The sequence below is a fragment of the Bacillota bacterium genome, assembly GCA_040754315.1.
In the GTDB taxonomy this organism is placed as follows: Bacteria; Bacillota; Sulfobacillia; order DUSP01; family JBFMCS01; genus JBFMCS01.
This window is the reverse complement of the sequence record JBFMCS010000032.1, coordinates 1-57,671: the sequence shown is the minus strand read 5'-3', so window position 1 is coordinate 57,671 and position 57,671 is coordinate 1. Positions and strand designations below refer to the sequence as shown.

Sequence of the window (57,671 nt, the reverse complement as noted above, 5' to 3'; positions counted from 1 at the left end):
ACCCTCTATGCCTGAGACCTCGGCCAGCGCCCCTCGGGGGATGAGAGTTCCGTCAAGGGTCTCGAGGATAGCCTCGGCCTTGACCCTCCTGGCGGTGACCAGATCCTCTTTGAACTCCAAGGGCTCCAGGGTAATCACTGCGTAGTCATCCCCAGTCTTCTTGCCCACCTCGTGCGCCCGGACTCTAAATGTCGCGGAGCCCGGCTCCAGGAGCCGCACCAAGAACTCGCCCTTCTTGGCCAGGGCCAGTGCGTCCTGGACCTGCAATGCCAGGGCCAAGCGTATGCTGCCCACATCGACGATCTTAAAGAGTGGCGCTCCCGCCTCAACGCTATCCCCGGTCATGATGGGGGCTGGCTGGGGGTCTGCCTGGTATACCGTAGCGGCGGTTACCTCCGTTCCACTGCCGGGGTCCAGGAGGGCCTCAAGCCCATCCACCGCATAGCTTACACAGCCCGTCTCCCTTGCCTCCATGACGCTGGAGGCCTCCTCCATCTGGCGCACCACCTGGGATTCGTCCTCCAGGAGGGTGCGCAATCGTTCCTCCAGGGAGGCCACGGACGCGGCCTTTTCTTCCCTTTCCCTGTAGAGGCGCTCCAGATGCTTCCAGGCCTTCTGGATGGCGGTCGTGTCGCCTCCCTTGAGGGCATCCTGGAGTCCAGTGGCAGCCGCTATAAGCTCCCGGTCAAGCCTGAGTGCCTCGTCCTTCAGGGAAGAGAGCCTCAGGGCATCCTGGGCCTGGAAACCTGCCAGGTCCTGTCGAATGGAGGAGACTTGGGCCTCCAGTTCCTCCAGGAGGCTGGGGCTCACTACCTCCACCACAGGAGAGCCTACCCGTACCCTCTCGCCCTCAGGCAGGAGCACCATGACCTCGCCCTGAACCGGCGCCTTGTAGACGCTTTCGGCCCTGAGGATGAGCCCCTCCCCGCTGGCGGTTACCTCCACGGAACCCTGCTGGACGCTGCCAACCCGGGCGAAGCGCGACAGGAGGGTCCCTCTTCCCGGCCCCAGGATGAACACCCAGGTGACCGCTGCCGCCAGAAGCAGGATAAGGAGTGGGACTGGGCTCCTTTGGCGCTTCCTCTTGGGAGCCCGGCCATCAGCGGCCCGGCGCTTGGCCCCCCGGTATATGCTGCTGGCCTTCGGCATCAGGCGCTCTCCCCTCGGTTCTCTCAGATTTCTCCAAGCGGCGACACGAATCCTCCTGCACGCCAGTAAGCCACAAGGCCCCCACCATTCTCCCTGTCCTTCCCGAGTCGCGCCGGTGGGAGAAGAACATTAGGGGGTGGCAGGCGGTGCACCAGCCGCTCACGCTGACATGGGACGGGGACAGGCCCGCCCCCACCAGGTGGCGAAGGTTAATCCCCTTGAGGTCAAGGAGGAAGCCCCCGGTTTCACCGGGTTTCGCCAGGTCCGTCCAGGCGGGAAAGGCCTCGGAAAATGGGGTCATGACCCTCTCATCAACTTGGTAGCAGCACGCGCCTATGGCGGGCCCTATTACAGCCATGCACCTGGAGGCCTTCGCCCCGCAGCCCTCCATGGCCCTAACTGCCCGGGCAGCAATGGCCGACAGCGTGCCGCGCCACCCCGCGTGAGCCAGGGCCACGATGCGAGCCACAGGATCAAACAGGTAGATTGGGACACAGTCAGCAAAGGTCCCTGCCAGGACCACACCGCCCCTGGCCGTCACAAGACCATCGGTCTCCCGGTAGTTCCCGGCGGTGTGGCACACCGCCACCCGGTCACCGTGGACCTGCCCGGCCTGAGCCACGCTACCCTGGGCAACACCGGTAGCGGACCAGAAGGCCCGCCGGTTCTCCCGTACGAACTCGGGGTTGTCCCTGGTTGACAAGCCCATGTTCATCCAGGAATACTCCCCCTTGCTTACCCCTCCCATCCTAGTACTGAATAAAGCCTTGGCCCCTTTGGGTTCCCACGCGGCCACAGTGAGAAATGGCACCTTTGCGTTCTCCTGCAACTTCAGGGGTTCTTCCAGCTTGTCCACCGCCTTGTCTAGTCTATCGCCGGTCGTACCGGGGCTGGGAGTAGCCGGGCAGCTCCACAAGTATCACGTCCTCACCGATCTTGCGGATGCGGTCCCACCGGATCACGTAGTCGCCCTCACGCCCAAAAAGGGCCCACCACGGCCCGGGGGCAGGGACAACGATGGCCGTTATGCGGCCCGTATCCAGGTCGATCTCAAGGTCGCTGATGGCGCCAAGCCTGCGACCATCCACAATGTTGATTACGTCCCGCGCCCTGAGATCAGTGGCCCTCTCCATGTTCTCCCTCCGGTCCAATTATATTATATGGCCAAAGGGGAGATTTTCCCTGCGGAATGCCTGGCAAAGAAGGAGGAAAAACTTCACAGTTGTTCTGGGGGGAGTAGGGTTAGTCTTGGGGCCCGGAGGTCCACTCCGCTGCAAAGTCCCATCCTGGCAGTACCTTTCTGAGCCATTCCCAGGTGACGAAGCGTGGCCTGAACTCGTGCCGGCGGAACAGTTCCAGGTCCAGGTTCACCTTGACCTGCGGCTCCACCGCGGTGTCCACCAGGCAAAGCGGCGGGAACACCACACACCACCAGTTGGAGCCCCCCCCGTCCCCTATAGTCACAGTCACAGCGTCATACATGCCTGCGGGAGCCTCCATGCCCCCGTAGTCCCGCGGGGGGAACGGCTTTCTCTCTATGGCCACCTGGACAGGGCAATCGCTTCCTGATTCCTCCAGGCGCCGCCTGGCGGCCTCCTCAAGCCTGGCCCTGCCAAGGGTGAGAGCCCGGAGGGCATCCTCCCGGGTCAGTGCCTTGGCCAGGATGAACCGGCTCTCGGCAATGACCGCGTCCTTGACCTCCATCTTGAGGACCTGGTCCCTCTCACCATCGCTGTGAGCCAGCACGTGGAGGCGGACAAGGTTGTCCGGGTTATAGGAGAAAACCGCGTCTCCCTCATGCCCCGCCGCCAGGAGCCCCGTGATAATCGCCACCGCCAGGAACAACCCTACTTGCCTGGACAAGGGATCTACCTCCAGACTACATGTTCTTTCTCATGTGCCCCAGGGCTGCCTTCTCCAGCCGGGACACTTGAGCCTGGGAAATGCCTATCTCATCTGCCACTTCCATTTGGGTCTTCCCATCGAAGAACCTGAGTGTCAGGATGAGCCTCTCCCGCTGGCTGAGCTTGCGCAGCGCCTCCCTGATGGCTATGCCCTCCAGCCACACCAGGTCCTCGTTCTTGTCGTCGCCGATCTGATCCATGACGAAGATGGGATCCCCGCCGTCATGGTAGATGGGCTCGAAAAGGGATACTGGCTCCTGTATGGCATCCAGGGCATACACGATCTCCTCCCTGGGTATGCCAAGCTCCTCCGATATCTCGTTGATGGTGGGTTCCCTCGACAGGCGGTTAACCAGGGAGTCCCTTACCTGGAGGGCCTTGTAGGCCACATCCCTGAGGGAGCGGGACACCCTGATGGGGTTGTTGTCCCTCAGGTACCTCCGGATCTCCCCGATGATCATGGGAACCGCATAGGTGGAGAACTTCACGTTCTGGCCTAGATCGAAGTTGTCTATGGCCTTCATCAGGCCGATGCAGCCAACCTGAAACAGGTCATCAACGTACTCTCCCCGGTTGTTGAAGCGCTGGATCACGCTGAGCACCAGCCTGAGATTGCCCTGGATTAGCTCGTCCCGGGCAGTGGTGTCACCCTGGCGCATCCTGACGAAGAGTTCCCTCATCTTGGCGTTGCCCAGCACCGGGAGCTTGGACGTGTTAACACCACAGATCTCAACCTTGTTCAGCATACCTGGGCCTCCATCAAACCGGCTTCTCGCCTCTCATTATCCCCTCCCAATTCTGTCTGTATGCATGGGCGCTGCCTGAATATGGCAATTTGTGCCTGCTGTTACCTCAAAGAGAGCGGGGCCAGCTCCCTGGGCGGCCTGGCCCCTGGTCCCCAACGGGACCTGTTTACCCGCGAAAACCCTTCTTGGACGAGTATAAAGATGGGTTGGATTCAAACTGCGACCTGCACTGTTTGGAGCAGAAGAAGTAAGTGGACCCCTGGAAACTCGATTTCTCCGGTGAACTGCCCGACTTGACCTCCTGGCCGCACACTGGGTCCTTCGCCATTGAAAGCGTCACCTCCATTAGGGGAATAGGGTCCTGCGTATCGTAGCGTGAAGGTTGGGTGAATCTCCGGGATAAGGTGTCATTACATATGATCAACCGAGAGCTATCGAAAAATACCTCTCTGTAAGGATCCGGGCCACCTGCGGCCATTCCCCCCGGAGACTCTGGGCCATTCGCCGGAGTCTCGCATTCCCCGGGTTGATGCTTTGGGTAATGGCTTCTCCCCTGGTGATCCGGGCCACCCTTCCACCGGTCATTGCCAGTTGTGAACCGCCGTCACCATTGAACGCGCCCGACGCTGGTATACTGGGCAAGGAAGGGCCAATGCAATGTACGTGGACACACGGGTCGTGGCAGCCACTAAAGCGACCTGGAGAGGATGGTAAGAGCGAGCCAGTTCAGGGAGGACCTCTTCTACCGTCTCAATGTGGCGCCGCTACCGGTGCCTCCCTGAGAGGCAAAAGAAGGACATCTCGGCCTTTGTCTAGATACTCCTGAACAAATGAAGAGACGTACAGCAGGGTGCGGCGGGCCAGCCAACAAGCCACGGACCGTGTCGTGAGCCATACACGGCGCAGGAACGCCAAAGACTTGAGAGCCTCATCAAGAGACTGGCCATCACACCTATGGATCCGTCATCGACGTATGCGACCCCACGGAATCGCCGAGAGACCAATCCACCGGCCTCTCGGCAGGTTCCGTCCACGGGGCAGTGCCTTTGATGGGGACCGTGACGGCCCTCGAAAGCAATCCCAGGGAGGCCATGAAACAAGAGGGTCCACCCGGAGAGCAGATAGGAGACTCCAGGTTGACCCGTCGAGAAACTCAAACGCTACAGCACTGACCCAGGGGCTAGCATGCCGTGTGCTCCAAGGAACTCTCCACTGAGCATCACATCTCGAGAAGGTGCCTGAGCCCCGCCTGGATGCGCTCAAACTCGGTGGAACTCAGAGTCCCCAGGTAACCCAGGACCCTGTGGACGTCTATCGACCTCACCTGATCGATGAGGGATATGGACGGCCGGACGAGGCCTCCTTCTCCCTGCGGCAAGCCCGGGTATAGCCTGGGATTCGTCTGAGTCCAAGGCCCCTTTTCGGTGGTAAGAGGGACAATGACGATCACGGGACAGCGGGTGCCCTTGGGAGGACCGACCACAACGGCCGGTCTCACTCCTTCCTGTTCCCGGAGGGCAGGGATATGGCGCGGCAGCTCAACCGTCAAGACGTCGCCAAGCCTAACAGGTTCACTTGGCATGCGATCTGCCACCCTCCACCACAAGGCCAACGCCCGGCAAGTACTTGACGGGCTTCACAGGGGGTGGACCACCGGGCCCCAGTCATAGGACGGGAGTGGGGCCTCGATCTCCGCCTCCAGCCACTCGATGTCTTCAGCGTCATCCCGCGGGGCAGTCTTGTACCCCACCTCATCCTGGAGAAAGTACTCCAGGTCCGCCTCACGCACTCGCCAGAGCCCCTTTCCGCCAATCCTGCAACCCTTCATGCTTCCGCAGCGTAGCCAATCCCGAACGGTCTTGGGGCTCACTGAGAGCCTCTCAGCCACCTCCTCAGGCGTCAACAATCTGCCAGCCATGCCGAACTCCCCCCGTTCACCTCACGGATGTGGGAAATCTTCACCTTGCCTTAATCATACGTACACTACTGCATCTTTCGATACGAATATGTCCCTTATCCTACCAGGAACTACTTCGGACATGGACTGTGACGCGTAACGGGTGGGCCCTTGGACAAAGGTGTACTCCTGGCTGCCTCAGACGGGTTATGCGTGCATTTGATCGTCACACCGGCACTCTTGGAGGAGCACGGGCGTGACGGAGGTGCACGACAAAAGGGAGTTAGTCACCGGCGTTGGTCAGAAACACCCGGGAGTAAGATCCCGGTTAGCTGCTGCCCTCACAGCTGTTCGAGGCAGGTGTCCTCTTCACCAAAAGCTGACAGCACGGGAACGGCTGCCAAGCCTTCTCGTGCCTGTAGAGGCAGGCCTCCAGCGCGGCAAGGCTCAACTTGTCCATCCTGAGGGCCCAGGCCAGGGGGTTTTTCCTCAAGCGCTCGATATGCCTTCGTTCAAGCTAAGCCTCTTGCTCGAATCACTGGGCTTTATGCCCGTATTATAAGGTTTTGGGCCCCCTGCTTAGCGCATCTAGGTTTGACGCGGGATCCACCGGGTCACACCCCATCGCCAGTATGGCTACTCCATCCGCCTGATTTCCTTCCTCAGCCTCCGTATCGTCCGTTTTTCCAGCCGGGAGATGTAGGACTGGGATATCCCCAGGAGGTCCGCCACCTCCTTCTGGGTTCTCTCAACCCCGTCCTTCAGCCCGAACCGAAGCTCCATTATGGACCTCTCCCTTCCCGATATCTTCAGCATGGCCTTCCGGAGGAGTATGCGGTCCACCTCTTCCTCAATACCCCGGCAGATGAGATCGCCCTCCGTGCCCAGCACATCCGAGAGCAGCAGCTGGTTACCATCCCAGTCAATGTTCAGGGGCTCATCGAAGGACACCTCGGAACGGCTGCGGTTGTGCCTCCTCAGGTACATCAGGATCTCATTCTCGATGCACTTGGAGGCGTAGGTGGCCAGCTTGATCTTCTTGTGGGGGTCAAAGGTATTCACAGCCTTGATCAGCCCTATGGTACCGATGGACACCAGGTCCTCAACGCCTATGCCTGTGTTCTCAAACTTCCTGGCGATGTAAACAACCAGCCTGAGGTTTCTCTCGATGAGGACGGATCTCACTTGGGTATCATCAGTGCCGAGCCGGCCGATGAGAAACATCTCCTCGTCGGTGGAGAGCGGAGGAGGAAGGGCCTCGCTAGATCCAACGTACAGCACGGGCAAGACAGGGAGCCCCAGCACCTGCCAGAATCGTAGCACCAGGAGCCTTAGGACCCACTTCATGCGAGGCAACGGTCGCAACATCAAAGCCCCTCCCTTTCAATCATCCTCAGCAAGAACCAGCTCAGGGTGGACGAGACAGTCACAAGCTCCCAGGCCCAGGTCACCAGGGATCACGGCCACTATCACATCCCGGGTTACCAGCGTGCGCCCCCTGGCAGTGGTGACCAGCGCATCAGGGCGGAAACCCAGGAGCAGGCCACCGGGATTCCCCACGGTTGAGTAGGGGATTAGCCTGACCCTGCTGGCAATGGTGGTGGAGGCCAGTTCATCCATGGCCCTGAGCGGGTCTCCCGCCATGGCGACCCCGGCCCCGCATGGTAATAGGTCCCTGACCGCTGCCAGCTCAGCCAGGAGAACCGGCGCCCCTGTGATCGGGTCCCGGAGACAGTTCCCGGTATCCAGGTACCCCGTTAGATGGCCGCGGGCATCCCCCAGGAACACCTCTGCCTCAACCATGCCCGGCCTCACCCGGGCATCCCGGCCCAGGTACCAGCTGAGCGTGTAACTAGTGCCTAGCGTGGCGCCTAAACCAAGGGGCAACAGCCACCACCTGAGGGGAAAGGCCCCCTGCCCCCAGGCAAATGCCATGGCCATAATGGAGCCTGCGGTAATGAAGGCAACCCCGAAGAACACTGCGGAAGGGGCAATGAGATGCCTCCACCTGGAGGGCTGGAAGGCAATGGCTACCATGATTAGGGAGCATACTACCTTGGCAGAAGTGCTAAAAAGGAAGGCCAGGTTAGGCATTAAAAAGGCCAGGGAGTACACGGTACCGACCCCTGCGGCAGCAAGGAGACGAGCGTGAACCAACCGGGCCCTGACCAGCCGTCCGGTCATCCACAGCAGGGCGTAGTTCATGAAGAGGTTCACCCCAACGTAAACATCGAGATTCAGGTGTTGGGTCACCTGCATCACCTGCCTAGACGGCCGGAATCGTGGGGTATGTTATACTTCTATTGCCTTCGGGTCCCCCCTATGCCATATTCTACTACCCGTCTAGAGCCGAATCTGTCACTTCAGGCCGGGCGCGTCAGGATGCCGTCTTTTCCCTGCGCCGCAGGAAGGCTGGGACTTCAAGGTCCTCGGCGGCCAGGGGGCGCACCTCGAATTCTGGCTGTTCCCGTCGGGTCTTCCATCTTCCCCCACTGTCAAAGCCCGTGGCTATGACGGTAACCCTGATCTCATCCTGCATGTCCTCCTGGATGACGGCGCCAAAGATGATGTTTGCCTCCTGGTCGCTAGCAGACATCACAATGCTGGCGGCCTCGTTCACTTCGAAGAGCCCGAGGTCGGCGCCGCCGGTGATGTTAAGGAGCACCCCCTTGGCTCCCTCGATGGAGGTCTCCAGGAGAGGGCTGGAGATGGCCGCCTTGGCGGCGTCCTGGGCCCTCGTGTCCCCTGAGGCCCTGCCGATGCCCATGAGGGCGGAACCAGTGTTGGCCATGATGGTCTTGACATCGGCGAAGTCCAGGTTGATTAGTCCCGGCACGGCGATGAGGTCGGAGATCCCTTGCACCCCCTGTCTTAGCACATCGTCAGCAAAGCGGAAGGCGTCAAGGATGGAGGTCTTCTTGTCCACCACCTGGAAGAGGCGGTCATTTGGTATGGTTATAAGCGTATCCACCTTCTCCCGGAGATTGGCCATGCCCGCTTCAGCCACAGCCATCCTCCGCTTGCCCTCAAAGGAAAAGGGTTTGGTTACCACGGCAACCGTCAAAGACCCCGCTTCCCTGGCGCACTCGGCAACCACAGGGGCGGCTCCGGTACCGGTTCCCCCCCCCATGCCGGCGGTGATGAACACCATGTCGGCGCCTCTCAGGCTCTCCAGGATCTGGTCGCGGGACTCCTCCGCAGACTTCAGGCCGATCTCGGGGTCTGCACCGGCGCCCAGCCCCTTGGTGATCCCCTCCCCTATCTGGATCCTCCCCAGGGCGTGAGACCTTGATAACGCCTGCATGTCTGTGTTTATTGAGACGAAGTCCACGCCCTTAAGACCAGCCTCTATCATGCGATTCACTGCATTGGACCCACCCCCGCCCACACCTACTACCTTGATCACGGCAAACCGCTCAGCCTCGATATCGAAATCCAGCAAGACCCATACCCCCCAAGAAGGACTCAGAACATCCCCCTAAAAAAGCCCCCGATTCTTTGCCATAATCCCCCAACCCTTCCGCTTACGGGCCGCTCTCCCGCGCTGTCCAGGTTCCTGGCAGCATGGATCAGGATCCCCACGGCAGTAGAATAGCCAGGGTGACGGGCAACATCCGTGAGGCCTCCCACCCCCCTGGGGAGGCCTACCCGTACAGGCATCTCCAGGTACTTCTCAGCCAAGTCCCCCAATCCCCTTAGAAGGCTTGTACCCCCCGTCAAGACCAGCCCGCCAGGGATTACCTTGCCAAAGCTGGATCGCTTGATCTCCTGACCGATCATGGTCATGATCTCGTGTGCCCTAGGCTCGATTATGGCGGCAATCTCTCCAAGTGGCGCCTCCTTCATGCGACCACCGGAGATCCCCGCTATCTGGAAGGTCTCACCCTCGGCCGCCATCTCCTCCAGGGCAACCCCGTACTCCGTCTTTGCCCTCTCGGCCTCGGCGATGGGAGTCCTGAGTCCTACAGCCAGGTCCCCGGTAATGTGGGAGCCCGCCACCGGAACGATGCTGGAAAACCAGAGGCTGCCCTCGTCAAAGAGGGCTACACTAGTGGTCCCACCGCCGATGTCGGCAACCACAACGCCAAGTTCCTTCTCGGCCGCCTGGAGCACCGCCTCCCCTGAGGCCAAGGGGTTGAGCACCACGTCGTCCACGTCCAGCCCAGACTTGTACACGCTCCGGAGAAGGTTCTGGAGACTGGTAACCGACGCGGTTATTATTCCTGCCTCTACCTCCAGCCTGATGCCCACCATTCCCTCGGGATCACGGATCCCGTCATGGCCATCCACTGTGTAGCCCCGGGGAAGCACGTGAATGATCTCCCGGTCTGGGGGAATGCTGATGACCCGGGCCGCCTCCAAGACGCGCTCCACGTCAGCCCGGGTTATCTCCCTGTCATCCCGGTTCACCGCCACGACTCCCTTGTTCCGGAGGGAGGCAATGTGCGAACCCCCGACCCCCAGGAACACCGACCTTATGTCCAGCCCCGACATCCTCCGGGCAGAATCCACGGCCGACTGGATGGACTTGACAGTGCCATCGATATCCACCACGATGCCCTTCCTCATACCGGTGGAGGGCCCCACACCTACCCCTACGATGTTCACATCACCGAGGGGGGCAACTGCACCCACGAGGGCCACAACCTTCGTGGTGCCGATGTCTAGCGCAACTATAGCCTGTCTCCTGGCCAAACCGCCACCCCCTGGAACCCGTCCTAGACTAATTCAACGCAGGGAGGAATATCCCTCTAGGCCTACCATGAAGCACCATCGTCTCCCTCTTCAATGAACTCCTCGAACCGGGGCACATAGGTGCCTTCCTTGGGCCGCACCACCGGCTTTGAGGTCCTGATATCAACATACTCCAGGTCCAAGCCCTCCCGCTTGGCATCCTCAAGGATCCCCTTGAGGATGGCCACCTTCTCCTCCATGAGGGCTCCGGGGCTTCCCATGTAGACTGGTAGCCCCTGGATGGTGTAGAGGGTCAGGCCCTCGGCTGACGCGTTCACCTCCGACACTTCATCCCGGAAATCCCCGAGGAGGCCTAGGAGGCGGGCAGCATCCAGGAGGGTGGTCCCGGTGAGCCGCTCCCCGGGCAGCATGTCCCCGGGAATGTCCCCGGTCACCAGCGGCTGGTCCAGAAAGAAGGCCCCCTCCCATCTCTCAAGGAGGACACCCTCTTCATCGATGGCCAGGTAGGACCTGTCCACCAGCAGGTAGCCAACACAGGAACGTTCCGTCACGCTCACGGTAACCCTGGAGGGAAGCCGCACCATAACGCGGGCCTCCTTCACATAGGGGAGAGCCTCTACGAGTGCCTTCACCTTGCTAGGACGCACACCCAGGAGGCTTGTCCCCAGTAGAATGCCCGTAGCCTCAATGACCTCCCCAGCCTGGAGCTGTTGCGTCCCCGCGACCTCCACCACCTCAACTCGGAAGTAGGCGGAACGGTAGAAGGCGTAGAGCGCCGCCAGGACCATGAGAATGGTCGAGTAGAGCACGATCCTCCTGCCCCTGCCCCACCGGTGACTTGCCTTTGGCCTCACTCCTTCCGGTCTATGACGGCGCCCAGGCATCTCAATTTCTCCTCCAGTCTCTCGTAGCCCCTGTCTATGTGGCAGGTTCCCCTAACACAGGTGTTTCCCTCTGCCACCAGGCCTGCCAGGACCAGGGCGGCGCCACTTCGGAGATTGGTGGCCTCCACCATAGCCCCGGAGAGGTGGGGAACCCCCTTCACGACGGCGGCCCTTCCCTCAACCTTCACGTTGGCCCCCATGCGCCGGAGCTCCTCCGCATGCTTGAAGCGGTTCTCAAAGACGGTCTCCGTGACCACGCTGGTGCCCTCGGCCACGCTCATCAAGGCCATGAACTGCGGCTGCATATCCGTGGGGAAACCAGGGTAGGGCAGGGTCTTCAGGTCTAGTGCTGTGGGGCGCCTGGTGCCCCGGACCCGGATCCCCCCGGGCATCTCCTCCACTGTGACACCGGCCTCTCTCATCTTGGCACTGACGGACTCAACGTGCTCTGGTATGACGTTCTCCAGCATCAGGTCTCCCCGGGTGATGGCGGCGGCCACCATGAAGGTGCCCGTCTCTATCCTGTCCGGGATCACCCAGTACTCGGTGCCTCCCAGGGATTCTACGCCCTCTACGCGGATGACGTCCGTGCCCGCCCCCATCACCCGGGCGCCCAGGGAATTCAAGAAGTTCTGGAGGTCTACGATCTCCGGCTCCTTGGCGGCGTTCTTGATGGTGGTTGTGCCCTGGGCCAGGACAGCGGCCATCATTATGTTCTCTGTCGCTCCCACGCTGGGAAAGTCCAGGTGGATATCAGCTCCCGAGAGCCTCGGGGCCTCTGCCTCGATGAAGCCATGCCTCTCGTAGAGGCGGGCCCCTAGGGCCCTTAGCCCAGATAGGTGAAGGTCAATGGGCCGGGGGCCAAGGTCACAGCCGCCGGGATAGGCCACGCGGACGCGGCCCAGGCGCCCCAGGAGGGAGCCCATCAGGAATATGGATGAGCGCATCTCCCGGGTGAGCAGGTCGCCCACCTCGTAGTTGTAGATAGCGGAGGGGTCCACCCAGAGGGTCTTGCCACCGGGCCCCCCCTCGTGGCTCACCCGGGCTCCCAGCCCCCGCAGGATCTGGGACATCACAGATACGTCCTTGAGGAATGGCGCATCGTTGATGAGGCACTGCCCCTTGGTGAGCACGGTAGCCGCCAGCATGGGCAGGATGGCGTTCTTTGCGCCGGAAACCCTTACCGCCCCTCCAAGCCTGTGACCGCCTTTTATGTCCAGCACGCCCACGCCCTCCACCTCCGGCATCCTGGTCCTATCCCTCTCCCTCTACCCTGATCTCCAGCTCCAGCCAGATCCCGTGTACCCGCTGTACAGCCTGCCTTGCCTCATCTACCAGTTCCAGGACGTCCCGGGCCGTGGCACCCCCTGTGTTAACGATAAAATTGGCGTGAACTTGGGAGATCTGAGCCCCTCCCAGGCAGCGCCCCTTGAGGCCGGCGGCCTCTATGAGGCGGCCGGCGGAATCCCCCGGAGGGTTCTTGAACACACTGCCAGCGCTGGGTTGGCTCAAGGGCTGAGATCTCCTGCGTTCCATTAGGTGTCGCCGGGAGGCCTCCCTGATCTCCTCAGGTGGGCAGGGCGCCAGCCTCAGGGTGGCCGTCACGCACACCCAGTCAGTGTGAGAGAACACGCTTTCCCTGTATCCCATCTCGAGGTCGCCGGGGCAGAGGGTCCGGCTCTCCCCTCCCGGTCTTACCGCCTTTACCTCTGTGATGACCTGTGAAATGGTCCCCGAGTGAGCCCCAGCGTTCATGGAGATGGCCCCCCCCAGGGTCCCCGGGATGCCAAAAGCGAACTCAAGCCCCCCTAGGCCTGCGTCCTGGGCCTGCCGCGCCACCTGTGCCAGCGGCAGGCCAGCCCCAGCCTCAAGGCCATCCTCAAGCACCCTAATCCCATCGAGTCCCTTCCCTATCTTCACGGCCATCCCCCTGATACCTCCGTCCCTCACCAGGAGGTTTGTGCCCCCTCCGAACACGAGGTAGGGCACTCCTCTCCTAAAGGCTAGGTCCAACACTGCTTCGAGGTCTTCCAGGGTCGCCGGCGCTACCAGGATATCAGCGTTGCCCCCTATTCGGAAGGACGTGTGGCGAGCCATGGGCTCCTGGGCCAACACCTCTCCCTTGGTCATACTACGTAGCTCCTGGACCAATGGTGAGTAAGCCACTACGCACCCTGGTTTACCAAACCTGCCTAAATCGCAAGTTTGGAAGGCCGCCTCTCTTCGGCCAATTTTGACGCTTCATCCAGGATTGCTCCGAAAAGTCTTACATCCCGTCCACGCCCGTTTAGACTGTCCGTGAACCCACTCCGGCCAGTATGGATTCTTAACGCTTCCGCCTCAATGTTAGAGGCGGCAGTTCTCCTCCTTGGGACCCGCGTCCAGGGCCTTCCTGACATGGGGCGCCAGCTGGTACACATTACCGGCCCCCATGAGTATCACCATGTCGCCGGGCCTAGCCCAGACGGCCACCAGCCCGGGAACCTCGCCAGGTTCGGCCATGACAGGCCTTGGGCCCAGGCTGGCCTCGACGGACCGGGCAATCAGGCCAGAATCCACCCCGGGCACCGGGTTCTCCCCCGCCGGGTAAACAGGCAGCAGTATCAGATGGTCTGCCCGGCGGAAAGAAGGCCCGAAGGAGCCCGCCAGGAGCTGGGTCCGGGAGTAGCGGTGAGGCTGGAACACCACGATGACCCTCCCGGGCACTTGCCCCTGGGCCGCCTCCAGGGTGGCCTCGATCTCGGTGGGATGGTGGGCGTAGTCGTCCACCACCCTCACGCCGCCGGCCTCGGCCACCGTCTCGAAGCGCCGGTGAACCCCCTGGTACCTCCCCAGGGCCTCTGCTATCGTGGGAAACTCCACCCCTAGGAACCGTCCTACCGCTAGGGCAGCCAGCGCGTTGGAGATGTTGTGGACCCCCGGCACACCCAGGGAGATCCGGCCTAGCGGCTTGCCCTGGTCCTCAACGGTGAACTCGGACCCCTCTCCCGCCCGGCGAACCCCTGAGCCCCGGAAGCGGCCGCCCTGGACGCCATAGGTGATGGCCCTCTTTCCCATGGCCCGGGCCATCTCGAAAAGCCGGGGGTCGTCCCCGCAGACCACCATGGCGCCCTCGGCAGGCACTGACTCCAGGAAGGTCTTGAAGGCCTGGGTCAACTCGGCCATGTTCCCTCCGTAGTGGTCCAGGTGATCGTCATCGATGTTGGTCACCACCGCCACCGTGGGCGATAGTTTCAGGAAAGAGCCATCGCTTTCATCCGCCTCGGTCACCAGGTAGTTGCCTCGCCCAAGCTTGGCGTTGCCCCCGATGTTGTCTAGTTCCCCTCCAACCATGACGGTGGGGTCAAGGCCCGCCCTCTCCAGCACCAGGGCTACCATGGAGGTAGTGGTTGTCTTGCCGTGGCACCCGGTCACAGCTACGCTCACCTTGCCCTTCATGAGAAGGGCAAGGAGGTCAGCCCTGTGAAGCACGGGGATCCCCAGGGATCTAGCCCTCTTTAGCTCCACGTTGTCCGTGGGAACCGCGGAGGAGACTACCACGAAATCCGCGCCTTGTACGTTCTGGACCCGGTGGCCGCTGTATAAGCGCGCACCCAGGGCTTCCAGGCGAAGCATGAGGTGGGAGGGCTGGAGGTCAGACCCGGACACCTCATGCCCCAGGTCCATGAGCACCCGGGCAAGGGCGCTCATGCCCGCCCCGCCCAGTCCCACGAAGTGATAGTGCACGCCTCCACCCCTCCCCCTGCAACACACCTTATCATATGTTCCCGCCCGGGCCCAGGTATTCTGGCTTGTCCCTGGACTCAGCGCCTGGATAGTCTCAGTACCTCCTGGGCAATGTCATGGGCGGCCCGAGGCCTGCCCATGGCCTTGGCGGATTGGCCAAGAGCCTCCAGTCGCCTTTCCCCCCACATGAGGGATGTCAAGGCGCTGGCCAGGTACTCAGCGCCCAGGGCCTTCTCCTGTATGACAACGGCCGCCCCCTTCCTCTCCAGGAGCCGCGCGTTGACGGTCTGGTGGTCCCCAGCCACATTTGGGGAGGGTACCAGGATCGATGGGCGCCCCAAGGCCGTGACCTCGGCAATGGTCATCGCCCCGGCCCTGGCCATCACCAGGTCCGCTGAGGCCCACGCCTTCTCCATCTCGTGAAGGTAGGTCATGAGTCTAATGTGGCCAGCCCACCACCCTTTTATTCCCAGTTGATCCATTAACACCCTGGCCCGCTGGTGGTACGCCTCCCCGGTGATGACCAGGGCCTGCCATCTCCGCCCAGGGAGCCGGGGGAGCGCCCCCAGGGCGGCATCGAGCAGTGCCTGCGCCCCGCGGCTTCCTCCCAGGACAAGAAGGGTCTTGAGGGAAGGCTCAAGCCCCAGGGACCTTATACCCTCGTCCCTGGTGGTGGCCAGGATCTCAGGGCGTACAGGGTTGCCAGTGACCATGACCCGGGTTCTGGGGCCGAAGTAGCGCCGGCACTCCTCGTAGGGTACCGCCACCCCTGAAGCCAGGGGCCCCAGGATCCGGTTGGTGACACCTGGCACCACATTCTGCTCCTGGAGGAGCGTGGGTACCCGCGCCAGGCACGAGGCCAGGGCCACGGGCCCGGACACATAGCCGCCGGTGCCCACCACCACACAGGGCTTGAACCACTTCAGGAGCCGCCGGGCCTCGCGGAAGCCCTGGCTTGCCTCCCATAAACCCCTGGCAGCCACAGCTGGCGACTTGCCCCTGAGCCCCCTGGCCCTTATGGGATGGAAGGCTATGCCTGCCCTGGGCAGGATGCTGGCCTCAAGCCCCTGGGATGTCCCAACGAAGAGGAACTCGGCCTCGGGGACCATCTCCTTGAGGGCTCCTATCACCGCTATGGCGGGATATATATGCCCACCTGTGCCCCCACCCGTGAACAAGAACCTCATGTCAAGCCCCCTCTATGTGGCCCATCGCGATATTCCCAAGAGCATCCCCACAGACGCCAGGGTGAGCACCAGGGAAGACCCCCCGGAACTTAGGAGCGGCAGCGGTATCCCGGTTATGGGCAGGGTGGCCGTGACCACACCTATGTTGATGATGGCCTGTATGGTGATCATGGCGGTTATGCCCGTTGCCAGGAGGCACCCGAAGGTGTCCGGGGCGGACACCGCCACCCTGAAGCCCCTCCAGGCAAATACCAGGAAGAGCAGGAGCACGGTGGAGGTTCCCAGGAAGCCCATCTCCTCGCCCAGGACAGCGAAGATGAAGTCCGTGTGGAGCGCCGGCAGGTAGAAGAACTTCTGGTGGCTGCCGCCGACACCAAGCCCAAAGAGACCCCCTGAGCCCAGGGCGTAGAGGCTCTGGGCAATGTGATACCCCGTATCCTGCAGGTCCTCCCAGGGGTTCAGGAAGGCCAAGAAGCGGCGCCGCCTGTACTCCTCGCTGAATATCGCCCAGTATACCACAGGTATACTGGCGAGACCCATTAGGGACAGGTGGCCCAGGCGGGCCCCCGCCACGAAGAGCATTACCACAATGGTACCCACGATGCTCAGGGCAGTACCCAGGTCGGGCTGCCGGAGCACGAGAAGGAAGACAAGTCCCATGAGGCCGATGTAAGGGAGCAGCCCCTGCCAGAACCGGGCGATCCCGCTTCCCTTCCTTGCCAGGCTGTTGGCGAGAAACAGCACCATGGCTACCTTTATCACCTCGGAGGGCTGCACCCTCAGGGGGCCCAGGTCCAGCCAGCGCTGGGCGCCCCCTCCCACCTTGCCGAGCCCGGGCACCAGCACCATCACGAGGAGGACCATGCCGATCCCGAAGAAGGGGAGGGCCAGCTTCTTCAAAAAACGGTAGTCCATGTTCATGAAGAGCACAGCAGCCGCCAGCCCCATCACCGCCCAGAGGGCCTGCCGCTTCAGGTAGTAAAGGGCATCCTCGTATAGCACCATGGCCTTGACGGAGCTGGCGGAGAACACCATGACAATGCCGATGGCAAGAAGGATGACTGTCACCACAAAGAGGGTGAAGTCCGGGCTCTTCTTGCTGTGGGCCACTGCTCTCCCCTCCCTAGACACCGGGAAACCTCAGGGCCAGGACGCCCAGGGCGCCCAGGATGGCGCCCGCGATCCAGAATCCTGTGACCACGGAAGGCTCCTTGTGCCCCTCTAGCTCGAAGTGGTGATGTAGAGGGCTCATGCGCAGGATGCGTCGCCCCGTGAGACGGAAGTACACCACCTGAGCCATGACGGAGAGGGTCTCGATGACGAACACCCCTCCAACAATGGGCAACAAGAGTTCGGTCTGGCTGAAGAGCGCCAGGGCCCCCAGGCTCCCACCCAGGGCCAGTGCCCCGGTATCACCCATGAAGACGCTGGCGGGATGGTGGTTGAAACGGAGAAACCCCGAGAGGCCTCCTGCCATTGCCGCAGCTATGATAGAGAGGTCCGGGTATCCCAGGCCCCTGGCCACGATGGAATAGGAGAGAAACGCCATGGTACAGGTACCCGCAGCAAGGCCATCCAGGCCGTCGGTGAGGTTCACCGCGTTGGCGGTCCCCACAACAGCCAGCACGCCCACTGCAGGGTAGGCCAGGCCCAGGTCGAGGGCAAGCCTTGTGAATGGCACCCCTATAACCCTGTCATTACCTGTCTCCAGGCTAACCCCTACCAGTATCGCCGCAAGGAGCAGCTGTCCCATGAACTTGTAGCGTGCCCTAAGGCCGACAGGGCTCTTCAAGGCGGTCTTCAAAAAGTCATCGAGAAAGCCCAGGAAGCCAAAACCCAGGGCTGCCGAAAGCACCGCCCAGAATGGCACTGTGCGAGGCGAGAAGAGAAGGGAGACTACTATGGCGGCCAAGATGAAGGCCAGCCCCCCCATTGTGGGGGTGCCTGCCTTGGTCCGGTGGGCCTCCGGGCCCTGTGTCCTGATGCTCTGGCCCAGGTGAAGCCTTCTCAAGTGGGGCAGGAACACCTGGGTGAGCCCAAGGGACAGGGCCCAGGATGACACCAGTGCCAAGAGCGGCAGGGTCACCGGGAAGCACCTCCCACCAGGGCCCGGGCAAGATGCTCCATGCCAAGCCTGCGCGAGGCCTTCACCAGGATCACATCCCCAGGCCTAGACCTTGCCTCCAGCGCCGCCAGGGCGTCTTGCCTGTCATGGCAGAAAACCACCTGGTCCCCGGCCATGCCTGCCTCCAGGGCTGCCTCGCCTATGAGGCGTCCCAGGGGACCCACAGTCACCAGGAGGGAAAGCCCTGACCTGGCCGCCTGTTTTCCCACCTGCCGGTGCCCCCGGCGAGCGTAGTGTCCCAGCTCCAGCATATCTCCGAGGACCGCTACCCGCCTCCCCTCCATCATGAAGAGGCTCTCCAGGGCCGCCGACGCCGACGCAGGGCTGGAATTGTAGGCATCATTTATCACAGTTATCCCGGCACCCTCCAGGATCTCCCACCTCATTGCGAGGGGCCTTGCGGATCCAAGGCGCCGGGCCGCATCCTCCAGGGGCACTCCCAAGGAGACCGCGGCAGCCAGGGCAGCCAGGGCGTTCATGACGTTGTGAGTGCCCGGCAGGGGAATCCTCACCCGGGCCTCGCCTTCCGGAGACCGCACGAAAAAGGATGACCCTCCAGGCCCTGTCTCGATATCACCAGCGAAGAAGTCAGCCCGGCGGCTCTGGCCAAACCAGACCACACGCCCTGGGTAGCCCCGGGCGATCCTCCTTATCCGCAAGTCGTCCCGGTTCAGCACCGCAAGGCTGGTACCAAGGAGCACCTCCGCCTTGGCTTCGGCGATCTTCTGCATGCTCCCCAGGATCTCGATGTGGCTGGACCCTATATTCGTGATCACCGCCGTATCATGCCTGGCCAGACGCCCGAGGTAGGCTATCTGCCCCGTGCCCCTCATGGCCATCTCCAGAACGCACACCTCCACGGATTCGTCCAGCCCAAAAAGGGTCATGGGCACCCCGGATTCGGTGTTGTAGTTGCCAGGGCTCACCAGCGTGGAGAAGGTGCCCTCCAGGCATGCAGCCAGCAGCCCTTTGGTGGTGGTCTTCCCTACGCTCCCCGTGAGCCCGACGACCTTGGGACAGTAGCGCCCCCTGTGCCACCCGGCCAGGGTCCCCAGGGAAAGCAAGGTACCCGGCACCACCACCAGAGCCCTGTCCTGGGGCAGATCCGCAGGGGCCTCCTCCACCAGCGCAACGGTGGCACCCGCCCGGAAGGCAGCGTCAAGATAAAGGTGGCCATCGGTCCTCTGGCCCCTGAGGGCAACGAAGAGCTCCCCTGGCCTGACCCCTCGCGAATCCAGGCTCACACCAGTGAAGCGCGCCTCAGGGTTCCCCACGAGCCGACCCTCCAGCACCTCGGCAGCGAGGCTGGCCTTCATGTGGATCAATCTTCTACCCCTCTCCCCTGTTTCCCAGTAGTTCGCCAGCCACTTCCGCGTCGTCAAAGTGTATGGTCCTGTCCCTGAATACCTGGTAGGTCTCGTGTCCCTTGCCGGCTATAACCACAACGTCCCCGGGACGGGCGCCCTTCACCGCCCTCTCAATGGCGGCTCTCCTGTCCACAATGACCTCAAAATCGCTACGACCGGCCTGCTTCACGCCCTCCGCCACCGCCTCGGCGATCTCCCTGGGCTCCTCGCTCCTAGGGTTATCCGATGTCACGATAACCCGGTCCGCCAGTCCCGCAGCTATGGCACCCATGAGAGGCCGTTTGGTCTTGTCCCGGTCCCCCCCGCAGCCGAAGACCGCGGTCAGTCTTCCCGATGTGATCTCCCTGGCCGTCTCCAGCACGTTGCGGAGCCCATCCGGGGTGTGAGCATAGTCCACAATGACTGTGGGGTCCCCGGGCCCGGAGACCACCTGGAACCTGCCTCGCACCCCCGTGAAACCAGCCAGGGCGTCCCTGATGACCCCGGGGGATACCCCCTCCCCTGATGCCGCGGCTGCGGCAGCCAGGGCATTGTACACGTTGAAGCGGCCCGTGGCAGGCATGCTCACATCCATGCTGCCCCCTGGGTAGTCCACGCGGAACCTCACTCCACCAGAGCCCACCTCCACATCGCGGGCGGTAAAGTCGGCCCCTTCATGAAGGCTGTAGGAGACCACCGGAACCCTGCAGGCACCCGCCATGAAGCCGTACGAGGGGTCGTCCAGGTTGATGACGGCACGCTTAGGGCCCCTTTTCCCCTGGCCGTGATATGGCCTTCCAAGGCTCCTGAAGAGCCGGGCCTTTGATTCCCTGTACATTGCCAGCGACCCGTGGAAGTCCAGGTGGTCCTGGGTGAGGTTGGTGAACACGCCAACGTCGAACTCACACCCCGACACCCTTCCCAACGCAAGGGCATGGGAGGACACCTCCATGACCGCATGGGTTGAGCCTGCCTCCAGCATCCTGGCAAACATTTCCATCAGGTCCAGCGATTCCGGCGTGGTATGCTTGTTCGGCACCTCGGCACCGCCAATGATGTTGGTGACGGTGCCCAGGAGCCCCGTTTCATGTCCCGCCGCTATTAGTATCCTCCTGATGAGGTGAGTCGTAGTGGTCTTGCCGTTGGTTCCCGTCACCCCGATCACCCTCAGTAGCGTGGATGGGTGGCCGTAGAACTCGCTGGCCAGGGCCGCCAGGGAAGCCCTGGTGTCCTTGACCAGCACCAGCGGCACCCCCAGGGTATCCACACGCCGTTCAGCCACTACCAGGGAGGCGCCCCTGCGCACCGCCTCGTCAACGAAGTCATGTCCATCATGGCGAAAGCCCTTTACGGCAACGAAGGCCGTGCCAGGGGCCACCGTCCGGGAATCATATGATATACTGGAGATATCTGTGCCCGGGGAGCCCTCTAGGGTGTAGTCTCCAAGGGCGTCCAGGAGATTGCCGGCGCGCAAGCGCTCACCCCCCTGCTAGTATTTGCCACAGGTTTCATTAATATATGGACGATATAGATTATGTCTATGGTTCCGCGGGTTCCCCGGGCGCCTCAAAGACTACCGTAACGGTGTGCCCAGGGGATACCTGGGTCCCGGCGCGAGGGTACTGTTCCTTGGCCAGGCCCGTGCCGATGGGCTCCATCACCAGGCCCGCAGCGGCCAGTCTCTCCGCCGCTTGGCGGAGACTCTTTCCCTCCACGAGAGGCACCCTCACAAGGCCCGACCGGGTTATCTCCTTTTCGTCGGTGTAGGCCAGCACCACGGCCCCAGGGGGAATCACGGCCCCGGGGGCTGGGATCTGCGAGGTTATTGCCACCCCGCTGCCCTCGACCCTTAGGCTGAGCCCTGCGGCGCTGCACACCTCGGTAGCTTCGGCAGGCGTGAGGTTCATAAGGTCAGGCACTGTAAGGTCCTCGGGAGCCTCCTGCTCCTCAGGGCGGGCACTCCTGGGGGACCTGTCGGGAGGCACCTCCAGGTAGTGCAGGACATCCTTCATGACCGCCGCGAACACCGGGGCGGCCACCGTGCCACCATAGTAGGAGCCTGAAGGCTCATCCAGCATCACCAGAGCGACCACCTGGGGCTTATCCACCGGGGCAAACCCCACGAAAGATGCCACGTAGCGTCCCTCCACTATCCTGCCCTCCACAGCCTTCTGCGCCGTGCCGGTCTTCCCCGCTACGTTGTAGCCTTCAACGTAGGCGCGGCGTCCCGTGCCCTGCTCCACCGCAAGCTGGAGGGCTGTCTTGAGTTCCTTCGCCGTATCCCTGGATATGACCTGCCGGAGAGCCCGGGGCTCCATTCGCATCCTGACACTTCCATCTGGGGCCCTTATCTCCCTGGCGAGCCTCGGCTGCATGTAGACGCCGTCGTTGGCGATCGCGGAAATGGCCGCCGCCAGCTGGATCGGGGTAATGGTGAGGGTTTGGCCAAAGGACATCACCGCCAGGTCCACAGGCTTGATCTCACTGGGCTGGAGCATTATCCCCACGGCCTCACCTGGGAAGTCCACTCCGGTCCTCTGGGTGAGGCCGAAGTCTACCACGTAGCGATGAAAGGTTTCCGCCCCCATCCTAAGGCCCACCGTGGCAAGGGCTACGTTGCAGGACTTCACAAGGATCCCGTAAAAATCCAGGGACCCGTGGGCCACCCCGTTGGCACAGGATACCGAGGCCCCGGGGACCTTGAGGGACCCACCGCAGTGGAAGCCAGAGCTGGCGGTGATGGCCCCCTCTTCCAGGGCCCCCGCTGCCGTGATAGGCTTCAAGGTGGAGCCGGGACTGTAAGCATCGCTGATGGCCGGGTTTCTCCTGTGTTCCGCAGGGTAGTCCTGGTAGAAGTTCGGATCGTAGCGGGGCGAGTTCGCCAGGGCCAGTATGTCACCGGTGGATGGGTCCATGACGATGACGGTTCCGCCCTTGGCCCCGTTTTCCTCGACCGCCTTCTCCAGCTCGCGCTCGGCCACGAACTGGACTACCTCGTCAATGGTGAGAAACAGGTTATCCCCATCCACCGGAGGGAAGTAGCCGTGGACCGCCTGGGGCATCTCCTTGCCCCTGGCATCGAATTCCAGGACTATCTTGCCAGGGGTTCCCCTGAGGTGCTTATCATAGTATACCTCCAAGCCCTCCAGCCCCTGGTTGTCGATACCTGCGATGCCCAGGATGTGGCAGGCCAGTACGTCCTTGGGATAGAAGCGCTTGGATTCCTGAGTAAAGTCAATGCCGGGGAGGTTCATCTCCCGGAGAGTGCGGGCAAGGTCCTCAGGGATCTTCCGCTGGACCCAGACGAAGGACTGAGAAAGGGTGAGCTTCTTCAGCACGTCAACGGCGGGCATGCCTAGGACCTCCGCCACAGCAGCCGCGGTGGCCTCGGGGTCCTCTACCTGAGCCGGGATGGCGTATACGGACTCCACATTCACGCTGATGGCCAGCTCCCGGCCCTTGCGGTCGTAGATGACACCGCGCTTGGGCTCCACGGGAACCTCACGCATCCTGGTTTCCAGGGCCATCCTGCCCAGTTCCTCCGCCCACACAAGCTGGACGTACGCCAGGCGGCCCAGGAGACCCACCAGTGCGATGGCACAGAACGCAAAAAGGAGTATGACCCTTTTCCGCAGGATCAAACCTGGCGGAGCGTGCAAGGCCTACCCCTCCTTCCCCAGGGCGGAGTCGCCCAAGGGGCCGTCGAACCCGTTCAGGGTGAACCGGCTACAGCCCGCCCTATTCCTCTCAGCAGCGTGCCAGCCAGCGTGCGCCAGAAACCCTGCCTGGACTCGGTAGCCAGATCCCTTGAAGGGTCAGGAACCTCCATAGCGACCATCCTAACCTCGCCGGGAGCGCACATCCCCAAACGCTCGACAGCCTCCTTCTCTATTCTGTCTGGGGAGCTCAACCTGGCTATTTCCAGGTCCAGTCTCTGACCTTCGCCTTGGAGCGCCCCGAGTTCCGCTTTCAGCTCCACGACCCGGTAGCCGGTGTAGGCTACCAGGGTCTGGCTGGCTACCAGGGCCAGTCCCAGGCAGGCCAGGAGCCCCACCATGGCACTGGTGGCAGCGAATTCCCGGATATACCGTGCCCTGGATGATGCCTTGGGGGCGCGAACGGCCTGAAGCCGGCTGGCTCCCGCGCGCACGGGAGCCTTGCGCCTTGCCAGGCGCCCTGGTCCTTTGGCCAGATGGGCAGCCTGTATCATGTGTATTCCCTCCCTGATGCCCCTATACCTGAGACCCTCTGGGCAGCCCTGAGCCGGGCGCTGCGGGATCTGGGGTTAGCCTCGACCTCCGCTGGCTCTGGCCTCAGCGGTCTTGGGGTTAGGACCCGGAAACAACCAGATTGACTCCATTCCCTGAAGGATGACTTCACCATGCGGTCCTCAAGGGAGTGATAGCACAAGACCACTACCCGGCCTCCGGGGAGGCAGGCCCTGGCTGCCGCCGCCAGCCCCTCTTGCAGTTCCTCCATCTCCCGGTTCACTGCGATCCGGAGCGCCTGGAAGGTCCTGCGCGCCGGGTGTGGCCCGGTCCTCCTGAACTTGGCGGGAATGGCATCCTTGATGACCTCTACCAGCTCGCCTGCGGTCTTAAGGGGCCTCCTTTTCGTGATAAAACGGGCTATCCTGGGTGCCCACCGTTCCTCGCCATACTGCCGGAGCGCTCTGGCGATATCCGCCTCCGGCCATGTGTTAAGCAACGTGACTGCGTCGATGGAGTCCTCCGGGTCCATTCTCATGTCAAGACGCTCGCCCCTGTAGGTGAAGCCCCGCTCCGGCTGGTCCAGCTGGTGAGAGGATACCCCCAGGTCCATCAGGATGCCGTGGGCTCCCTCCAATCCCAGGTCCCCCAGGATGCGCTCCAGGCAAGAGAACCTGGCCTGTCTCATGGTCACCCTGTCCCCGTAACACCCCAGTGTCCTGGCAGCCTCTTCCAGGGCATCGGGGTCCCGGTCCATCACAACCGCCCTCAGCCCCGTCCAGCGGTCCAGGACCGCCAGGCTGTGGCCTCCGCCGCCCACCGTTGCGTCCACAAACACCCCGTCACCCAAGTCCCCCAGGAGGTCCAGGACCTCCTGGACCATCACAGGCCTGTGGAAGGCCTCGCTCATCACAGATCAACCTCTGCCAGTTTCTCGGCTATGTCCTCGTAGGAGAGATCCGCCTTCTCGCGGTAGGCCTCCCACTGCTCCTTGCTCCATATCTCAACCCTTGTGGATACGCCGATGACCATCACGTCCTTCTCCAGCTTCGCGTAGTCCCTTAGTGTGGGGGTAATCAGCACCCGCCCCTGCCTGTCCACCTCTCCCTCCATGGCCCCGGAGAAGAGGTACCGGGTGAAGGCCCTGGCATCGGACTTGGTGAAGGACAGGGAGCGAAGCCTCTCTCTTACCAGTTCCCATTCGCTCATGGGGAATACGAAGAGGCAGTTCTCCAGGCCCCTGGTGACGATGAAGCGCTCACCGAGGTCCTCCCGGAGGCGGGAGGGGACTGCTATCCGGCCCTTGTCATCTATGGTGTGCTGGTATTCCCCGATCAGCACCGCGCTCTCCTCCAGTGTGTCCCCACTTTTCCCCACTTTGCTCCACCAGTACGGTCACCATTCGCCTCTACTTTGGGGAATTCCTCCTTCGCGATGGAAAAAATTTGTGCGGCAAGGTGTGGGCCCAGAATCCCGCCAAGCCCTTCACCTTGGCATTGGCCGGCATGTGCCAGGTTGCGGCGGGGAAGAGGCCAAGGGGGCATTCAGGGTTGGCTGGCTTCGCCCAGGTGGCGCTCCGGATTATCGCGGTCATACCTATCCTGGTGCTGGTGGCCCTACTCGTAATGGATAGGAGGCCCATTGCCGAGCTCCTGGTCTTTGACTTCTTGGTCCTGGTGCTCATGGGCGCCATAGTCGGGGCGGATCTGGCTGACCCTGCGGTTCCCCACACCCCCACGGTGCTCCTGTGATCCTCGTTGGCCTTCTCCAGAGGGTCATCGCCTCTCTCTCCACACGCAGGCGTGCCCTGTCCCGCCTGGTAACCTCTGAACCCCAGGTCATTACCAGGGATGGCTGGATGCTCCCCCGCCAGATGGCGAGTGTGCACTACGGCATCGATGATGTATTGATGCTCCTGAGGGAGCAAGGCGTTTTCGACCCTGCAGAGGTTGACACCGCGGTCCTGGAGCAGAACGGGACGCTAAGCCTCCTGCGGAAGTCTGAGGCAGCCCCTGCCACACCAAAGGTCCTGAGCGTGCCGGTGAGGCCTGCCGTCGCCACCTCACTGGTGGAGGAAGGGGCCATCAACGAGTAGAACCTGCCAAGGGCCGGGATTACCCGGCAGCAACTCCTGGCTCAGCTGGAAAAGAGGGGACTTTGATTGGGGGATGTATTCTACGCCTCGGCGGTTCCAGGAAGGGGTATCTACGTGGTTCCCTTTGATGACTGACCCTAGGACCACGTCCTCCCAATGGCCAGGTAGATGAAGGGGCCAGTGCCCACGAGGACATTCAGGTAGAAGGTGAGCAGCCTCCACCACACCAGGAAGTTGCCCAGGATGTCCAGGGGGACGATGAAGGAGAACAGCGAGAAGGCACCCAGTTCTATGGCGCCGGCGCTGCCTGGGGTGGGCGCCAGGGATGCGGCGAAGAAGAGCACCAGCTGGAAGGCGATTACCTGGCCCAGAGGCTGGGAAAACCCCATGCCCGCCAGGAGAACAGGGGTTATGGAGTAGAAGGATACGAGGTAGACCAGGGAAAACAGGAACATGCGGCCAAGCCGCCTGGGACCCGCCTTGAGGAGCAGGGCAAGGCCCCGGTGGAAGTCCCTGAGGCGATCCCCCGCCCACCGTGCCTGCGGGTACCTCAGGAGGCCCCCTAGCAGCCTGGATGGGTCCTCAACCAAGCCTGCCACTATTCCCAGGGCAACGATGAAAGCCAGGTAAGTCGACAACCCTATCACCAGCGCTCGGCTGGCGGTCAGGGACAGGGCCACCGCCTCCCAGGTAAGCACAAGGCTCACCAGGGCCAGGATGGCCTGGGATGCGTGGGACACCAGGGCTCCCCCGGCAACGGCCGCGGTGGACCGGGGGAGGTCCAGGCCCTTTTCCCGGAAGACGTAGATGTGCACAAGCCCCGCCCCCATGTAGAAGGGCGTGATGTTGATGGCGAAGTTGCCCGCCAGGACTGCGGGAAAGGCCAGCCTCAGGGGAAGGGGGATCCCGAAGATGCCTGCCAGCTCCCGGATCCGGAGGGCATCGGCGACCCATCCTATAAGCAGGAGGAGTAGGGCGGCAAGAATGAAGGGGGCAGGAAGGCTCGCCAGGATGTCGCCGAGATCCTGCTCCAGCCGGTAGCGATGAAGCAGGATATATATGACGATGAAGCTCAGACCAAGGGATGAAAAGAGCCCAAGCGCCATCCTCTTGGGACTGAACCCCTCCATGCCGCCCCTATTGGTTGCCATCTTGCCCACACCCCGTCTCCTGCCCAATTTGATAAAGGAAGAGCCGTCTTGATGGGTCCACCTGTGCCGCCCTCCAACCGGGCATCACACGCCTGTAGCTCACCACCCTGGCTCCTGTCTTCAGTTCCCTCTCAAGTTTCTCCCTGAGCCTGTTGTGGGCAGCCGGTGAGAGGTACAGGAACACCACGTCAGCCCCGGATAGGTCCACCCGGAAGAAGTCTCCCTTCACTATCCTCACAGACGATAGGCCCTTGGCGTACACCATGGCCTTCAGGAGCCAGCACTTGACCGGGTCTATCTCAACCCCCACCACCTGGGCCGCCCGGGTCTTGGCGGCCCGGAAGAGCACCCTGCCATCCCCCGCCCCCAGGTCGTAGAGGGTCTCATGGCCCGCCAGCTGGGCCATGTCCAGCATGCCGTCGACTACCCTCATGGGCGTGGGGCTCCAGGCTCCCCCCCAGAAAGAGGGGACTACCACGGAGCAGAAGAGCGTGAAGCCCAGGGCGACGAGGAGCCATGCCATCACTGGAAAACCTCCCCTTAAGGCTAATGGGGGTTCTTCCACAGTTTCAGCGAGCCTGTCCAGATTCCTCCTGGACCAGTATATATTCCCCCGCCGAAAGGACCCCGTGCCCCGCCCGGCGAATGGATCTGGCAAATACCGCCTGGCCATGCTAGGCCTGGGGGGCTCGAGAGTGAGCCGTCAAGTGATACAAGAGGCCCTGCGGCACTTCATGGAGAGGCCCGGAAACGCCCTGAAGGCCCATGGGGGCATGCGCATCTGGGATGAACCGCTGGTAGCATTCGCGGATGCTGAGGACTTCATGTTCGAGAGGCTTAGGGAGCCAGCCGTGGGCATGCCTGGCTTTCGCCCCCCCGGGGAGTGGCTGCCCGGGGCCAAGACGGTTATATCCTACTTCCTACCCTTCAGCGAGGAGGTCCGGTCCTCGAACTACCGCCCGGGCCTTCCCTCCCCGGAATGGTGTTCCGCGAGAATAGACGGGGAGGCCTTTAACGACAGCCTTCGCCGCTTCCTGGTGACCCACCTGGAGGGCCTGGGCTACCAGGCTGTGGCCCCTGCCCTGGCCCAGGAGTACACCGTGAGGGACCTCTCCTCCAACTGGTCCGAGCGGCATGTGGCCTTCGCCGCCGGCCTCGGAACCTTCGGCCTGAGCAGGTCATTGATAACCCAGCGGGGTTCGGCAGGGAGGTTCGGAAGCGTTGTGACTGACCTGGAGATGGAGGCCACCCCCAGACCCTTTATCACGCACTACTCCCACTGCCCCTGGCTGGACCGGGGTGAGTGCGGGGCCTGCGTCGACCGGTGCCCATCCGGCGCCATCACCACAGAGGGAAAGGACAAGGAAGCATGCAGGCGCTACATAGATGATGTGGTGAAGCCCATGTTCGAGCCCAGGTACGGCTGCGCCAAGTGCCAGACCGAGGTGCCGTGCGAGACACGCATACCCTGATCTCTAAAAAAGGCCACCCATCCTGAGGCGGCCCGCCTATCGTTTACGGAGGGGCATGCCGAGAGAGCACTCATAGAGAGGTGGCCATCCTGGATTGCCGCGCAAAGGTTTCAGAGCCAGCAGTGTCGACGTCAAGGGATCGGAGAAGGCCGGAAGGCACGATGGACTTCGCGGGCACCATTTGATAGGCCTGCCGCAAAGAAGCAAAGGTCCTTTCCACTCAAGTCCCAAAACCCAGCACCAGTACCCAGAAAAACGCAACCGGATCGATCTTGCGGTTGCGCTTGATTAGGCCTATGCGTGGGGATCGTCGATTACACACATCTGTTTCTTCTTGGGGTGTTGAGGGAAGACATTCTACTAGGGCCGCCCAAATTCTACTGGTTTCCGATCCCCAGGGATAATATGTCACCTGTGTACTGGCCTTCCGGGACTTAACCGAATACCCATGAGTCTGTGACTAAATGAGAACTTGCAGCAACGGCGGTAGACTCCCCGCTTCTTAGGCCGAGCTGTATATCTCCACCCCGCGTTCTTCAACCCTTCGGCGCAGATTCTCATCAAGACAACTGTTCATGTCCACGATGTCAATCTTATATATCCCCGCTGCTTCGTCCAGATCCAGCCGCACTGCAGCAGGCAGTTTTCCCTCACAGTAGACAGCGAGATCGATATCGGAATTGTATCTGTAGTCCCCCTCAGCCCGTGAGCCAAAGATGACTGCCCGGGTTACATTGTCGCTTTTTTGGAGTTCTTTGATTATGGCGCTCACAATGCGTTGTGGTAATCCCAAATTCATCCTAGCACCTCCTTCATCTTGTTCGCAAAGGCAGCAAAAGAGGCAAAATACACCCCTCTGATCCTATCGTAGATCTCTTTGGCCATTTTCTCGTTATAGGTATGCACCGTAAGATTGCGATCATCAATCATCTCAATCCAGACGTCGCCATTGATTATCAAGCCTGCGGCAAACGCTTCCTTAAAAGCGGAGCGCGGAGAATTAACAGCCACTATTCCTTCGTAATCAAGATAGGCCCTCATCAACTTCCAGGCCAGCTCATAAGCGAATTCAAAGCGTTGGATCGTTGCATCATAAACAAGAGGATTCGAGGTATTTTCGTCCAAGGCCTCTCCAAGCCGCGAGACTGCTTTGCGATACTCCTCCAATCTCTTCTTGGTCCTTTCATTGTTCATGCAACGCCCTCCAATCTGTTTTACTGTCCCCTTTTCCGGAAATTGACTGAAGGTGCGCTTATCAGTTCCAGGAACAATATGCCATCGGTCTTCTTGTGGAAACTGGGATAGAATGCAAGGGTGTATGTTCGACATTTCAGCCTCGCCTGTGAGGTCGTGCCCCCGGCAGGCCATTTTCTGGTTCTCGATCGATGGGCGACTCTTGCCCTTCCCTCCGTGGTCTCATTCAACGCATCTATAGATGATCCTCTTCCCAGGAACCATACATTACAGCCCGACTTTGGCGACATATTTTGTCAATACCCAGTGTAACGGGCAGTGGTTGTTGTTCGCGAGGGGATTTTCTCTACTACACGTGATATCGCTTCAGCAAGGGGTTCAGGGAACCTTCGGCTGACGAGGTCGCTGCAGCAGTCCAAGCCTTGCAGTTGTCCGGGGGCCGGCTCGGTGATGCTACTGGCCTACTTTTTGCTCCCCTTGGGACCAAGGCCGTTCAGCAAGCACCCGCCTGGTTGTTGCAGGGCCTGTGGCGCCTGCAGGGGTTGGTTGGCCTTGAGCGTGGAGTTTCTGCTCTATAGTATTGAGTAGTTAAGGTAGTCCTTCATCTCCCTGCAGGCTTCTTCCATGGTATTCTTTCGGCGGTAGTAGCTCATTATCTCGGCCGCAGGCAGTTTTTCCGCCGCCTCGTTACTGATGAAGCACAGGATCCCATCCAGGCGGCTCATCCTGCCTAGAGCCTCCTGGTGGACTTGGTGCTCTCAGGCATAGAGAAGCTGCCGTCAGAGAAGGGATTCTGGAATGGATGCAGAAGTGGATCCAATATCGTATCCAACCATGGGGAGTGAAAAATGCCTTCACACATGACGCCCGGCGACAGGGACATTGGACCCGAAGACAGAGTATACAGGGAGATCAAGAGAGCCATCGTCACGCAGGTGCTTCCCGCAGGCTCACAACTGGTGGAATTAAGGCTCGCCGAGAGGTTCGGGGTAAGCCGCACTCCTATCAGGAACGCTCTCAGGAGACTGTCTTATGAGGGGCTCGTGAAGATGGTTCCAAAAAACGGGGCTTTTATAGCTGAAATGTCTGCCAGTGAGATCGAGCAGGTCTACAGGGTTAGAGAGGTCCTGGAGGGCTTCGCGGCCAGACTGGCGTCTGCTGCCATAACGCCGGAGGAACTAGACAGGCTGGAACGGCTCCTCGAAGAGGAAGAAAAAGCCTGTCTGAACCAGGATTTCGAGGCTTACGTATCGGCGAATGACGCTATTCACGGGCTAATCGCGGACGCTTCGCGGAACGAGGTTCTGGCCTCCATTCTGAAGAGCTTGTTAGACCGCAGCAACCTGTGCCTCATATTCTACGACAGTTTCTTCGGGCTTCCCATCGAAGAAGTGAAATCCATAAAGGAACATCACAGGCTGCTTGAGGCACTACGCGCAAAGAACCCTGAGGATTGTGAGAGTGAAATGCGCAGTCAGATAAGGTCAGCGTTTGAGCACCTCAACCTGAATTACCTGAGGCTGAGGGAGATGCGGGCGAAAGAAACTTGGTGAAAAACGAACTGGAGGTGTCACCGGCGTGAAGACCATTCTTGTCCTTGGCGCAGGCAGAGTTGCCAGGCCGTGCGTACAATATCTTCTCAGAAACCCTGTATACCACCTGAAGATAGTGGATCGCGATCAGGAGAATGCCCAGAACGTGGCCGGTGGGCACCCAAGAGCAGAGTCCCTTTCGCTGGATGCGAGGGGGACGTTCTCGCTCATGCTGGAGGCTGACATCGTTGTCAACCTCCTCCCCGCTCATTTCCAGGCCGAAATCGCCGCGCTATGCCTGGAGGCCAGGAAGCCTATGGTAAGTGCGAGCTACCCTAGTGAAGGCACGCGTAGCCTCCATGAGGAGGCGGTGAGAGCCGGCATAGTGCTGATGTGTGAAATCGGGGTGGACCCCGGCATCGATCACATGCTGGCAGCGAAGGCCATCGACCGCGCAAAACGTGAAGGAGGGACCGTCACCGGCTTCAGGTCCTGCTGTGGCGCACTCCCTGCGCCTGAAGCGAACACCAATCCCTTTGGATACAAGTTCTCCTGGTCGCCTCATGACCTTCTTGAGGCATCCCGGCGACCAGCCAGGTACCTGGCTGGCGGGCTCGAGGTTAAGGTGCCGGGAGAAACGCTGCTGGAACACTACTCCCTGGAGTACGTGGAGGATCTGTGCTGGTTTGAAGTCTACCCTAACGGAGACGCCCTCCAGTACAAAGACCTTTACGGGATACAAGAGGTCAGGGAAATCTTCCGGGGGACATACCGCTACACCGGATGGTGTGAAACCCTATCCGCTTTGATCAGCCTTGGAATACTCCGCGGAGAGAGGATGGATCTCACCGGCATGACCTACGGGGACCTGTGCCGCAGCCTTCTTGGAGGGGGCAAGGCTTCGGATCTCGAGGAGCGCTTGGTTGCTCAGCTGTCGGTCCCGAGGCATTCAGCGGTTATGAAGAGGATACAGTGGCTTGGGCTTCTGGATGAGCGTGCCACCGGGAGAAAGGAAGGCTCAGTGAGAGAGGCTGTCACTGATTTACTCTTGGAGAGGCTTCGCTATGAGAAGACTGAACGGGACATGCTGGTCATGCAGATTGAGCTGGATGTGGAGGAAAAAGGCAGCACCCGAAAGAGGCTTGTCTCAACACTCGTGGATTACGGGGTCCCTGGCGGAGACAGCGCCATTGCCAGGACCACGGGGCTTCCGGTAGGGATCGTGTCGAGCCTCATCCTTGAGGGAAGGATCCGTGAGGCCGGGGTGCAGATCCCCATTCACCGGGCGATCTATGAGCCTGTGCTGGACGAACTTGAGGTCGAGGGATTGCGGTCCCGCAAAGAAGAGGCGGTGCTCAGCGGCTGACAACACGCTCCAAGGCAATGGCGCAGGAGGCAGGCACAAGATGAGGATTAGCTTCGTGAAGGGCCACATGGGCGGGAATACCATCGTGGTGCTCTGCGGCGATGAAGTCCCAAGGGAAACCGAAATAGAAGTCTCCCTGAGGGCCATGGGGCATACGTGCGTCAGCGGCCATGAGGCAGGGATTCTGTACGCTCCGGAGGGCCATGGAGACATCAAGGCAAAGATAGTGGGCTTTACCTCACGCAGGTTCATCAGCGCCTGCGGCGGCTTCACCCAGGTTCTTGGCAAGGCTCTTGTTGAGGCTGGGCTGGCTGAGAGATTTGGAATACCGGTCATCGAACCCGTCACGAAGGTGCATATCGAAACAGATGCTGGCCTGGTGGAGGTCGCTATAGAGGTCTCAGGGGGAAAGGCCGGAAAGGTCACAACCGATATGGGAGCATTCCTCTCAGAGTGCTACGACCTGGGAGTAGGGCCCGTCCGGCTGCCCGGTGTCAATGCAATGCGGGTGGGCAAATTCCTCGTACTGAATGCAGACGAGGTCAGAGCCGCGTGCCAAGAGGCGGATTTCGACAAGATGAACACGGCGGCGCTCGAAACACTCGTAAGGCTGCAGGAAGGCTTCAAGGCGATCACGGGCCAAGAAAACCTTGATTTTGCCCTCTATGACTGGCATCCCCGCCAGGGCGGGGACTTAAGGGCTGTTTACCCCCACAGCATTCCCTCAGGGCACGTAGAGCCTGCCTGTGGAACGGGTACGGTTGCCATTGGGGTCGCGTGCGCTGAATCAGGAGAGATGGACGATAGAGGAGTACCTGATGAGGGCCCTGCCATGCTCCGCTTCGAGACTGGAGGCGGGCCGAACCTGGCTGGACCAGAGGTAACGGAGCTATCAATGACTCTCCGGCGCGGGAGACCTGTAAAAGCCCGGTTCTCGCACTCTAAAGTGGAGGTGACGGCTGATGGCCGGATCTGGCTCTGAGCGTGACAAAGGGATCTTCATTGGAATACTGCGCTGGGAAAGCGGGCCGCAGGACCTTTCGCAGTTTGAGGCCATCCCCGGCCATTTCCTTCACCCTGATACGTTTGAGTTTCCGGTCCGCTTCGAGCGAGTTAAGGGGGCATCCTTTTCCACGGTCGTTGAGATGCCGAGCCCTGAGGTGCTCCAGGAGATGGTAAGGGCAGCAAAGGAGATGGAGAGGGATGGCATACGAGCTGTGACCACCAGCTGCGGCTTCAACGCAATTTTCCAGCACCACCTGGCGGCTGCCGTAAGGATCCCGGTATTCACGTCAAGCTTGCTCCAGGTCCCCATGGTGCACACCATGATAGACCCTGGCAAGGCAGTTGGGATCCTGACCGCAGACGAGCGCTTCCTCACGAAGGAACACTTGCAGGCAGTGGGTATAGACGAGAGGATCCCGGTATGCATTGCGGGGATCCAGGACACTGGTGTTTTCTCCCGAGTTCGCGATGAACCCGGTGCCACGGTTGACGTCGAGAGATTCCGGGCACAGGTTGTCGAGGTTGCCATGGAAAGAATCGTAAGGCATGACCCCAGTGTTGGCGCGATAGTCATTGAATGCACGGACTTGCCATCGTTCTCTCCCGATATCAGGAAAGCGGCAAGACTGCCGGTGTTTGACATCGTAACACTGACCAACTGGGTTTATTGGAGCCTCCATTGAGCCGGATGACCTCTTAGCATCATGACCCACAAGAGGAATACGAGTGGAAGGCTACCTCCGTCACCCAGTAGGTCCAGAAGCGCCCCTTCACGCAAGGTATACCTTGGATGCCTTTCTCTTTAGGAGGCCTGGGAAGAGAATCTAATGACTGCATGGAAGGGACTATCAGTCTCAAGGGGGTGATCGATGAAGAGGGAAATGTCGGTTCACGGCCTAGCGGTGCCGGACCACGCTTCTATTAGGAGGGATGGAATGTGGAAACGACTTTTGGCATCCTGTCCCTTTTGCCGCCCATTGTGGCTATCGGGCTGGCAATCTGGACCAAACAGGTCATCCTGAGTCTTTTCTTGGGCGTGTGGATAGGGGCAACCATGCTGGCTCATGGAAACCCCTGGGTGGGGGTGGTCGATTCCTTCAGGCACTTCCTTGTGCCTAACCTGGCGGATTCATGGAATGCATCGGTCATCGTGATGCTTGTGGTCCTGGGAGGCTTCGCGGCCCTCATAGAGAGGGGTGGCGGCGCGCATGCCTTTGCTGAAGCCATGCGGGAGCGCATTACCAGTCCTCGGAGCGCTCAGACGGTAACGTGGCTCGGCGGGCTTGCCATCTTCTTCAGCGATTCTACGAACCCGGTGGTTGTCGGTCCAATATTCCGGCCCATCACCGACAGGGTGCGCGTGTCCAGGGAGAAACTTGCCTACATCGTCGACTCTACTAGCGCCGCCGTCCCATGCCTCCTGCCCATAACCTCCTGGGGGGCCTACATAATGGGCCTGATAGGGACGGAGTTCCAGGAGGCCAATATCACGGAGAGCGTGTTTCTTGCGTTTACCAGGAGCATACCATTCCAGCTTTACACGATAGCAGCGATACTCATGGTACTGGTCATAGCCGCCACAAACCTGGAATACGGGCCGATGCGGCTTGCAGAGATGCGTGCTAGGCGTGAGGGCAAGCTCCTGAGAGACGGAGCCGAGCCCTTGCGGGATGAGATCGAGGTCAAGATCCCAGATGGCGCAAGGCCAACCGTGTGGAACATGTTTCTCCCAATCATCTGCCTTGTGATCTGCATCTTCGGCATGTTCCTCTGGACGGGAGGGTTCCCCGGGCGCGGCTTCTTCGAGGCATTCCCGCACGCCAGCACCATGCCTTCCTTGATAATGTCCTTCTTCGTAGCCGGTGTCGTAGCCTTCATAATGGGCGTGAAAAGCGGGGTGTTCACCTTCAAGACCGGGATCCGCAACTGGATGGAAGGCGTTCGCGGCATGATGGATGCCATGGTTATCCTGGTACTTGCATGGGGGATAGGCAGCGTGTGCAAAGGAGTCGGCACGGCCCCGTACATCGTGGGGATAGCTGAGGGCGCGCTTTCACCCCACCTGCTCTACCTTTTGATCTTCCTAGCAGCCGCGGCAACGGCCTTCTCGACCGGTACCTCCTGGGGAACGTTTGCCATATTCATGCCGATCGCCATACCCCTGGCCCTGGCCCTGGATGTATCCATATACCCGGCGATCGGCGCGGCCCTAAGCGGGGGAATCTTCGGAGACCACAGCTCCCCCGTCTCAGACACGACCATCCTGTCCTCGATCGGGTCTACCTGCGATCATATAGATCACGTGACAACACAGCTGCCTTACGCGCTGACTGCTGCACTGGCAGCCGGGGTCGGGTATATCGTAGCTGGCTTTGCGCCCAGCGGCCCCCTTGCTCTTAGCATCACGCTGGCAGTGCTGGCTGGAGCCATACTCGCCATATCCAAAGCCACGGGCAGGCCTCTTCTCTTGGAGGAAAAACCGGGCAGCAGCACCGGAGACTGAGTACGAAGTGGGGGGAGGGCTTGCCGCCTCCCCCCGCCTGCTAAACGAGGGGGTTTCCGATGGATCTTATTGTCCTGGGTGGGGCGGGCTTGATCGGGTCCGAGGTGGTCAGGGATCTGGCAGCTACAAGTACGTTTTCCCGTGTGGTGGTAGCCGATGCTGACATGTCAAGAGCCGAAAGCCTGGTATCCTCCCTTGAAGACAGCAGGTTCAGGGCTTTTCCCCTGGAGGTGGAGGACGAGAGGGCCCTTCTCCGGCTAATCGGGGAATTCCCACTGGTGTGCAACTGCCTCCCCTTCAAGTACGATACCTACGTCACGGAAATGGCCTTGAAAGCCGGCGTGAACGGGATTGACATCGGGGCCACAGCCGAGCAGCTAAAAATGCATGAACGGTTCGAGGAAGCTGGCCTTACCTTCGTGGTGTGCTGCGGGATCTCACCCGGCGTCACCAACATGATAGCCCGGTATGCCCTGGATCGCTGTGATGAGTTGCGTGACGTGCACATCGCCTTTGCCTCCTACAGGGCCCTCGCGACTGCTCCGGGGCTCGTCCATACCACCACGTGGGAGGTGGATCCCCAGGAGACAGGGAGAATGTACCTGAAGGACGGGCAGTACCACAGGGTCCCCCCATTTTCGGGGCCTAAGACTGTGCACTTTCCGCACCCGATAGGGCCTCAGGAGACCTACTACGTGCCCCATTCAGAAGTCTTCACGATACCACGCTCTTTCCCGTCGGTCAGGAGTGTGAGCGTGAGGGGAACCTGGACACCGAAAGTACGTTCTTACCTTCGGTTTCTTCACGAGTTCGGGTTCTTCACCGCCGGAAAGGTCAGGGTCGGGGATGCAATGATCGAGCCCATGGAGTTCATGGAGCGATTCGTGTTTTCCAGCAAAGTCCTGGCTGAGGAGGAGATATGGGGATTCGGGCTCGTTGTGGAAATCCAGGCCATGCAGGGCGGGCAGCCCCTCACTCTCTCGTTTTACACAACGCACCCGCCCGAGGATGCCTGGGGAATACCTGGAGCGTATTCGAAGAACACTGGACTCCCCATGTCTGTGGGCACCCAGATGCTGGCAGCCGGTGTAAGCACCCGGGGTGTCGTATCGCCGGATATGTGTTTTGAAGCCTCGTTCTTCTTTAACGAATTGAAGAAGCGGGGCTTGGTGCTCAATGAGCGCTCAGGCCATCTTGACCTTGAACCCTAGGACCACGGCGCTTCTTTCCGGGATACACTCGGGGACTACTTCCGGGCGAAGTAAAAGCGGTGAAAGAGTATTTCCTCTTTGGGGGATCTGGGGAGGAATCACGATGGAAGTAACCGGCGAGAAATGGTTTCCGTCTCATGATACGTTTATTGAGGATATGGGGGATTTGTGGGGTGACTGGGGCGTCACGTCGGAGGTTGAGCCCCTCCGGGCAGTACTCCTTCACCGGCCGGGGGCTGAGATCGAGGGCATAGGCGACCCCATCGCGTACAGGTGGCGAGAGGCCATGGACCCCCATCTGGCGCGGAAGCAGCACGATGAGATGGCCGCTCTCTACAGAAGCCACGGCGTTGACGTCTACTACGCCGGGGAAACGCGCAGGGACCGGCCGAACGCCTTGTTCGTCAGAGACCTAATGTTCATGACACGAGAGGGTGCTATCATCGGCAGGCCGGCCATGGCAGCAAGACGCGGGGAGGAAAGGTATGTGGCGCGCGCGCTCGCGGAACACGGTGTGCCAATACTGAAGACTGTAAATGCCGACGGTATTTTCGAGGGCGCATGCTGCATGTGGATCGACCCGGAAACGGTACTGCTAGGAACAGGCTCCCGGTGTAATTCGTCTGGTGCCAGGCAGGTGGAATATGAGCTGAGAAACATGGGCGTTGAGCACGTAATCCCTTTTCAGATACCGTACGGGCAGGCTCATATAGACGGCGTGATGAACATGGTGGACAGGAATACCGCAATGATCTTCCCGTGGCAGACACCTTACGACGTTATTGCCGCCTTGAGAGACAGGGGGTTCCGGATACTGGAGGCATCGGATATTGACGAGGTTAAGAATACCTTTGCCTTGAACTTCGTGGCACTAAAACCAAGCACGCTCTTAATGCCCTCGGGCAATCCCAAGACCAGAACCATCCTGCAGGATGCAGGAGTGGAAGTGATCGAGCTTGATGTTTCGGAATTGCTCAAGGGGTTGGGAGGCATCCATTGTATGACCGGTTTTTTGCGCCGGGGCTGATTCATCTTTTCCCTCGCGCAATTGCCGGGCCCCAATTGTGCCCGGACTGGGGGTTCCTGCAGTGAAGAAGAGAGTCTTGCTTCTCGGTTTGGGAATGCAGGGCAAGGCTGCGCTTCATGACCTGGCCAAGTGCGACGCGGTTTCGGAAATAGTCGTGGCTGACAGGCTCCAGGCCCTGGAGGATGGCATGTTGCAGGTTCACTCTCCGAAAATCACAGGGATCGTTGCCGACGCCCGTGACGGCGCGCATATATCCAGGTTAATGGCGGGCGCGGATGCCGTCCTGGATTTGCTTCCCTCGGAGTTCGCTTACCCATTGGCTGAGCTTGCGGTTAAAACAGGAGTCCATCTCGTTAACGCCTCCTACCTAACGGACCCAGGCGAAGAGGATGCCTCCAGGCTAGAAGCCGCCAGGGAGCGCCTTCACCAGCTGGACCTTGATGCAGGGGAAAAAGGGGTATGCGTTCTCCCCGAATTTGGCATGGATCCCGGGATAGACCTCATACTGTGCCACCAAGCGGCCAGGGACCTCGATGAGGTTCACGAACTCGATTCCTACGGAGCGGGTTTCCCTGAGATCGACGCGGCGGGGAATCCTTTGAAATACAAGTTCACATGGTCCGTCAAAGGCGTCTTCAAATCCTACTTCAGGCCAGCGCGCTTCTTGCGTGACGGGAGAGTCATCCGTATCCCGGCGGTGGAGATGTTTTCCCCTCACAACACTCACATGCTTTATCTCGAGGAACTCGGCCATCCTCTTGAGTGTTTCCCGAACGGTAATTCCGCCCGGTACGTCCATGCGCTTGGCATCGAGAAGACCGTCAGAACGATGGGCCGGTACATATGCCGCTGGCCAGGTCATGGCCAATTCTGGGACACTATGGCCAGGTGTGGTTTTCTGGGGGATACACCTTTGAAAGTGGGAGAAAGCGAGGTGTCGCCCGCAGACTTCCTCGCAAGCCTGTTGGGCAGCCAGGAGCAGTTCTGGTATGCGGAACGCGAGCGGGATGTTGCCTTGATCCGCGCAGATGCCCGTGGGGTCAAGAACGGGCAGCGCGTGAGAACCGTATACCAGGTTATCGACAGGAGAGACCTGGCAACAGGGTTTACCGCCATGGCACGCACAACGGCATTCACTGCAAGCATTGGGGTGCAGATGATACTGAGCGGCATGTTTAAACCGGGCATAGTCTCTCACAAAGATGTCCCGTTCAACCTCTTCGAGGAGAGCCTTTCTGCGCGCGGCATCAAACTGACACATACCGGGGGGCACTGGCCCATAACTGGCGACGTGAAAAGATGATCCTGAGGGTATTCCCCCCAGCCAGCGCCCCCTGTATCACACATATCAAAGGCCTGCAAACCCTCCTTTGCCAAAAAAGGCCCGCCGAAAGAGTCAGGCGGGTATTGTATGGAGGAAGGTACAGATCAGAGAAACTCCACCCGCAAGCCTTCCAGCAGGACCCTGTTTCCGTCAACCAACACTCCGCCATACACTCGTACCCTGGCGTTAATCCTCCTCGGCACGGTGAGACCTGCGGGGGCCAGATCCACCACGATGCCCTCCCTTTCACCGGCCGATACCATATAAAACCAGCAGCCGCTGCCGCAGACCAGCGAAATCTTACCCTCTACGACCAGCATTTGCCCGGAGTATGCCCCAGGATCGGCCAGGATCTCTCCGATCCGTGCCGCCCGGGCCTCAGCTGGCGCCTCCGCACCGAACACTTCTTCTTGCGAAAGTAGGCCCCTGAAGAAGTAGTAGCCCGTAAACACCGCAAACAAAAGCACAAAGACGATTACTCCCTTTCCCATTGTTCACATTCACCTCTTATCCTTCCGTCACGTATCGTGATGGTACGCTCCGCCTGGCGGGCAAGATCACTGTTGTGAGTGACCATGATCACCGTAATTCCGCCTGCGTTCAGCTGCCTGAAGAGTTCCATCACCCTGTCTGCGTTGGCCGAATCCAGGTTTCCCGTGGGCTCATCAGCAAGCAGGAGTCTTGGGTTGTTCACCAGGGCCCGTGCAATGGCGACTCTCTGCATCTCACCCCCGCTCAGCTCCCGGGGCAGATGTCCCTGCCTGTGCCTGAGACCCACCATATCCAGCACTTCTATCACGGGGTTTCTGTCACGCGCTCTCCCGAACAGAAGCGGGAGCTCGACGTTTTCCTTCACAGTCAGCGTAGATAAGAGGAAGAACTGCTGGAACACAAAGCCGATGCCCTGCCTTCTGATGTGCCCGAGTGCTCTCTCGCTTAGCTGGGCCGTCTGCTTTCCGTCAAAAATGTAGCTGCCTGAAGAGGGTGTATCGAGGCATCCGATGAGGTTTAGAAGACTTGTCTTACCAGAACCCGAAGGGCCCATCACGGAGATGAACTCGCCCTCATCCACGCGCAGATCTACCTCGTGCAGCGCGCGCACGACTTCGCTGCCCCGCTTATAGTACTTGTTCATCTTCTCACAGAGGATCAGAGCGCTCACATCATTCACTCCTTATCGCTTCCATGGGACTTATCACAGCGGCACGATATGCTGGAAACGCGCCTGCCACGATCCCAAGGAGTATGGATAGAGCGATGCTAAAGGCTGCGATGCGCCAGTCTGCGACGATCAGGCTGCCGGATGGTACAAAAGGCAGCAACGCCTGGGCGGCTCCCTCAAGGAGCCTTCCCCCGCTGATGGCCCCTGCGACCCCGAGCGCCCCACCCGCCAGCGAAAGCAGCAAGCTCTCAAGCCAAATCAGCGCGAAGATATCTGCCGCCGAACCGCCCACGGCCTTCATCATCCCTATCTCCCGCGTGCGCTCAAATACCGACATGAGAATGGTGTTGGCCACCCCGATTGCGCTTATGAATATGGCGACTACAACAATTGTGGTTACCATGGCCTGCGCCTGGGTCATGAGCGTCTCCACCGTTCCGAGCACCTGTGTCATGGTAACAGCCTGAACGTCCGGTAGCGACTCTACCTGCGTTACCACGTCCTCGGTCCTGGTTATGTCATGCACCTGTATTGCGATGGACGTAAGCTTATCCTCGGCATCAAAAATCTGCTGGGCGGTAAGAAGAGGCATGTATACGAACTGGTCATCCTGGGAACCGGTTCGCTCAAGCAGGCCTACGACCCGAAACTCCCTGTCTATGCCAGGGATGGCCAGCGCATCCCCCAGCCTTATCCCGAGCGTTTCCGCCATGTCCACAGGCAGGATAACACTATCGTCCCTAAGCTGCCTGTCGCCTCTCACTACCCACCAGGGCTTTAAGGCGAACACATCTTCGTCCACGCCGTAGATCACCGTCACCTTCCCGTGCTCGAGGGCCTTCTGGTTCATGAACATCCCCACCGCCCGGGCAACGCCTGGCATCTCCCGGATGCGCAGAAGGTCCTCCCGAGTCAGGTAATCCGTAATAGTACCGCCGTGGACGATCATGGCTGTGGCTTCATAGGGACACCCCTTGGCAATCGCCAGCATGTGGGCTCCCATGTTGCCGACTTCCCTGCGCAGGCCTGCCTGGTAACCCTTGTTGAAGGCCAGGAAGCTGTAAAGCATGAAGATACCGGTGGCGATGGCCAGGATCGTGAGCAGGGAGCGAATCCTGTGGCGCAGCAGATTCTTGGATGCCACCGAGAAAAATCCCATCCCTATCGTCTCCTCTCAATGTCCTACGAAACGTAGTAGTTTTGGGCAAAACAAAATACTCCTAGCAGAGAACGAACAACAAGCCAAGCGTAAGACCAAAGACAGGCGGCACCAGCAGCATGTAGCGACAGCGGTGCCGGGCGCCATCGTCAAGTAGACGCCTGACCCGGGCCACAGGTCCGGCTGGCCGGACTAGGTAGCTTTCGGCAGGGCGCAGCTGGGCGCAGTACTTGAGCCCGTGCGTCCTCTTCATCACCCTGATGATGGCCAAGGCGAGCGCATCGTGAAATCCTGTGCGCGATGCAGCCAGCGCGTCGGCCGCCTCCTCCCTTGCCTGGCTGAAGCGTGCGTACGCCAGGTGAGTAAACGGAGAGAAGAACGCGAGTTCCTTAAATAAAAGTGCCAGGTTCAGGGCGTTGTCGCCTCCGACTATGTGCGCCGCCTCGTGGGCGAGCACTGCCTGCAGCTCCTGGTCATCCAAGATCTCCAAGAGCCCACGTGACAGGTATATCACAGGTCTTGTATACCCCTTCACGTAAGCCAGCGGGTATATGGTATCAAGGAGGAAGACCCCCGGCTCCCGTTGAAGACCGAGGCGTCCAATGAGCATCCGGACCCGGGCGTACGCCTGCGGGTCCGCCCATGGCGCTGCGCTGCGCCCCGGAGCCTTCAGCCGGTGCCACCTAAAGAGAAGATACCCGGAAAAAAGAAGCGAAGTAATAGTTCCAAGCAACAGCCAGTACCTGGCGGCCAGCACGCAGATGAGTGCCTGGGTGACTGTGCCATTTACCCGGCATGTGTATGCAGCGTGCATGAGGTATCTGATATAGGTGACAAAGGGAAGAAAAAGCGTGCCCGCGTAAAGCCACACCCTGGTCCGCGGGCCGGGGGAAAAGAGCTTGTCAAAGCCTACCGCCACACCGAGTGAAAGCGCGCTGGCCAGCAGCAGGTAGATGATATATGGTGCAAGAAAAGACTCAAGGAAGATCACACTTACTGCCTCCGTTTTTGCCTGATGATTTCCTCAAGTTCAGAAAGGGCCTTTTCGTCGGCCTCGCCCAGCCGGTCTACAAAATGGGAAATGACCTTATCCCTGTGGCTAAAAAGCAACGAATCCATGACCTCCCCAACTACTTTGTCCAGGTACTGCTCCCTTCCCATGGACGGTACGTAGATATACGCTTTACCTCTTTGCCTACGGGAAAGCAGGCCCTTGTCAGAAAGCCGGGACATCACCGTCATCACTGTGGTGTAGGCAAGTTCCTTGTCAAGCCGCATACGTTCGTAGACGTCCCTGACAGAGCACTCGCCCATCTGCCACATTGTCTCCATGACGTCCGCTTCCAGGTCGCCGAGCACCCGGCGAAGCCCCTCTCTTTGCGGTTTGAAGTCGGGGATGAAAGGTCTTGTCAACCTTTACTACCTGCCTTTCGTTAGCAAATCCCACAGTGATTACTATGGCGGATAGTAATCACATGATACTTCATCTTCAGCATGTCGTCAACGATCCGGCTTGCATCAATAGAGGGTTTGTAGGACCTGGGCATTTCCGGGTCCGTTTGAGGAAGGGGTAGCCAAATCGGGTGCAGCGGGCGATCTGCGTGATGGGCTGGGATTTCGTGGTATTTCCCCCTGTTCCTGACCACCGGCCACGATGAGAACCTCATTTAGCCGGGGGCAGGGGCGAGTACATAGATTGGGGCTTTCAGCAGCGGGAGGCAGGTCAATACTCTCAACGCCACCCCCGTGAAGCCCTTTGCATTCTTCAGGTTTCTCAGGACAAAGAGCCTTAGTAGGTTTTAGGCTATCGCCATCAGGGCCATATGGCAGGTACGGCGATAATCTGAAGGGGGCTATGAGAGAGATCGGTACTCCACTCCCTCATACTGCCAGCATCTCTCGCCCAGTTTTAGTCCGCACAGCCAGGCACTTCAAGGACCTAGTGTTTCGCCATTTTCCCCTGTAGAACGCGTTTCGATATTTCCAGACCCACGACTGCACCGCCGAGGGCGAGCCCGTATATGAGGGTACTCATGGCAAAGAACAGGCCAACGCCAATCGTTCTAAATAGCAGATTACCGGTGAAGTAATTGGAGACTATCAATGACAGCCAGAAACCCCATAATGGATAGAAGGCCGCAGAAAACCATATCTTGAATGGCGAGTCTGAGGTTCCCGGAAGCAGGCGGCTGCTCAGATGAGAAAGTATGCCCGCTGACAGGATCGCTAATCCCATGAACGGCGTGAATACGATAAGAATACCTCCAAAGACCAGGCTTATAAGCGCCATGGTCCATGAGCTCTTAAGGCGCTTTAGCCCTATGGCCATTATCAAGGAAAGGTACGGAGCCATGAGGACAAACTTGCCTCCGGGGAGTGGTATGGCCCTGCTTAGGAGGTACAGAATGTAACCCCCCGCCACCAGAACCGCTGCCAACAGGCTGATAAACGTTATGTCTTGCGTCCTCATGTCTAAACCCATCGCCCTCTCGTCTCGCAGATCCTGTTGAGACTTGGCTCAAGCATGGCCCTGTCTGTGACGAATGGATCGAGCAGTCCAGTCGCTTCTTCCACCCAGGATGGCAGGATCCCTTCCTCACCCCGTCCATGAGAGCACAGTAATTCCGTGGAAGCACGCAGGCTCTTAGGCGTTCCAGGTCCAATGCAGGCAGGAGTTTCAGAGGGAGGCGCCGGTGACCATCTCTTCGCGGCGCGAGATGATAGATAGATTCATCTTCAATTTGTGCGCCAGCGCCTACTACTTCGAACCTGGCTTTTCCGGGTTCTATCAGCCACCATGGTGTCTTCCCGTCTTGTGAGAACCTGCCGGCCGCCATCGTATCACCTCATAAGAACCCGCCCAACACCTGATCCCCACGATACTTTCCTTCAAGTTCAAAAGACGTGTGCCAATCTCTTCCTTTCACCTCACTATTCCTCTTTACTTTCCCGCTCGCCAGGTGGTACTCTGGTCAAGGGTGGCATTTGTGTTTCCTCTGGCCAGTTTCCAGGAGCCAAGGCGAAGTGGCCTGCTCTTGGGCAGTGATGCTGCCAGCGTTGCGGGAGAAATCAGGTACGCCCCGCGAGACAGACTGTGAAGGTGGTACTTCATGGATCTAAGAATACCCGGAGAGGCCGGCGTCGTTGTCATAAGCTTGAAGACACCATTGATCCTGCCCAGCGACGATATCCGTGGGATTGCCGTGTCTGCAGTTGAGGGTATCGTGGAAGACGGCGACATAATCTGTGTTACGGAATCGGTCCTGGCACGTTCCCAGAACAGATACATCACATGTGATGAGCTGGCTCAGGCCTTAATATCCCAGTTGAAACTGTGCGGGGGCGACAGGCTGGCTGTAATCAGTCCAATTGTCAGCAGGAACCGTTTTGCCTTAATCCTCCGGGCGATAGCCAAGGCCACGCGTGGAGGATATGTAGTGGTCCAGCTTTCGATACCCGCCGACGAAGTGGGAAACCAGGTCTTGGATGAAGACTTCACTACCAAGCGCTTGCGATTCAAGGGGATCTTCAACAGCCTGCAACAGATACGAGGCAACACTCCTCACATGAATGTCCTCATCCGGGAATTGCTGGCGGCCCTTAAACTGCAGGAAATCGGGTACGATATTAGCGCCATCCGGAAGATAACCGGGCAGGGAGTAGGTGACTTAACACTCCAGGCTCCCGATGGTCGCAGTATGATCGCTGAAGTGAGTTTTGAGAACCTCAGCAAGACATCGCGCAGGGCTCTGAGCATCAAGAATGATGTCCAAAGCGATGGGACCCTGGCCATAACGGTAGATTTGGAGAGGCAGAAAGTGACCATCGTGGATGCTGAGGCCTATCTAGCATCTGGGATGGAAAAGTCTCTCATAGCTGAACTGTCCTATTCAACCCAGGTGGGGATCTATCAAGACCCGGACTGCATTTACTCGGAGGAGGTGCAAAACCGCAGCTTTGTCCATCCCATTACGAAGATGGATTACCCTGGCATGTACCTTGACCTGATTCGGCAGGAAAACGCGAATGGCGAGATCCTTTTCACGAATAATCCTCTCAAGGTCTTCGACGCGGGCGTTGTCGATGGAGTCATTATCGGTGCTGTTCACAAGCGTAACCAGCTTAAAGACCTGTTTGGCTCCTTTGGCACCAAGACTCCCGTACTGACAATTCAGGATCTCGGACCTGGACCGTGGGGGGTCATAGGTTCTAATGCGTCCGACCTGGAGAAAGGAATACTGAAGCTGTTGCCGGATAACGCCGATGTCGCAGCAGACAGCATAAAAGAAAGCGTGAAGCAGGATACCGGGAGGGAGGTTGAGGTACTGATCTTTGGAGACGGCGCGTATAAGGACCCTGATACCGGGATATATGAGCTGGCTGATCCGCATCCTTGCATAGGATGTAGTTCCGGCCTCAGAAGCGCTGCCCTGAGGACCGGGACGAAACTGAAACTCCAGGTAGAAACGTGGTTTCGCCAGGGCTACTCCCGGGAACAGATGGCACATCTTCTCCAGAACAAGGAGAGCAACATCTCTCGAGAGACCCTGGGCACCACTCCCCGGAGCGTCACCAGCATACTTGGCACGCTGGCCGACCTGGCTGCTGGGTCTGCTGATGCGGGGACTCCAATAGTGCTTGTGAGGAATTTCGTATACTAGATTCGCCCGAAACGGGACAGTCTGGCTAGGCAGGCATGAAAAAGCGCCCCCTGTTCTAGACGGGCCATGACCACTCAGGCTGCACCATCACGGCGCTTCCCAAGCGCCGTTTCTTTCTTTGATTCGCCGGGCACGGCGTCGTCGCGCACCACTACGCGGGGTCTTGACCAAGTCTGCTCGATGGCGTCGTTCAGGCCGAAGTCGCTGGCGATCCAGCCGAAGAGCGCCTCCTCGCTGCTCTTTTTGCCCGGCGGTGTGAAGGGCATAGCGGAAGAGTCGTAGCAGGTGAGGATGCCCCGCGAACGGCGCAGCTGGTCCAGCGCACAGATCCAGACCGTGGCCCCCCCGGCGCTGTCTTTCATATCCCGGCTGCGCAGGTATTTAGGTATAGCCTCAATGCTCTTGGCGTCACGCGTGTCCACGCTGCGCCGTTTTTTGATCTGCTCCTCGCTGCCCCAGGCCAGCGCGTGCCAGCTGCGCACCAGCACCTTGCCCTGGCGTAGCTTGTCCTGGGCCGGGGGTACGATGTTGAATGCCTCGTAGTAATTGCCGATACCGGCGGGTTCCAGCATCGCCAGCCAGCTCTTCACTGCGAGCCTGGGTGCAATCACCCAGCACGTTTTGTCGAACTGCGGATAAGTAACCTGGTTCAGGATGTGCCAGGTGACCACCATGGCCATGACGGTGGTCTTGCCCGAGCCGGTGGCCATCTTGCAGCATTGGCGTGTAAACTCTCCGCCGTCGCCGAGAATCTCGATTCCAACGCGGCCGGCCCGGCGCGACTCGCTCAGCCACATCAGCGTTTCCACCGCCTCTAGCGGAAGAAGAAGCGTCGGCTTTCGAACTCCTCCGGGTCGCGCCAGTGCTCCAGTAACCGCTCGGTGGTGCCGGTGACGCCGGGGTAGCCTGCCTTGCGCCAGGCTCTTACGCGCGGGTGGACCTGGTTAACCAGCGGGTTCCACAAAAATGCCGGGATCGTTAAGCCTTGGAGTCGCCCGAGGCCACCACGTAGCCCGCCGGGCCGCGGACCTCCACCAGGTCGAAGGTCCGCGTCTCGCGCTCGCAGCACCAGTGCCTTGCCGGTTCATCGTAGGGCAAGTTGATGATCAGCCGGTCGATGGTTGTTCTGGCCATCAAGATTCCTCCACTGACATCGCAGAACTCAAGAGTGAAACCAAAGCAGGCAGGTCCTCCCGGATGGTCTGCCACAGGATGTCAAGGTTAATGTCAAAGTAAGCGTGTACCAGCCGGTGGCGCATACCGATGATGTCTTCCCATGGTATTTCAGGCAGGTTCTCTCGCGTTTCCGGCGATAACCGGTAAGCGGCTTCGCTGGTTATTTCCACTTCTTCACCAACGACAGGGCAAGCTGACGGTCGGTGTCAAGATCGCTGCGGTCCCGCCCCTGGATAAAGGTTATGGCCTCCTAGGCCGCATCCAGCATATGCCGTAAACGAATGGCCTCACTCTTGCGCATACTGCACCTCAGCTTCCTCGATCACACTTTGCCGAAAATACCGGCTCAGATCCTCCGGCGTGTGCAAGTCTACCTTGCGCCCGTTAAAGAGAAGCGACAGTTCTCTTTCCAAACGGGCTATCCCCAGGAGGCCGGGTATACGATCAGGCACGAATTCTACCAGAACGTCTATATCGCTATCCGGGCGAAAATCACCACGCAGCGCAGAGCCAAAGATTGCTAACCGCCGGATGCCGTGTTCCAAGCAGAACTCAGCAATACTCTCGCGGGAAACTGTTAGACTTGGATTCATTGCTAACTTCTCACCACCTTTAAGATCATGCCCCGGTCGTCCACGATCTTGACGGCGATGCGCTTGTGATCTCCCGGCGCGAAGGGGAGCGAGACCGTCCCCCGGTAGACCTCCAGCAACTCCTCGTCGATTTCGGCCTTGAGGCTCTTCGCCAGCCGTGCCCACCCTTCCTTCTCCCCGGCCATCGGGAAGAACACCTGGCGTAGATACAGACTACGCCCGTTGTAATCGGTATCCAGCAGCCAGACGGCGATCTAGTCCGCGCCACCCGGTTCGATGCGACCGGTCTTGGTGTTATAGTAGTCGAAGCCGTGCACCGATAGGCGGTATTAGCCATCCGGGAGGCGCTCCACTGCCACGTCCGGGTGGCCATCAGCCAGAAGAACTCGTTGCTGGCCCGTTTTTTCCTCCAGGTCATCGGTCAAGAGGTCGGCATTCATCTGTTGCTTTCAGCAGGGTGACACCCGGCCAATGGGTTTCGTCAATGTCCTTTGCCGCGTCCGGTCGAACTGAAACGCGGCGAAGACGATGATCTTGGGCCGGAGAACCGGGGTTTACCCCTAAGCGGCCACACGGCCACGCACGATTTCCAGCTCCTCGCCGCGGGGGGTTGCATTAACCTGCTAAATCCCTATATAGAGGGGAGGCGACAGAGGACCATGCACACCAAGCCCATCGAGGACCCGCGCCTTTTCAACAGTACCCCGGGGGGGATCTGCCCGGCAAAAGAAAACCTATGCCCTCCGCACCTCCTCGGAACGCTGCTTCAAGCACGTCAAGATAGGCCGCGAAATCGAACGCTTCATCTTAAGGAGTATCAGGGCCTGGGCCTGGCACACCCACCTCATCGCAATGAACACCATCCCTCCATCCTTACCCTGCTACTCGGTAGACCGCCTGCGAAACTGAATGCATCCTCTACACGCCCGGCATGATGGGGGCATTGTTGCCCTATACTCATTTTTGTGGTGCGCACCCGCTCAAGGCCCTGGCTGTTCCTAGAAGCCGCCTTTTCAATCACCTTACCGCAATTCATTCGTAAAATCACTCGCTCCCCCCATGCCCGGTTTTTCCCAGGTAGTCCCTGGCGGCTTCTGGGAAGACTCTCTATTCCCACTGACCACAAGGGTTTTCTCTTCTTTGTCGTATTGTATCCAGACATCCAAGGCTGAACAGTCATGGCTTTTCTTAGGTTTTTATTCAGATGCTGGTGCTTAACCGGCAACTGGGGTGGATACCATGTGGGAGGGTCCACTGTGCATCAGGGACCTGGCTTTCGCTTGGCATTTTAGCCACCTGCTCTTATAGGCCTCTCAGCCCAGCACTCACCCCTGCCGAGCACCGAGGAGCGAATTCTGGGTTTAGATTAGCCGCCAGATACGCTCTGGCATGACCGCCCCGCGACCCGGTTCAGATCATCGGTCCTGGACGCGCACCGTCATTCATAGGATGGCTGCTTTTGGTTCTCAACCTTGCGGTTTCTTCTTCCATGACTGTCCAGGTTTCCGTATTCACAGCCACACCATAACGCTCCCGAGCCCTTTCGGAGGATATTAACCCCTCTCTCACGTCCCACAGGACTGACTTCGGATCCCTCCTGAGGGGGTCACCGTAACCTCCCCCACCTGCAGTTTTCAAGATTAGCTTGCTTCCTGAGGAAACGGTAGTAGTGATCTTAGTGGGTAGTATCCTCTCTCTTCCCTGCACCAGCCAGCACTCGGAACCTTCTCCCGGCTTCCCTCCTTGTAGTCCCCACGGTCTAGTCTTTCTCCGTTCCGTGCTTAGGGTTATTCCCGTCTCTTCTCCCAGGACCACGATCTCCCTGGTGAGCCCGAGGCCTCCCCTGAAGGCACCCGGGCCTTCTGAATCAGGCACCAAGCCGTAACGTTCCACTCGCAACGGGTAGGTCATTTCGATCACTTCCGTGGGGGCGTTCCTGGTGTTGGTCATGTTGGTATGAACGCCATCCATACCATCCTGATCCCACAGGGCCCCCTGCCCGCCTCCATAGGTCTCCACATAGGAGAAGTAGGTATTGGTCCCCGGCACCAGCCCCCCGATAGTAAAGAGGCTCATGCTCCCTGTAGAGGCAGCTGTCACCCTTTCCGGCACCGCCAGGGCAAGAGCTCCCAGCACCACATCAGCTATGCGCTGCGCGGTATTGATGTTGGCGTTGGATACTGCTGCCGGGAAGCGAGGGTTCACCAGGGTGCCTTCAGGGGTGGTCACCTTCACAGGCTTGTAGCTTCCTTCGCTAGAAGGGAGGTCAGGGTCGGCCACGCACTTGATGGCGTAATAAACACTGGCAAGGGTGACAGCGCGAGTACAATTCACGGAGCCCTTCACCTGCGGGCTGGTACCCGTGAAATCTACGTGGACGTTCCCTCCCTCTATCGTCACAGCCACCTTAATTGGGATGAGGTCATCCGAAAACCCATCCCCCTCGAGGTAGTCCTCAAACCTGTAGGTCCCTCGAGGAAGCTGCTCCAGCATGGCCAGCATTCTCCGCTCCGAATAGTTGATGATCTCCTCCATGTAACGGAGCACCTGGCTGGCTCCGTACCGGTCCACTATCTCGAGAACTCGCCTCTCACCCACATTGTTCGCCGCCATCTGAGCCTGGAAATCGCCTCTGGTCTCCTGGCTGGTCCTGACGTTGCTGGATATGAGGTTCAGGATCTCTTCTTTCACCTCTCCCCCCTCCCGCAGCTTGATAGGGGGAATCCTCAAACCCTCCTGAAAGATCTCGCTGGAACTGGCGGGCATTCCTCCTGGCGAAATGCCGCCTATGTCCACATGGTGAGCCAGGTTGGCCAGGAGGGCGACAAGTGTTCCTTCTTTGTAGACCGGGGTTATCATGCATATGTCGGGAAGGTGAGACCCACTTATGTACGGGTCGTTTATTATCACGGCGTCGCCCGGACCCAGCCTCTCGGGGGGATGCCGCCGGAGCACTTCTTTGACGACAGTGGGCATGAGCCCGAGGTGAAGGGGAATGTGCTCCGCCTGAGCGACGAGGGAGCCTTCCGGCGTATAAATAGCAGTGGAACAGTCCCTCCTGTCTTTAATGTTGGTAGAGAGTGCCGTCCTTATCAGGGCTGCCCCCATCTCTTCCGCTACAGACTGGAAGGCGTTCCTCATGACCTCGAGTGTAACTGGGTCAATGCTCATTGAGCAGCCTCCTCGCCTTGTCTAATCACTAGATTGCCGTGTTGGTCAGAGGCAGCCCATTGGCCCGGGAACACCACGATTGTAGAATCCATCTGTTCTATGATAGCAGGCCCTCTCAGGAAGTACCCCGCATCGATATGATCCCTCGGGAACACCGGAACCATGATCTCCTCCCCGTCAAAGATGACCTTTCTCTCCCCAGAACCCACCTTTTCCTCCTTCAGCCTACGGCGGTGGCCTGTCACTTGGAACTCCGGAAGCCTCCCGAAGGCGGTTAGACGCAGGTTGACCAGTTCCACCGGTTCCCTGGGGAGGCTGTACCCGTACTGCCGCTGGTGAGACCCGTGATGCAGAGAGGCCATCTCCTGAAGGGAGCCCTCTTCCAAGATCGATCGGCTGATGGGCACGTTCAGCTCATAGGCCTGCCCCGCATACCTGGTGTCGGCGCTCATCAGCAGCTGCATATCACTCCCCCTGAAGCCCTCTCTCTCCAGTTGGGCACGCGCCTGGCCTTCCAACCCCTGGTACTCTGACCGAAGGTCCGAGGCAGAAAGCGATTCCACCTTCCCTACCACCGTGCGTACGAAGTCATGGCGGACATCAGCCACTAGCATGCCCATGGCGGAGGTGACACCCGGGTGGGGAGGCACGATTACCTCGGGTATGCCCAGCTCCTGAGCCAGCTGGGCCCCGTGCACCGGGCCCGCCCCACCGAAGACTACCAGTGAGAACTGCCTGACATCATATCCCTTCTCAACGGAGACGACCCTTATGCCCCTTACCATGTTGGCGTTGACCACCCTAATGATTCCCTCGGCCGCCTGCAATGGGGTCATTCCCGCAGGTGCGGCGATCTGGCTTTCCACGGCCCGGAAGGCTAGAGCCCTCTCCAGGGGCATGCGGCCGCCCAGCAGGTATTCGGGATTCAGTCTTCCTAGCACTACGTTGGCGTCAGTTACGGTAACCGCCTGGCCACCCTGGCCGTAGCAGACGGGCCCGGGCTCGGCGCCAGCGCTGTGCGGGCCGACCCTCAGGGCTCCCCCTTGGTCTATCCAGGCAACACTTCCCCCTCCCGCACCGATGGTGTTGATCTCTATCATCGGGAGCTTCATAGGATACCCGCCGATTTCCCCTTCCGTGGTAACCAGTAGCTTTCCCTGGTGGATTAGGGATACGTCAAGGCTGGTTCCACCCATGTCAACGGTTATCACATTCGGTCTCTGGCATAGGCGGCTGACGAAAAGACCCGCCAGCACGCCACCGGCCGGACCTGAAAGCACTGTGCGGGCACTCACCTTTTTCGCCTCGGGTGCTGTGATAACACCCCCATTCGATTGCATTATGTAGAGGTCCGAAGCCAGCCCGAGCCCCGCCAAATTGGTCCTGAGGTCTTGAACGTAGGTGGCCACTCGCGGCATCACGTAGGCATTGATGACCACCGTGGACATTCTCTCGTACTCCCTGAACTCCGGCAGCACCTCAGAGGAAAGCGTGATGAAGGTGCCCGGCATTTCGTCGTTAAGAACCCGACCGATAAGTGTCTCGTGGCCAGGGTTGGCGAAGGCATTCAACAGGCAGACCGCCACGGACTCAACCCCTTGTTCCTTGAGCTCACGGGCCTTCATTCGGACCTCTTCCTGGTCGAGGGACGTAAGGATGGAGCCATCGTGGAGGGTTCTCTCCCCCACCTCGAACCTGAGGCTTCGCGGTACCAGCGGCTCGGCTCGCCGGGCCCAGAAATCGTAGAGCTTTGGCCGGTTCTGGCGCCCTATGTGGAGCACGTCCCGGAAACCCTGGGTAGTGATAAGCGCAGTCTTCGCACCCCTGTGTTCCAGAAGGGCGTTGGTCGCGACAGTGGTGCCGTGGATGAAAAACGAGATCTCCTTGGGATCAAGGCCAAGACTCCCAAGGACCTCTTTCAAGCCCTCCAGCACTGCCCTGGATGGGTTGGCGGGAGTCGATGGTATCTTGGCTACATGAAGATCACCACTCCCCTCAGCCACCACGGCGATGTCCGTGAAGGTGCCTCCAGTGTCCACTCCAAGTCTATAGGGCACTTTCATCTCTCCTATCATGAGGACGACAATGAGAAGTGGGCAAGGGGCGACCCCGGGCCGCCCCTTGCTTGATTTCACGCTGGATGAGAGTAGCGTTTATCCAACCTTCGGGTTTCCAGCAGCACTCCTATGATGAGAACCGCTGTGGCGATGGGGAAACCCATTAGTATGGGATCCATTCTCCAGAGGAAAGCCGTGCCCGCTTCGTACTTGGCCCCAAAGAATTGCTGGTACACAGTGAACCCGGAGCCCATCAGCATGGCGGCCATGGTGGTAACCCGGCACCGGCGCGCCTTGGGCCAGAATACCAGGGCGATCAGCACGGGGGCAAGCGCCGCCGCCATTATCCTGCCGCCCACCCAGAAGAGCTCGAGGACCATGGGCAGGGTCCGGCCTATCACGACGGCTGCCACCGCCACTACTACCACACATACCCTCTGGACGGTGATGAGGCCTTGCTCGCTGATCTTGGGGTTAACCAGTCTCTTGTAGATGTCATTGGCCAGGTTGGAACTGACCGTAAGCACACAAGAGTCCACTGTCGACATGCAAGAGGCTAGGAGCGCTGTGAAGAAGAAGGCGCCCCAGATGGGTCCCTTCAGGTGTGTAATCATGTGCAGGTAGATGTCCCCTGCCGCCACATCCGGGTAAAGAGTACGACCCAGGGTTCCGATGACAAAGGGTACCATGTACCAGACTATCGTTATAAGGCCCCCGTACAAGAAGGCCTTCTTGGCGGTTTCGTCGCTCTCCGCGGCGAGTCCCCGTTGAATTATGGTCTGGTACGCCGCGGTTATGAGGACCCCCGTCAGAAACCACCCTGCGGATTGTGGGATTCCGGCATTCATGATCTGGGAGTGGGTCGCCGGTATCGCCGATGTCATGGCGCTCCACCCACCCAGTGCGGAGACGGCCAGCGGGATGACGAGTACCGTGCCGATCAGGATGATGATGGACTGGACAAGATCAGTGTACATGACCGCCCACATGCCGCCCAGGAGCGTGTAGACCAGCACCACGGCGAGGGTTATTGCGAGAGCCGTCACCAGGCTGACACCGAACATGAACTGGAACATCATGGCCATAGCGATGGAAATGCCAGCAGTGACTCCCAGGTCCCTTCCGATCACGAGCAGAACGGCCACGATCCGGTGGTTAACCCCGAAGTACCTTTCGAAGAGCTCGGGGATGGTCACGATGCCGGTTCGCCTTAGCCGAGGTATCATCCACCAACCCATCCAGGTGCACATGAGCATGAAGGCACCGCCAGACCAGTAACCTGCGATGCCCACGGAGTAGCCCATGCCGCCATATCCCATCAGGGTCGCCGAGTTGACCCAGGTGGCAACAATGCCGCCCACTACTAGCCAAAAGGGTACCTTCCGGCCCGCCAGGATGTAGTCATCCCCTCCCTTAACCCTTCGAGATACCCAGATACCTATCCCAAGCATAGCAGCGAAATAGATGACAACGAACACGAGATACTCGGCGTTCATTCTTCTGGCACCTCCTTCTTGCGCTAGCCTCCGAGAAGCCAGCTCCAGATTTTGAAGTATAAAAGGTAGACCAGGAATAAACCTAGCCATGCGCCTATCAGGACACGTGCTGGCGCCGCCACCGTGTCCATGGGATCCTCATGGAACTCCGTCATTGCCGCCACCCCCTTTCCCGACTTGGCTTAGGGAATACCCTTTTGCAATCCCCGTGCCAGAGCGCGGAGAGACCCCAACGGGGGCAAGAAAGGCTTTGGGGCCTATGCTCATAGACGAGAGAGGGAATTCGTGGCGGGCAAAGGTGTTACCCACTGGCAACAGAGGCCCCAAGGGGTGTTGTCCATAGGCAACGGCTTAGACTAGAAGAGCCCGTGCCGCCGCGCCTTCCTAAGAAGGGTGGAGGGATTGAGGTTTAAGGCCTTGGCCGCCTGTCTCAATGAAGCGTGCCTTTCCAGAGCGGCCGCTATAACCGCTTTCTCATACCGGGAGCACGCATCCTTGAGGCTCCCATCCCGGACGGGAGATTCCAGGGCTAAGCCTGGCTCGGGGTCTGGAGGCACGGAACGGACGGCAATCTCATTCCCCGGCAAGGTGATGAACAGGTACTCCACCAGGTTCTCTAGTTCCCTCACATTACCAGGCCAGGAATAGGCCAGGAATGCGTCGATGGTACAAGCCGCCAGGATCTTTTGGGTTCTATGCTTCTCGTTGTGGCGCCGGATGAAGTGGAAGGCGAGGGTGGGTATGTCTTCGAGCCTCTCGCGGAGGGGGGGTATCCTTATGGGGAAGACGTTCAGCCGGAAGAAGAGGTCCTCCCTGAAGCGACCCTCCTTGATCTCTACCTTTACATCCTTGTTGGAGGCAGCGATAATGCCCGTATCAAACCTGGTGGGACGGCGATCACCGACTCGGTAGACCTCTTTGTCCTGTATTGCGCGGAGGAGCTTCCCTTGCACCTGCAGAGGCAGGTCTGTTATCTCATCCAGGAAGATGGTGCCCCCATCCGCAAGCTCGAACATCCCTGGCTTGCCCCTGTTATCAGCTCCCGTGAAGGAACCCTTGACGTAACCGAAGAGCTCCGATTCCACAAGTGAGGGTGGAATGGCAGCACAGTTCACGTGGATCATAGGGTTCTCCCGGCGGGCGCTGTGGGTGTGAATGTACCTGGCAACCACGTCTTTGCCCACCCCTGACTCTCCTGTGAGGAAGACGGTGGTGTCAAAATGGGCCGCCTTGGAGGCCATCTCCAGGACGCGCTGAAAGGACTTGCTCCTGGCCACAAGGTGAGTGGACTCCATCTGCTGCCGGGTCATCTCAGAGAGCTCTGACCGAGAACGGTCATACAGCGCCCTGGTGGCCTCAAGTTCCCTCCTAAGGTGGAGGAGCCCGGAAATGTCTCGGACGTTCGAGACCACCCTCACGATGTCACCGCTCTTACTGAAGACGGGGTTGCCGGTGGTAAGGGCCTGCCGGCCGGTCACGTACTCCTGAAAGATAGTCACCGGAACCCTCTGCTCCAGCACAATCAGGGTTACGCTCTTGGAGTACATCCCCTCAAACTGCATTTCCCGAACGTCCCGACCCAGCATTCTCTCCCTCGGCAGCCCCGTCGTTTGTTCCCATGCGCTGTTGCAGTAGAGTGTAATCCCATGCCCGTCTGTGATGTATATCCCGTCATAGGAGGATTCGAGGATGGCGGAAAAGAGCGGTTGGTTCTCGATGGCTACCAGGTCTGCCAGGTCAATCTCCCGGGCAATGCTGCCCTGCTGGCCCATGAGGGGAAGTCTCTGTTCCACCACAAGGGAGTCAACCTTACTGACGTTCAGCTTGCCTACGAGGCGTTTGTTGGAATCATACACCCAACAGCTCTCTGGGCCGGAAAAGATCAGGGCAGGGTTGACGTCATCCTCTTCCGAAACAATGTTGGAAGTGCGCTTTAGGGCATCAATAGCAGGGGTCGTAGGGTGACAGCCCTTGGCCACAGCCTCAAGCACGTCTTCTCGCCTTATCACCCCTTTCAAGCGGCCCTGTTGATCAACAACGGGAATCTCGTTGACCCACCGTATCCTCCCGAAGAGCGAAGCGGCATCTTGAAGGGTCTGGTCCCATTTGATGGTTTCTTTTTGCCTGTCAGTTATCTCGCGGATCTTCACCTTGAACCCGCCTGCCTCTGTAAGTACTATTCCGTGAGATGGGAACACAATGTGGGACGACCGAAACACCAGGACTGAAGGGAGCACCAACAGCTTAGGCTGCTCCCGTTGCAAGTATTTTAGCATGTTTAGGCCTTGTTGCAGATATGTGGGATAATAGATAAAGAGCCGCCCCGAGTTTAACAGATAAAAGGGGCAAAATCTCCCGAAACCGTTGCGGTTACAGGAGATTTTGCGGTACTGCTGAGGTATTAAAACGTAGTCACATGGCCGTAGTCTTGTCGAAGCTGTATTTGATC

At 59.6% G+C, this 57,671-nt stretch carries 57 protein-coding genes and 1 pseudogene (1 of these 58 running past the window's edge); 13 read left to right on the top strand and 45 right to left on the bottom strand.

Annotated features, from left to right (window positions below):
* The 6 genes from AB1576_06455 to AB1576_06430 all read right to left on the bottom strand — a co-directional run.
* Positions 1-1,149 carry the 5' portion of an HlyD family efflux transporter periplasmic adaptor subunit gene (locus AB1576_06455; protein MEW6081407.1) on the bottom strand. It extends 150 nt beyond the left edge of the window, so 1,149 of the gene's 1,299 nt are visible here — the first part of the coding sequence; its start codon is at positions 1,147-1,149; its stop codon lies beyond the left edge, outside the window.
* The gene (gene pgeF / locus AB1576_06450) at positions 1,100-1,897 is read right to left on the bottom strand and encodes a peptidoglycan editing factor PgeF (GenBank protein MEW6081406.1); all 798 of its coding nucleotides are present in this window, start codon (positions 1,895-1,897) and stop codon (positions 1,100-1,102) included. Before pgeF ends, AB1576_06455 begins: the two co-directional genes overlap by 50 nt.
* A gap of 121 nt (positions 1,898-2,018) precedes the next feature.
* The gene (locus tag AB1576_06445; protein ID MEW6081405.1) at positions 2,019-2,282 is read right to left on the bottom strand and encodes a YlmC/YmxH family sporulation protein; all 264 of its coding nucleotides are present in this window, start codon (positions 2,280-2,282) and stop codon (positions 2,019-2,021) included.
* Positions 2,283-2,391: 109 nt separating this feature from the next.
* Positions 2,392-3,012, bottom strand: coding sequence for a stage II sporulation protein R (locus AB1576_06440; protein ID MEW6081404.1), 621 nt, complete (start codon positions 3,010-3,012; stop codon positions 2,392-2,394).
* 16 nt (positions 3,013-3,028) lie between these two features.
* Positions 3,029-3,799: an RNA polymerase sporulation sigma factor SigG gene (gene sigG, locus AB1576_06435; GenBank protein ID MEW6081403.1), complete on the bottom strand. Its 771-nt coding sequence runs from the start codon at positions 3,797-3,799 to the stop codon at positions 3,029-3,031.
* A 166-nt stretch (positions 3,800-3,965) separates the two neighbouring features.
* The gene (locus AB1576_06430) at positions 3,966-4,127 is read right to left on the bottom strand and encodes a YHS domain-containing protein (GenBank protein MEW6081402.1); all 162 of its coding nucleotides are present in this window, start codon (positions 4,125-4,127) and stop codon (positions 3,966-3,968) included.
* 379 nt (positions 4,128-4,506) lie between these two features.
* On the opposite strand from AB1576_06430, the gene AB1576_06425 reads away from it, so the two are divergent.
* Positions 4,507-4,581, top strand: a complete 75-nt coding sequence (locus tag AB1576_06425; protein ID MEW6081401.1) for a hypothetical protein — start codon at positions 4,507-4,509, stop codon at positions 4,579-4,581.
* A 437-nt stretch (positions 4,582-5,018) separates the two neighbouring features.
* Here the strand turns inward: AB1576_06425 and AB1576_06420 are convergent, their stop codons facing one another.
* The 20 genes from AB1576_06420 to mraZ form a co-directional block, all read right to left on the bottom strand.
* Positions 5,019-5,381: a type II toxin-antitoxin system PemK/MazF family toxin gene (locus AB1576_06420; protein ID MEW6081400.1), complete on the bottom strand. Its 363-nt coding sequence runs from the start codon at positions 5,379-5,381 to the stop codon at positions 5,019-5,021.
* 54 nt (positions 5,382-5,435) lie between these two features.
* The gene (locus AB1576_06415) at positions 5,436-5,717 is read right to left on the bottom strand and encodes a helix-turn-helix domain-containing protein (GenBank protein ID MEW6081399.1); all 282 of its coding nucleotides are present in this window, start codon (positions 5,715-5,717) and stop codon (positions 5,436-5,438) included.
* A gap of 307 nt (positions 5,718-6,024) precedes the next feature.
* Positions 6,025-6,198, bottom strand: a complete 174-nt coding sequence (locus AB1576_06410; protein ID MEW6081398.1) for a hypothetical protein — start codon at positions 6,196-6,198, stop codon at positions 6,025-6,027.
* Between the two features lie 134 nt (positions 6,199-6,332).
* Positions 6,333-7,064 carry an RNA polymerase sporulation sigma factor SigE gene (gene sigE / locus AB1576_06405; protein ID MEW6081397.1) on the bottom strand — a complete coding sequence of 244 codons (732 nt, stop codon included), beginning with the start codon at positions 7,062-7,064 and terminating at the stop codon, positions 6,333-6,335.
* A 15-nt stretch (positions 7,065-7,079) separates the two neighbouring features.
* Positions 7,080-7,949, bottom strand: a complete 870-nt coding sequence (locus tag AB1576_06400) for a sigma-E processing peptidase SpoIIGA (protein MEW6081396.1) — start codon at positions 7,947-7,949, stop codon at positions 7,080-7,082.
* 124 nt (positions 7,950-8,073) lie between these two features.
* Positions 8,074-9,138: a cell division protein FtsZ gene (gene ftsZ, locus AB1576_06395; GenBank protein ID MEW6081395.1), complete on the bottom strand. Its 1,065-nt coding sequence runs from the start codon at positions 9,136-9,138 to the stop codon at positions 8,074-8,076.
* A gap of 23 nt (positions 9,139-9,161) precedes the next feature.
* Positions 9,162-10,391, bottom strand: a complete 1,230-nt coding sequence (gene ftsA, locus AB1576_06390) for a cell division protein FtsA (protein MEW6081394.1) — start codon at positions 10,389-10,391, stop codon at positions 9,162-9,164.
* 62 nt (positions 10,392-10,453) lie between these two features.
* Positions 10,454-11,245 carry an FtsQ-type POTRA domain-containing protein gene (locus AB1576_06385; protein MEW6081393.1) on the bottom strand — a complete coding sequence of 264 codons (792 nt, stop codon included), beginning with the start codon at positions 11,243-11,245 and terminating at the stop codon, positions 10,454-10,456.
* The gene (gene murA / locus AB1576_06380; GenBank protein ID MEW6081392.1) at positions 11,242-12,522 is read right to left on the bottom strand and encodes a UDP-N-acetylglucosamine 1-carboxyvinyltransferase; all 1,281 of its coding nucleotides are present in this window, start codon (positions 12,520-12,522) and stop codon (positions 11,242-11,244) included. The genes AB1576_06385 and murA overlap by 4 nt, the downstream gene beginning before the upstream one ends.
* Positions 12,523-12,529: 7 nt before the next feature.
* Complete coding sequence (gene murB / locus AB1576_06375) at positions 12,530-13,405, bottom strand: UDP-N-acetylmuramate dehydrogenase (protein ID MEW6081391.1); 876 nt, start codon at positions 13,403-13,405, stop codon at positions 12,530-12,532.
* A gap of 216 nt (positions 13,406-13,621) precedes the next feature.
* Positions 13,622-15,001, bottom strand: coding sequence for a UDP-N-acetylmuramate--L-alanine ligase (gene murC, locus AB1576_06370; protein MEW6081390.1), 1,380 nt, complete (start codon positions 14,999-15,001; stop codon positions 13,622-13,624).
* A gap of 77 nt (positions 15,002-15,078) precedes the next feature.
* Positions 15,079-16,188: an undecaprenyldiphospho-muramoylpentapeptide beta-N-acetylglucosaminyltransferase gene (gene murG, locus AB1576_06365; GenBank protein MEW6081389.1), complete on the bottom strand. Its 1,110-nt coding sequence runs from the start codon at positions 16,186-16,188 to the stop codon at positions 15,079-15,081.
* A gap of 12 nt (positions 16,189-16,200) precedes the next feature.
* Positions 16,201-17,298 (bottom strand): putative lipid II flippase FtsW, encoded by a 1,098-nt coding sequence (gene ftsW / locus AB1576_06360; protein ID MEW6081388.1) that lies wholly within the window; start codon positions 17,296-17,298, stop codon positions 16,201-16,203.
* A gap of 13 nt (positions 17,299-17,311) precedes the next feature.
* Complete coding sequence (gene mraY, locus AB1576_06355) at positions 17,312-18,274, bottom strand: phospho-N-acetylmuramoyl-pentapeptide-transferase (GenBank protein MEW6081387.1); 963 nt, start codon at positions 18,272-18,274, stop codon at positions 17,312-17,314.
* Positions 18,271-19,629, bottom strand: coding sequence for a UDP-N-acetylmuramoyl-tripeptide--D-alanyl-D-alanine ligase (gene murF / locus AB1576_06350; protein ID MEW6081386.1), 1,359 nt, complete (start codon positions 19,627-19,629; stop codon positions 18,271-18,273). The genes mraY and murF overlap by 4 nt, the downstream gene beginning before the upstream one ends.
* Positions 19,630-19,642: 13 nt before the next feature.
* Complete coding sequence (locus AB1576_06345) at positions 19,643-21,133, bottom strand: UDP-N-acetylmuramoyl-L-alanyl-D-glutamate--2,6-diaminopimelate ligase (GenBank protein ID MEW6081385.1); 1,491 nt, start codon at positions 21,131-21,133, stop codon at positions 19,643-19,645.
* Positions 21,134-21,197: 64 nt separating this feature from the next.
* Complete coding sequence (locus tag AB1576_06340; GenBank protein MEW6081384.1) at positions 21,198-23,318, bottom strand: penicillin-binding transpeptidase domain-containing protein; 2,121 nt, start codon at positions 23,316-23,318, stop codon at positions 21,198-21,200.
* A gap of 53 nt (positions 23,319-23,371) precedes the next feature.
* Positions 23,372-23,869, bottom strand: coding sequence for a septum formation initiator family protein (locus AB1576_06335; protein MEW6081383.1), 498 nt, complete (start codon positions 23,867-23,869; stop codon positions 23,372-23,374).
* On the bottom strand, positions 23,866-24,777 hold the full coding sequence (gene rsmH / locus AB1576_06330; GenBank protein ID MEW6081382.1) for a 16S rRNA (cytosine(1402)-N(4))-methyltransferase RsmH: 912 nt from the start codon (positions 24,775-24,777) through the stop codon (positions 23,866-23,868). Before rsmH ends, AB1576_06335 begins: the two co-directional genes overlap by 4 nt.
* Complete coding sequence (gene mraZ / locus AB1576_06325; GenBank protein ID MEW6081381.1) at positions 24,777-25,208, bottom strand: division/cell wall cluster transcriptional repressor MraZ; 432 nt, start codon at positions 25,206-25,208, stop codon at positions 24,777-24,779. The genes rsmH and mraZ overlap by 1 nt, the downstream gene beginning before the upstream one ends.
* Positions 25,209-25,417: 209 nt before the next feature.
* Here mraZ and AB1576_06320 point away from each other — a divergent pair, with 209 nt between their 5' ends.
* A complete protein-coding gene (locus AB1576_06320) occupies positions 25,418-25,618 on the top strand; it encodes a hypothetical protein (protein MEW6081380.1) in 201 nt (66 codons plus the stop codon).
* The gene (locus AB1576_06315) at positions 25,615-25,962 is read left to right on the top strand and encodes a DUF421 domain-containing protein (GenBank protein ID MEW6081379.1); all 348 of its coding nucleotides are present in this window, start codon (positions 25,615-25,617) and stop codon (positions 25,960-25,962) included. The genes AB1576_06320 and AB1576_06315 overlap by 4 nt, the downstream gene beginning before the upstream one ends.
* 137 nt (positions 25,963-26,099) lie before the next feature.
* On the opposite strand, the gene AB1576_06310 is transcribed toward AB1576_06315, so the two are convergent.
* Together AB1576_06310 and AB1576_06305 are read right to left on the bottom strand one after the other, a co-directional pair.
* A complete protein-coding gene (locus tag AB1576_06310; GenBank protein MEW6081378.1) occupies positions 26,100-27,113 on the bottom strand; it encodes a lysylphosphatidylglycerol synthase transmembrane domain-containing protein in 1,014 nt (337 codons plus the stop codon).
* Complete coding sequence (locus AB1576_06305; protein MEW6081377.1) at positions 27,100-27,636, bottom strand: class I SAM-dependent methyltransferase; 537 nt, start codon at positions 27,634-27,636, stop codon at positions 27,100-27,102. Before AB1576_06305 ends, AB1576_06310 begins: the two co-directional genes overlap by 14 nt.
* A 172-nt stretch (positions 27,637-27,808) precedes the next feature.
* Here AB1576_06305 and AB1576_06300 point away from each other — a divergent pair, with 172 nt between their 5' ends.
* The gene (locus AB1576_06300; protein ID MEW6081376.1) at positions 27,809-28,585 is read left to right on the top strand and encodes an epoxyqueuosine reductase; all 777 of its coding nucleotides are present in this window, start codon (positions 27,809-27,811) and stop codon (positions 28,583-28,585) included.
* A 502-nt stretch (positions 28,586-29,087) separates the two neighbouring features.
* On the opposite strand, the gene AB1576_06295 is transcribed toward AB1576_06300, so the two are convergent.
* From AB1576_06295 to AB1576_06285, 3 genes are all read right to left on the bottom strand, one after another.
* Positions 29,088-29,384: a nucleotidyltransferase domain-containing protein gene (locus AB1576_06295; protein ID MEW6081375.1), complete on the bottom strand. Its 297-nt coding sequence runs from the start codon at positions 29,382-29,384 to the stop codon at positions 29,088-29,090.
* Positions 29,381-29,779, bottom strand: a complete 399-nt coding sequence (locus AB1576_06290) for a nucleotidyltransferase substrate binding protein (protein MEW6081374.1) — start codon at positions 29,777-29,779, stop codon at positions 29,381-29,383. Before AB1576_06290 ends, AB1576_06295 begins: the two co-directional genes overlap by 4 nt.
* A gap of 572 nt (positions 29,780-30,351) precedes the next feature.
* Positions 30,352-30,504 carry a hypothetical protein gene (locus AB1576_06285; GenBank protein MEW6081373.1) on the bottom strand — a complete coding sequence of 51 codons (153 nt, stop codon included), beginning with the start codon at positions 30,502-30,504 and terminating at the stop codon, positions 30,352-30,354.
* Between the two features lie 123 nt (positions 30,505-30,627).
* Here AB1576_06285 and AB1576_06280 point away from each other — a divergent pair, with 123 nt between their 5' ends.
* The 8 genes from AB1576_06280 to AB1576_06245 all read left to right on the top strand — a co-directional run bounded on the left by AB1576_06280 (position 30,628) and on the right by AB1576_06245 (position 39,726).
* Positions 30,628-31,332: a GntR family transcriptional regulator gene (locus AB1576_06280; GenBank protein ID MEW6081372.1), complete on the top strand. Its 705-nt coding sequence runs from the start codon at positions 30,628-30,630 to the stop codon at positions 31,330-31,332.
* Positions 31,333-31,357: 25 nt separating this feature from the next.
* Positions 31,358-32,677: a saccharopine dehydrogenase C-terminal domain-containing protein gene (locus tag AB1576_06275; GenBank protein ID MEW6081371.1), complete on the top strand. Its 1,320-nt coding sequence runs from the start codon at positions 31,358-31,360 to the stop codon at positions 32,675-32,677.
* A gap of 40 nt (positions 32,678-32,717) precedes the next feature.
* Positions 32,718-33,659, top strand: a complete 942-nt coding sequence (locus AB1576_06270; protein ID MEW6081370.1) for a hypothetical protein — start codon at positions 32,718-32,720, stop codon at positions 33,657-33,659.
* Complete coding sequence (locus tag AB1576_06265) at positions 33,640-34,365, top strand: aspartate/glutamate racemase family protein (GenBank protein MEW6081369.1); 726 nt, start codon at positions 33,640-33,642, stop codon at positions 34,363-34,365. Before AB1576_06270 ends, AB1576_06265 begins: the two co-directional genes overlap by 20 nt.
* 254 nt (positions 34,366-34,619) lie before the next feature.
* A complete protein-coding gene (locus tag AB1576_06260; GenBank protein MEW6081368.1) occupies positions 34,620-36,185 on the top strand; it encodes a Na+/H+ antiporter NhaC family protein in 1,566 nt (521 codons plus the stop codon).
* Between the two features lie 59 nt (positions 36,186-36,244).
* Positions 36,245-37,396 carry a saccharopine dehydrogenase NADP-binding domain-containing protein gene (locus AB1576_06255; GenBank protein MEW6081367.1) on the top strand — a complete coding sequence of 384 codons (1,152 nt, stop codon included), beginning with the start codon at positions 36,245-36,247 and terminating at the stop codon, positions 37,394-37,396.
* A 103-nt stretch (positions 37,397-37,499) separates the two neighbouring features.
* Entirely contained in the window at positions 37,500-38,423 is a 924-nt protein-coding gene (locus AB1576_06250) for an arginine deiminase family protein (protein ID MEW6081366.1), read from the top strand.
* A 61-nt stretch (positions 38,424-38,484) separates the two neighbouring features.
* Positions 38,485-39,726: a saccharopine dehydrogenase C-terminal domain-containing protein gene (locus AB1576_06245; GenBank protein MEW6081365.1), complete on the top strand. Its 1,242-nt coding sequence runs from the start codon at positions 38,485-38,487 to the stop codon at positions 39,724-39,726.
* Between the two features lie 125 nt (positions 39,727-39,851).
* Here the strand turns inward: AB1576_06245 and AB1576_06240 are convergent, their stop codons facing one another.
* From AB1576_06240 to AB1576_06215, 6 genes are all read right to left on the bottom strand, one after another.
* Positions 39,852-40,238: a hypothetical protein gene (locus tag AB1576_06240; protein MEW6081364.1), complete on the bottom strand. Its 387-nt coding sequence runs from the start codon at positions 40,236-40,238 to the stop codon at positions 39,852-39,854.
* Entirely contained in the window at positions 40,223-40,909 is a 687-nt protein-coding gene (locus tag AB1576_06235) for an ABC transporter ATP-binding protein (GenBank protein MEW6081363.1), read from the bottom strand. Before AB1576_06235 ends, AB1576_06240 begins: the two co-directional genes overlap by 16 nt.
* 1 nt (position 40,910) lies before the next feature.
* Positions 40,911-42,068 carry an ABC transporter permease gene (locus AB1576_06230; protein ID MEW6081362.1) on the bottom strand — a complete coding sequence of 386 codons (1,158 nt, stop codon included), beginning with the start codon at positions 42,066-42,068 and terminating at the stop codon, positions 40,911-40,913.
* Positions 42,069-42,129: 61 nt separating this feature from the next.
* Entirely contained in the window at positions 42,130-43,059 is a 930-nt protein-coding gene (locus AB1576_06225) for a M56 family metallopeptidase (GenBank protein ID MEW6081361.1), read from the bottom strand.
* Positions 43,060-43,061: 2 nt separating this feature from the next.
* Positions 43,062-43,481, bottom strand: coding sequence for a BlaI/MecI/CopY family transcriptional regulator (locus AB1576_06220; GenBank protein MEW6081360.1), 420 nt, complete (start codon positions 43,479-43,481; stop codon positions 43,062-43,064).
* 526 nt (positions 43,482-44,007) lie between these two features.
* Positions 44,008-44,538: a hypothetical protein gene (locus tag AB1576_06215; GenBank protein MEW6081359.1), complete on the bottom strand. Its 531-nt coding sequence runs from the start codon at positions 44,536-44,538 to the stop codon at positions 44,008-44,010.
* Positions 44,539-45,178: 640 nt separating this feature from the next.
* On the opposite strand from AB1576_06215, the gene AB1576_06210 reads away from it, so the two are divergent.
* Positions 45,179-46,729: a coenzyme F420-0:L-glutamate ligase gene (locus tag AB1576_06210; protein ID MEW6081358.1), complete on the top strand. Its 1,551-nt coding sequence runs from the start codon at positions 45,179-45,181 to the stop codon at positions 46,727-46,729.
* Positions 46,730-46,857: 128 nt separating this feature from the next.
* Here AB1576_06210 and AB1576_06205 read toward each other — a convergent pair.
* The 8 genes and pseudogenes from AB1576_06205 to AB1576_06170 form a co-directional block, all read right to left on the bottom strand.
* Positions 46,858-47,863: pseudogene (locus AB1576_06205) on the bottom strand (type III restriction endonuclease subunit R).
* The gene (locus AB1576_06200; GenBank protein ID MEW6081357.1) at positions 47,863-48,075 is read right to left on the bottom strand and encodes a HepT-like ribonuclease domain-containing protein; all 213 of its coding nucleotides are present in this window, start codon (positions 48,073-48,075) and stop codon (positions 47,863-47,865) included. Before AB1576_06200 ends, AB1576_06205 begins: the two are co-directional and overlap by 1 nt.
* Before the next feature lie 117 nt (positions 48,076-48,192).
* Complete coding sequence (locus AB1576_06195) at positions 48,193-48,498, bottom strand: nucleotidyltransferase family protein (GenBank protein MEW6081356.1); 306 nt, start codon at positions 48,496-48,498, stop codon at positions 48,193-48,195.
* 2 nt (positions 48,499-48,500) lie between these two features.
* Positions 48,501-48,683, bottom strand: a complete 183-nt coding sequence (locus AB1576_06190; protein MEW6081355.1) for a hypothetical protein — start codon at positions 48,681-48,683, stop codon at positions 48,501-48,503.
* 1,225 nt (positions 48,684-49,908) lie between these two features.
* The gene (locus AB1576_06185) at positions 49,909-51,669 is read right to left on the bottom strand and encodes a hydantoinase B/oxoprolinase family protein (protein ID MEW6081354.1); all 1,761 of its coding nucleotides are present in this window, start codon (positions 51,667-51,669) and stop codon (positions 49,909-49,911) included.
* The gene (locus AB1576_06180; GenBank protein ID MEW6081353.1) at positions 51,666-53,732 is read right to left on the bottom strand and encodes a hydantoinase/oxoprolinase family protein; all 2,067 of its coding nucleotides are present in this window, start codon (positions 53,730-53,732) and stop codon (positions 51,666-51,668) included. The genes AB1576_06185 and AB1576_06180 overlap by 4 nt, the downstream gene beginning before the upstream one ends.
* 68 nt (positions 53,733-53,800) lie before the next feature.
* Positions 53,801-55,222, bottom strand: a complete 1,422-nt coding sequence (locus AB1576_06175) for a sodium:solute symporter family protein (protein ID MEW6081352.1) — start codon at positions 55,220-55,222, stop codon at positions 53,801-53,803.
* A 356-nt stretch (positions 55,223-55,578) separates the two neighbouring features.
* The gene (locus AB1576_06170; GenBank protein MEW6081351.1) at positions 55,579-57,372 is read right to left on the bottom strand and encodes a sigma 54-interacting transcriptional regulator; all 1,794 of its coding nucleotides are present in this window, start codon (positions 57,370-57,372) and stop codon (positions 55,579-55,581) included.
* Positions 57,373-57,671: the final 299 nt, after the last annotated feature.

Coding starts and splice junctions, on each gene's coding strand:
- pgeF (MEW6081406.1), bottom strand. CDS start 1,897: ATGGGAGGGGTAAGCAAGGGGGAGTATTCCTGGATGAACATGGGCTTG.
- AB1576_06445 (MEW6081405.1), bottom strand. CDS start 2,282: ATGGAGAGGGCCACTGATCTCAGGGCGCGGGACGTAATCAACATTGTG.
- sigG (MEW6081403.1), bottom strand. CDS start 3,799: ATGCTGAACAAGGTTGAGATCTGTGGTGTTAACACGTCCAAGCTCCCG.
- AB1576_06430 (MEW6081402.1), bottom strand. CDS start 4,127: ATGGCGAAGGACCCAGTGTGCGGCCAGGAGGTCAAGTCGGGCAGTTCA.
- AB1576_06420 (MEW6081400.1), bottom strand. CDS start 5,381: ATGCCAAGTGAACCTGTTAGGCTTGGCGACGTCTTGACGGTTGAGCTG.
- AB1576_06415 (MEW6081399.1), bottom strand. CDS start 5,717: ATGGCTGGCAGATTGTTGACGCCTGAGGAGGTGGCTGAGAGGCTCTCA.
- sigE (MEW6081397.1), bottom strand. CDS start 7,064: ATGTTGCGACCGTTGCCTCGCATGAAGTGGGTCCTAAGGCTCCTGGTG.
- murA (MEW6081392.1), bottom strand. CDS start 12,522: ATGCCGGAGGTGGAGGGCGTGGGCGTGCTGGACATAAAAGGCGGTCAC.
- murB (MEW6081391.1), bottom strand. CDS start 13,405: ATGACCAAGGGAGAGGTGTTGGCCCAGGAGCCCATGGCTCGCCACACG.
- murG (MEW6081389.1), bottom strand. CDS start 16,188: ATGAGGTTCTTGTTCACGGGTGGGGGCACAGGTGGGCATATATATCCC.
- murF (MEW6081386.1), bottom strand. CDS start 19,629: ATGAAGGCCAGCCTCGCTGCCGAGGTGCTGGAGGGTCGGCTCGTGGGG.
- AB1576_06335 (MEW6081383.1), bottom strand. CDS start 23,869: ATGATACAGGCTGCCCATCTGGCCAAAGGACCAGGGCGCCTGGCAAGG.
- rsmH (MEW6081382.1), bottom strand. CDS start 24,777: ATGAGCGAGGCCTTCCACAGGCCTGTGATGGTCCAGGAGGTCCTGGAC.
- AB1576_06310 (MEW6081378.1), bottom strand. CDS start 27,113: ATGGCAACCAATAGGGGCGGCATGGAGGGGTTCAGTCCCAAGAGGATG.
- AB1576_06305 (MEW6081377.1), bottom strand. CDS start 27,636: ATGGCATGGCTCCTCGTCGCCCTGGGCTTCACGCTCTTCTGCTCCGTG.
- AB1576_06295 (MEW6081375.1), bottom strand. CDS start 29,384: ATGAATTTGGGATTACCACAACGCATTGTGAGCGCCATAATCAAAGAA.
- AB1576_06290 (MEW6081374.1), bottom strand. CDS start 29,779: ATGAACAATGAAAGGACCAAGAAGAGATTGGAGGAGTATCGCAAAGCA.
- AB1576_06285 (MEW6081373.1), bottom strand. CDS start 30,504: ATGAGCCGCCTGGATGGGATCCTGTGCTTCATCAGTAACGAGGCGGCG.
- AB1576_06280 (MEW6081372.1), top strand. CDS start 30,628: ATGCCTTCACACATGACGCCCGGCGACAGGGACATTGGACCCGAAGAC.
- AB1576_06270 (MEW6081370.1), top strand. CDS start 32,718: ATGAGGATTAGCTTCGTGAAGGGCCACATGGGCGGGAATACCATCGTG.
- AB1576_06265 (MEW6081369.1), top strand. CDS start 33,640: ATGGCCGGATCTGGCTCTGAGCGTGACAAAGGGATCTTCATTGGAATA.
- AB1576_06255 (MEW6081367.1), top strand. CDS start 36,245: ATGGATCTTATTGTCCTGGGTGGGGCGGGCTTGATCGGGTCCGAGGTG.
- AB1576_06250 (MEW6081366.1), top strand. CDS start 37,500: ATGGAAGTAACCGGCGAGAAATGGTTTCCGTCTCATGATACGTTTATT.
- AB1576_06240 (MEW6081364.1), bottom strand. CDS start 40,238: ATGGGAAAGGGAGTAATCGTCTTTGTGCTTTTGTTTGCGGTGTTTACG.
- AB1576_06230 (MEW6081362.1), bottom strand. CDS start 42,068: ATGGGATTTTTCTCGGTGGCATCCAAGAATCTGCTGCGCCACAGGATT.
- AB1576_06215 (MEW6081359.1), bottom strand. CDS start 44,538: ATGAGGACGCAAGACATAACGTTTATCAGCCTGTTGGCAGCGGTTCTG.
- AB1576_06210 (MEW6081358.1), top strand. CDS start 45,179: ATGGATCTAAGAATACCCGGAGAGGCCGGCGTCGTTGTCATAAGCTTG.
- AB1576_06195 (MEW6081356.1), bottom strand. CDS start 48,498: ATGAATCCAAGTCTAACAGTTTCCCGCGAGAGTATTGCTGAGTTCTGC.
- AB1576_06190 (MEW6081355.1), bottom strand. CDS start 48,683: ATGGCCGGGGAGAAGGAAGGGTGGGCACGGCTGGCGAAGAGCCTCAAG.
- AB1576_06185 (MEW6081354.1), bottom strand. CDS start 51,669: ATGAGCATTGACCCAGTTACACTCGAGGTCATGAGGAACGCCTTCCAG.
- AB1576_06180 (MEW6081353.1), bottom strand. CDS start 53,732: ATGAAAGTGCCCTATAGACTTGGAGTGGACACTGGAGGCACCTTCACG.
- AB1576_06175 (MEW6081352.1), bottom strand. CDS start 55,222: ATGAACGCCGAGTATCTCGTGTTCGTTGTCATCTATTTCGCTGCTATG.